Genomic DNA, 57,103 nt, shown 5'->3' with positions numbered 1-57,103 from the left:
CGCGGTACTTCATCGAGAGCGGCCAGTAGTGAGGCGGGGTCCAGAGGAAGATGATGAGGAAGAGCACCATGGGTGCCCACGAGACGCTCTCGGTCACCGCTGCCCAGCCGATGAGCACTGGGAAGCACCCGGCGATGCCGCCCCAGATGATGTTCTGCTCGCTGTAGCGCTTGAGCAGCAGGGTGTAGACCACGACGTAGAAGAAGATTGCGAGGGCCGAGAAGAGCGCGGCGAGCCAGTTCGTCGTGAAGTAGAGCCAAACGATCGAGATGAGGCCAAGCACCCACGAAAAGATGAGGGCGTTGCGGTCGCTGATCTCGCCGGTGACGAGGGGGCGATTCTTCGTGCGGTTCATCTTGCGATCCATGTCGCGATCTATGTAACAGTTGAAGGCACCGGCTGAGCCGGCGCTCATCGCGCCGCCGATGAGCGTTGCGAGCACGAGCCAGAAGCTCGGCAGGGCCCTCTCGGCCAGGATCATGGCTGGAACGGTAACGACGAGCAAAAGCTCAACCACCCGGGGCTTTGTCAGCGAGACGTAGGCCTTCAGGGTGCGCGAAAAACTCTTCGGGGCCCCGAGCGGCTGTCCCGATGACTGAGCATAGGCAGAAGCATTCATCACTTAAGGATCCTACGCGAAAGTCGCTGTGCCCGATGTGAGCGAAATCTCAGGCGATACTGTGCACTCTTCGTGGCCTTGCGATACGCCCTTGGTGTGAAGCCGCACAGAGATTGCTGAAACCACGCTGCGGCGCGAAAAGCGGCCGAGCAAACCCGGTAGAGTTGGTGGCGGATTATGGCGTTCAAGCCCACGACACTTCAGCATCTGAGAGGCCCCCTGTGACGAACAACCTTGAGTGGAACGACATTGACGATCTCGCGGTCAACACCGCGCGCGTACTCGCAGCAGATGCTGTCGAGAAAGTTGGTAACGGCCACCCTGGCACAGCGATCAGCCTCGCCCCCGTTTCGTACCTGCTACACCAGAAGGTGTTTCGCCACGACCCGAGTGACTGCAACTGGGTTGGTCGCGACCGCTTCGTGCTCTCGATCGGCCACTCATCACTGACGCAGTACGTGCAGCTCTACCTCGGTGGCTACGGTCTCGAGCTTGACGATCTCAAGGCGCTGCGCACCTGGGGCTCGCTCACCCCAGGTCACCCCGAGTACGGCCACACCGACGGTGTCGAGATCACGACCGGCCCGCTGGGCCAGGGCCTCGCCTCGGCTGTCGGCATGGCATACGCTGCGCGCTACGAGCGTGGCCTCTTTGACCCAGAGGCTGCTCCGGGCACGAGCGTGTTCGACCACCACATCTACGTGTTGGCCGGCGACGGCGACCTGCAGGAGGGCGTCACCGCTGAGGCCTCGTCACTCGCGGGCCACCAGAAGCTCGGCAACCTCATCGCCATCTACGACAGCAACAAGATCTCGATCGAAGACGACACCGATATCTCGTTCACCGAGGATGTCGCGAAGCGCTACGAGTCATACGGCTGGCAGGTGCTCGAGGTTGACTGGAACGAGAGCGGCGCCTACGTCGAAGACGTGCCTGCCCTCTTCTCGGCGATCGAGGCAGGCAAGGCCGAGACCGGCCGCCCGACCCTCATCATCCTCAAGACGATCATCGGCTGGCCCTCACCCGGCAAGCAGAACACCGGTGGCATCCACGGCTCGAAGCTTGGCGGCGAGGAGCTCGCTGGTTTGAAGACCGCACTCGGCTTCGACCCCGAGGCCTCGTTCGAGGTCGCCCCGGAGGTCATCGAGCACACCCGCAAGGCTCTTTCGAGGGGTGCGGATCGACGCAGCGAGTGGAACGCAGCTTTCGACGCGTGGGCGGCTGCTCACCCCGAGAAGAAGGCGCTCTTCGATCGCCTGCAGAGTGACGAGCTGCCCGAGGGCATTGAAGCAGCTCTGCCGACGTTCGAGGGCGGCACCTCGGTCTCAACGCGTTCGGCGAGTGGCAAGACCATTGCAGCTCTGGCCGAGAAGATGCCAGAACTCTGGGGTGGCTCGGCAGACCTCGCCGATTCGAACAACACCACGATTCCCGGCGCAGCATCGTTCATTCCCGCCGAGTGGTCGACCCGTGCCTACCAGGGCAATGACTACGGTCGTGTCTTGCACTTCGGTATTCGCGAGCACGCCATGGGCTCGATCTTGAACGGCATTCAGCTGCACGGCAAGACTCGTTCATACGGCGGCACCTTCCTCATCTTCAGCGACTACATGCGCCCCGCGGTACGACTCGCTGCGCTCATGAACGTGCCAAGCATTTTCGTCTGGACCCACGATTCGATTGCGCTCGGTGAAGACGGCCCAACGCACCAGCCCATTGAGCAGCTCGCGACCCTGCGCGCGATTCCCCAGCTCTCGGTCGTGCGACCCGCCGACGCGAACGAGGTTGCGATCGCCTGGCATGAGACGCTCTCGCGCCACGAGGGCCCCACGGGCCTCGCGCTCACTCGCCAGAACGTGCCCGTCTTCGAACGCGGCACCGCAGAAGCAAGCGGCCAGACCCTCGCGTCGGCCGAGGGCGTGCGTAAGGGTGCATACGTGCTCGCTGAGACCACGACCGACTCGGTCGATCTCATTCTCATCGCAACCGGCTCAGAGGTGCAACTGGCACTTGAAGCTCGTGAAACGCTCAGCGCCGAGGGCATCGGCGTGCGCGTCGTCTCGGCTCCGTGCCTTGAGTGGTTCGCCGAGCAGAGCGAAGAGTACCGCGCTTCGGTACTCCCGAAAGAGGTTCGTGCACGGGTCAGCGTCGAGGCAGCGCTCTCACTCGGCTGGCGCGAGTACGTCGGCGACGCTGGCCGTTCAGTCTCGATCGAGCACTTCGGCGCATCGGCCGATTACCAGACGCTCTTCACGAAGTTTGGCATCACGACCGAGGCCGTTGTCGCTGCGGCACGCGAGAGCCTCGCAGAGGTGCGCGCATGACTCGCGCAACCGAGGCCCTCCGCGACGCCGGTGTGAGCATCTGGCTCGATGACCTCTCACGAGAGCGTCTCAACTCGGGCAACCTCGCCTCGCTCATCGAGAGCCACAGCGTCGTTGGCGTGACAACGAACCCCGCGATTTTCTCGGCCGCGATCCGCAATGATCAAAGCTACGCAGAGGCCCTCGCGGCCTGCGCGAGCGAGGGCCTCTCACCAGCCGACACGCTCACGCGACTCACCACAGACGACGTGCGCCAGGCGTGCGACCTCTTTGCGCCGGTGTACGAGCGCAGCGGTGGAGTCGACGGCCGGGTCTCGATCGAGGTCGAACCAGAGCTCGCACACGATGCAGAGCGCACCGTCGAACGGGCAGAACAGCTCTGGGCAATTGTCGATCGGCCGAACGCGATGATCAAGATTCCGGCAACGGCCGAGGGGCTGCCCGCGATCACCGCGACGCTCGCCAAGGGCATCAGCGTGAACGTGACGCTCATCTTCAGCCTCAGTCGGTACCGTGAAGTGCTCAACGCCTACTTCACCGGCATCGAACAGGCGCGAGCAAACGGGCATGACATCACCCGCATTCAGTCGGTTGCTTCGTTCTTTATTTCACGCTTTGATACGGCCGTTGACCCCGCGCTCGACGCGAGCGACGATGCCTCGCTGCAGGCGCTCAGCGGTTCGCTCGCGATCGCCAACGCGAGCGTCGCCTACGAAATTTTCGAAGAGCAGTCGAGCACCGAGCGTGCAGCGTTCCTCACCTCGGTCGGCATGCAGCCGCAGCGCCTGCTCTGGGCATCGACGGGGGTCAAAGATCCACGGCTCGCAGCAACGCACTACGTTACCGAGCTCGTCGCGGCAAACACCGTGAACACGATGCCCGAGGCGACACTGCAGGCTGCGAGCGAGCTCGACGAGGTCGCACCAGATCGTCTCGCAACGTACCTCCGTGAAGCAGCGATCAACATCGCGAAGCTCCCTGCCGTTGGCCTCGACTACCGCGAGGTGAGCGAGACGCTCGAGCGTGAGGGGCTCGAAAAGTTTGACGACGCTTGGAACGAGCTCGTCGCAAACGTCACCGAGCAGTTGGGGGCCGCACGATGAGCTCATTCATCAAGGCCGACATCGACGACGCCGCACTCTCTGAGGCCTCGATCGACTACCTCGTCGCTTCAAAAGCCGCATCTCGCCTTCGCGAAGGCGACGCGAGCCTGTGGGGTAAAGCCGCGGCAGCCGAAGCAAGCGAGCGACTCGGGTGGGTTTCGGCCGCGAGCGACATCGTTGACGTCATCGCGCAGGGCGAAGAACTGTGCGCAAAGCTCAGCACCATCGACTACTCACGGGTGCTGCTCTGCGGAATGGGCGGCTCAAGTCTCGCCCCGCAGGTTATGACGAACGACTCCCCCATTCCCCTCATCGCGATTGATTCGATTCACCCCGACTTCATCGCTGCCACGATGAGCGCCGAGTCACTCGCAGAGTCCGTCGTCATCGTGAGCTCTAAGTCGGGTGGCACAAGCGAAACGAGAACGCAGCTCGCGATTTGCGAAGACCGAATGAGCAAGGCCGGCATCAATGCCGCAGAGCGCATCATCGTTATTACCGACCCCGACTCTGAGCTCGAAGAGCACGCGCGGTTGCGCGGGTACAAGACCGTTCTCGGGCACCCGCACGTGGGCGGTCGTTACTCAGCGCTCACGGTGTTCGGTATGATTCCGGCCATGGTTGCCGGCGCAAAGCTTGACGAGATGGCCCCGAGCGTCTTCCAAACGGTTCGCGCCCTCTCACGTGACAGCGCTGACAACCCCGCGATCCGCGTCGCAAGCGCACTGAAGATCGCTGTCGAGCGCTCTGGCACCGCCCAGTTCTTTTCACCAGAACTCCCGGGTCTTCCCGCGTGGATCGAGCAGCTCGTCGCCGAATCAACCGGCAAAGACGGGCGCGGCCTTCTGCCAATCGCCCGCACGAGCGAAACGGTCACCCCCACGGGCGGCATGGTCGTGCACCTGCGCGAACACGAGACCGCGGTCACTTCGCTCGCTGCCGAACCAGAGATGGTCATCACCGGCCCCCTCGGCGTGCACTTCTACTTTTGGGAGGTCGTGACCTCACTCCTGTGTGTACTGCTCGAAGTGAATCCCTTCGACCAGCATGATGTTGAGCGCACGAAGCGAGCAGCACGGGGTATGAAGCCCGGGGACCTGCTCTCAGCAAATGTCACTGAGCCATGCGAGGGGCTCGAGGTGACGGTCGGGCTGAGCAAGACAAAGCCCGAAACGCTTGATGCCTTACTCACCGAATTTATCGGCGCCGCCGAGGGTGCGGCCTACGTCGTGATTCAGGCATTCTTGCCCGAACGAAGCGAAGCGCTCGAAGCACTCGCGAAAGCCGTTGAAGATCGAAGCGGCACCCCCGCGACCGTAAGCTACGGACCGAGTTACCTTCACTCGACCGGCCAGCTGCACAAGGGCGGCCAGCCCGGCGGGCTCTTCTTGAGCGTGTACGAGAAGGCCGAGCACGACATTCAGGTACCAGGCACCATCACAAGCCTCGGCTGGCTCTGCGAAACCGCGGCCATGGCTGATCAAAAGGTGTTGCGAGGGCTTGACCGCAGGCTCATGGCACTGCGGGTAGCAAACACAAAGGTGCTGAGCCTTTTGGCCCAGCACCTGTAAGTGTTGTTTTTCGTGTCACCCTACCGCCTATGCGGTACCACGACGCTTGCGGAGCTTCTGGAGCGCCTGCTCCAGAAGCTCTTCTGCTTCTTCGGGCGTGCGACGCTCTTTGACGTACGCGAGGTGCGTCTTGTACGGTTCAGGCTTTTCGAGAACCGGTGGGTTGTTCTTGTCGCGGCCGGCAGGAAGACCCGACTGAGGCGAGTCGATCTGCTCGGGAATATCGTCTTCTGAAACGTCAGAGGCAAAGTAACGAATCGTTTCGTTGCCCATCGCGTCCCAGTACGAGATTGCCGTGCGCTCTGCACGAATACCGTAGTCTTTTTCGCCCATCGGGCCCGAGCCTACTCGAGCCCCGCGAATGGCGTTGTTTCCAATTGCCATGGTTCCATCACTCCTTAAATGAGCGCGAATCGGGTCAAGAGACCCAATGCAATAATGCTCAAGAACCAAACGATCGAAACGACGACCGTGATCCTGTTGAGGTTTCGTTCTGCAACCCCAGAAGAACCGAGGCTTGACGTCACCCCACCACCAAACATATCTGAGAGACCGCCACCGCGGCCCTTATGCAGGAGGATAAAGAGCGTCAGGAGCAGACTCGTGATCACGAGGATTACGAGCAAAATCACCTGGACAACAATCACAGTGAACGTCCCTTCCGACGATTTGAGCACATGAGTACGTTTTTAGTATACCCGCACTTCAGGGTCAGCCCGCGATAACGTGCTTCCTGAACTGCGCAATCTTGGAGAATTCGGTCGCGTCGAGACTCGCTCCGCCGACGAGCACCCCGTCGATATCGGGCTGCGCCATGAAGTGTGCGACGTTAGCACTCGCGACCGATCCGCCATACAGAATTCTCGTCTGGGCTGCGGCTTCTGCGCCCCACTCCTCGCGAATGAGCTCGCGAAGGGCGCCGATAACGGCCTGCGCGTCTGCGGGGCTCGCGGCCTGACCACTGCCGATGGCCCAGACAGGCTCGTATGCAACGACGATCTCTGCCCCGGCTGTCAGCGCGCGCAGTGCTTCACGCAACTGCTCGCGCGGTACCTCTGCCTCGGCGCGCGTCTCACGCTCTTCGGCTGTTTCGCCGACGCAAATGATCGGCACGAGGTCGTGCTTGACCGCCGCTTTAGCCTTGAGTCCAACAATCTCGTTCGTCTCTGCATGCATTGCGCGACGCTCGGAGTGCCCCACGATCACGTAGCTGACCTCGAGCTTCTGCAAGAACTGTCCTGAGATGTCGCCGGTGTAGGCGCCCGAGTCGTGCGGTGAGAGGTCTTGGGCGCCGAGTTTCAGTTCCATCTTGTCGGCAACGAGGAGCGTCTGCACCGAACGGAGGTCGGTGAACGGAGGGAACACTGCGACCTCGGTCTCGGCATACGAGTGCTTCACGTCTTCGAGTGCCCACGACAGTTTTTGTACGTTGGCGATCGCGTGCAGGTGGTCGAGGTTCATTTTCCAGTTGCCCGCGATGAGCGGGGTGCGGGTGTTGAGGCTCACTTGAGCACCTCCAGACCGGGCAGCGATTTGCCCTCAAGGTATTCGAGGCTTGCGCCGCCACCGGTCGAAATATGACCGAATGACGAGTCTGCGAAACCGAGTGCGCGTACCGCGGCCGCTGAGTCGCCGCCACCGACCACGGTGAAGGCCTCTGAGTCGACAAGCGCCTGAGCTACGTCACGGGTGCCCTGTGCAAAGGCCTGCATCTCGAAGACGCCCATAGGGCCGTTCCAGAAGACCGTCTTGGCCCCAGCAATTTCAGCGGCAAAGAGCTTCGCGCTTTCTGGCCCGATATCGAGCCCCATGCCGTTCTCGCCGAATGCCGTCTTCGCGATATCGGCGACCGCGACCGTTTCATGCGCCGCATCGGCCGCAAACCTCTCGGCAACAATTGCGTCAACAGGAAGCACGAGCTTCACGCCGAGTTCTTCAGCCTTTGCCATATAGCCGCGTACGGTGTCGAGCTGATCAACCTCGAGCAGGCTCGCGGCAACGTCGTGCCCCTGAGCTTTAAGGAAGGTGAACATCATGCCGCCACCGATGAGAATCGTGTCGACTCGCTCGAGCAAGTGAGCGATCACTCCGAGCTTGTCTGAGACCTTCGAACCGCCGAGCACGACGACCGAGGGGCGCTCGGGCCGCTCGGTGAGACGCTCGAGTACCTCTGACTCGGCCGCGATCAGCAGACCGGCGGCGCTCGGCAAGAGGGCAGCGAGTTCGGTGACGCTCGCCTGCTGGCGGTGCACCACACCAAAGCCGTCAGAAACGAAGGCGTCGGCGCCCTGAGCAAGCTGTTCTGCGAAGGCCTGACGCTCTGCCGCGTCTTTCGACGTCTCTGCCGCGTTGAAGCGCAGGTTTTCGAGCACGACGACGTCTCCGTCGACCATGGCTGCGCGAGCGGCCGAAGCCTTCGCGCCCACCGTCTCCTCGACAAAAGTCACGTCAGTTTCGAGCAGTTCACCGAGGCGTGAGGCGACCGGTCGCAACGACAGCTCGGGTTTCACCTCTCCCCCGGGCCTGCCAAGGTGGCTCACGACGATCACCCGTGCGCCCTGCGCGCTGAGGGTGCGGATCGTCGGTAGCGAGGCAACGATGCGTCCCTCGTCTGAAACCGTTCCGTCATTGAGCGGAACGTTAAGGTCAGCGCGCACCAGAACGGTGCGCGACGTGAGATCGCCGAGTGATTCAATCGTGCGCAAGAGTGTAGGCCTTTCGAGAAGGGACAAGGTCGGTGAACACAGCTGTGGGGCGAAGCACCGAAGTGCCCCGCCCCACAAGAGTCATTTAGATGAGCCCCGTTGTCTGGGTGCGTGCGCGCTCAAGGCGTGCAGCCACGTCTTCCCAGTTCACAAGGTTCCAGAACGCGTCGACGTAGTTGGCGCGCACGTTCAGGTAGTCGAGGTAGTAGGCGTGCTCCCACACGTCGAGCATGAGCAGTGGCACGGTACCAGCGGGAAGGTTGCCCTGCTGGTCGAAGAACTGCTGAACGTTGGCGCGCTGGCCGAGCGTGTCCCACGCGAGAACCGACCAGCCTGAGCCCTGAACGCCCATTGCTGCGGCGTTGAACTGCTTCTTGAAACCGTCAAAGCTACCGAAGTACTCGGTGATCGCTGCAGCGATTTCGCCCTCTGGTTCGCCGCCACCGTTGGGTGACAGGTTCTTCCAGAAGATGCTGTGGTTCACGTGACCACCGAGGTTAAACGCGAGATCTTTCTCAAGTTTGTTCACGTTTGCCAGATCGCCTGACTCGCGTGCTGCAGCCAGTGCTTCAACCGCGCCGTTTGCGCCGGTTACGTATGCCTGGTGGTGCTTCGAGTGGTGCAGCTCCATGATCTTGCCGCTGATGTGCGGCTCGAGAGCACCATAGTCGTAATCAAGTTCGGGAAGTGTGTACGTCATCATTCACCTTTCGTTACGTGTTCATCCAGTGTAGACCGTGACCCTTGACGATCACAGAGTGTCCTCGGGCAGCGTAATATCGGTGCCCGGGATGCCACGATCCTCTGCCTCTTTATCGGCCATCGCGAGAAGCCTGCGAATGCGGCCAGCGACCGCATCTTTCGTGAGCACCGGGTCGGCTTTGGAGCCGAGCTCGTTGAGGCTCGCCTCACGGTGCGCAAGGCGAAGTTCACCCGCGTACTTCAGGTGTTCGGGAACCTCATCGCCGAGAATCTCGAGGGCACGCTGCACCCTTGCGCAGGCGTGCACCGAGGCCTGAGCGCTTCGGCGTAGGTTCGCGTCGTCGAAGTTGACGAGCCTATTAGCGTTGGCGCGGTTCTCGCGCTGCGTGCGAACGTTGTTCCACTCTTCGAGAGCCTTTGGCGCTCCCATGAGCAACAGCATCTCGCCAATCGCTTCTTCGTCTTTGATCATCACTTTGACCTGCGAGCGGATCTCGCGCGCTTTCGCGGCGATGCCCAAACGGCCAGCTGCACCAACGAGAGCCATCGCCGCCTCGTTTCCGGGGGCAACCACCTCGAGGCTCATCGAACGACCGTGCGTGATGAGCGCCCCACGGGCGAGGAAAGCGCCACGCCATGCGGCAGCAAGCTCTTCGCGACGGCCAGTTGTGACGTTGTTTGGCAAACCTCGAATCTGACGACGTTGCGCGTCGAGCAACCCGAGCTGACGGGCGAGCGTTTCACCGTTCAGCACGCGAACCAAGAACTCGGGAGCACTCCCCCGGTTACTTGAGGGGCGCATCTGCTTTGCTTCGGCACGAACACCGTAAATTTCATGCAGGTCGCGGCGTACGCGTTGCACGATGTGAGCGGTGTGCAGCTCAGCTTCTAAAGCAATTCGACCTGAAATGACGTGCAGCCCTCCTGCAAAACGCAGAATGGTCGTCACTTCAGCAATTCGCTCGCGTGTGGCCTGTGGACGCACAGTCACGAGCTCATTTTTAATGTCGGCAGTCGACGCCAATGATTCTCCTTGTCGTAACAGAGGTAAGTAATCCCGAGATGCAACGCGACGAGGCGTTGCTTATTCGCGGCCCAGGTCGCGGTTCGTAACGCTCACGCTGACACCGGGCAGAGCCGCTAGTCTATCGGCAAGTTCGCGTGCCATTGCGACACTGCGGTGTTTTCCTCCAGTGCAACCGACAGCAAGCGACGCGTGTCGCTTATTTTCTCGTTGAAAACCTGCCGTTACTGGCGCGAGTGCGGCGACATAGTGATCGAGAAATTCGGTGACGCCCTCCTGCGCAAGAACGTATTCTTGAACCGCTGGATCTTGCCCCGTGAGCGGGCGCAGCTCGGGATCCCAGAAGGGGTTCGGGATGAAGCGCATGTCAACGATAAGGTCGGCGTCGGTCGGCGCCCCGTATTTAAAACCAAAAGATTGAACGGTGAGTTTCAACCCGGGTGTGTCTTCGTCTGAGAAGAGCTCGCGGGTATGGTTCGAAAGATCGTGCACGTTGTAACGCGAGGTGTCGATCACGACATCGCTCGTCGCACGCAACTCAAGCAGGTGCTCACGTTCACGCTTAATGCCCTCACTGAGCGAGGCATCGCGCTGCAGCGGGTGCGGTCGACGAACCGCTTCGTAGCGGCGCACAAGCACGTCGTCGGCAGCGTCGAGAAACACGACGCGCACCTTCGTTGACTCACTGAGCTCGGTAATGGTCGCCTGAATCTCTTCGAACACCATATTGCCTCGAATGTCGATCACCGCCGCGATCTTTGGCAACGCGCCCGACTTGCCAGCCATGTCAGCAAGCGTCGGCAGCATGGCGAGCGGCAGGTTGTCGACGACGTACCACCCGAGGTCTTCGAGGGCGTTGGCAACCGTACTGCGGCCGGCCCCACTCATGCCGGTGACGATCAAGAATTCTTGGTCTGGCGAGTGCACGGTCATACGATCACTTCTCTTCCGCTCCGGGGGTGTTATTGGCTGCATTCAGAATACCGCTTTCGGCCGGGTTGTGAACGTCTGCGAGATGCTCAGAAATTGCCCGGGCCAACGTCTCGCTAAAGCCGGGGATCGTCGCGATTTCTTCCGCTCCCGCAGCCCGGAGGCGCTTCACCGAGCCGAAGTGGCTGAGCAACTGCTTCGTGCGCTTGGGGCCAAGTCCTGGCACCTCTGAGAGCTGCGTGTGAATGTCTCGCTTCCGCTTGGCGCGCTGGTAGGTAATGGCGACCCGGTGTGCCTCATCGCGCAGGCGTTGCAACAAGAACAGTGCCTCGCTCGAACGGGGCAAGATGACCGGGAATGGGTCGTCGGGAAGCCACAGCTCCTCCATACGTTTTGCGAGCCCGCACACGCCGACCGAGGTGAGACCTTCTTCGGTGAGTGCTCTGTACGCAGCGTTGACCTGCGGCTGCCCGCCATCAACGACGATGAGCTGGGGCACCTGCCGGCGGGCCTGGGCACCCTCGATACCGTCGCTCTCTAGATACTCGACGATACGTTTCGCACGCCGTTTGACCACCTGATAAATCGAGTCGGTGTCATCGGTCGTCTCTTCAATTGAGTACTTCCGGTATTCGTTTTTCGCGGGCATTCCGTCTTCAAACACGACGAGAGAGGCGACCACGTTCGTGCCCTGCAGATGTGAGACGTCAATACACTCGATGCGAAGGGGCGCCTCAGCGAGGCCGAGCGCGGCCTGTATTTCACCGAGGGCGTCAGTTCTCGTCACGATATCGGCAGCCCGGCGCATGTTATAGCGAATGAGCTGTTCTCCGGCGTTCAAGTTCGCGCGGTCGAGCAGCTGTTTCTTCTCGCCTCGTTCTGGCACGAGAACGTTCACCTTGCCACCGCGAGGGCGATGATCACTGAGCGCCGTCACGAGCTCTTTCGCGCTCTCGGGAATGGCGGGAACGAGAATCGTCGGCGGAACCGATTCGAGGTCATAGGCCGATTGCAGGGCGAACTCGGCGAGACGGCCCATGGTGTTATCAAGCTCGACATCGACCACCCAGGCATGCTCGCCACGAATGCGACCGTCTCGCACAATGAACATGTGCACCGCCGCTGAGAGGTCGTCCATCGCGAAACCAAACACGTCGAGGTCTTCCCCCTCGCCGAGCACCATCACGTTTTGCTCGAGCGCGAGTCTCGCTCCCTCGATCTGATCACGCACCTCTGCGGCACGCTCGTACTCCTGGTCGAGCGCCGCGGTGCGCATTTCGTCTTCGAGCCGCCGTATGAAGCCTTTATCTTGACCGTTCAAGAACGCCACGAGCTGGTTAATGCGCGCACGGTGTTCTTCGACCGTGACGAGCTTCGAGCACGGGCCGAAACAGCGCCCGATCTGCCCGCCTAGGCACGGCCGCCCTGACCGCATCGCTCGGTTGTAGTCGGCATCGTTGCAGGTGCGAATCGGGAACGCCTGCTGGAGTGCAGACATCAGCTGTTTAATGGCCCATACCTTGGGGTAAGGCCCATAATATTTAGCCCCCTTGTACCGACGGTTGCGCGTCATAACGAGCCTTGGGGCCTCGTCGCCAAGCGTCACCGCAAGATACGGGTAGCTCTTGTCGTCACGAAACTGAACGTTAAATGGCGGTGAGAATTCGTTGATCCAGGTGTGCTCGAGAATGAGCGACTCGGTGTCGGTTCCCACCACCGTCCAGTCGACCCCTCGCGCGAGCTGCAGCATGCGCTGCGTTCGCGGAGCGAGGCGATCCATCTGCCCAAAGTAATTGAGCAGTCGATTACGCAACGACTTCGCCTTGCCGATGTACAGCACGCGGCCCTGAACATCAGAGAAGCGATAGACGCCAGGTTGTGTGGGTATCTCAGAGTTCTTTGGCCGCCACTCGGCCCGAGTGTCAGTGAACCCCGTCATCACGCCCGCTCTTTCTTCTCCTTAGCAAAGATCTCGGCAAGAAACTGTCCCGTGTGACTCTCGGCAACCTTGGCTACCTGCTCGGGGGTTCCCTGCGCGACGAGCGTACCACCGCCCGATCCGCCTTCTGGCCCGAGGTCGATGACCCAGTCGGCTGCACGAATCATGTCGAGGTTGTGCTCAATGATGATGACGGTGTTGCCCTTGTCGGCCAAGCGGTTCAGCACGTCGAGCAGTCGACGAACGTCTTCGAAGTGCAGGCCTGTCGTGGGCTCGTCAAGCACATATGCAGTACGGCCGTTTGACCGCTTCTGAAGCTCGGTCGCGAGCTTGACACGCTGCGCCTCGCCGCCCGAGAGCGTTGTCGCGCTCTGCCCCAGCCTCACATACCCGAGGCCAACGTCGACGAGTGTTTTCAAGTACCGGTGAATCGATGAGATGGGCTCAAAGAACTCCTCAGCCTCGGCGATTGGCATGCCGAGCACCTCGGCAATGTTTTTACCCTTGTAGCGGATCTGCAGTGTCTCACGGTTGTAGCGCTGGCCGTGGCACACCTCGCAGTCGACGTAGACGTCTGGAAGGAAGTTCATCTCAATCTTGAGCGTGCCGTCGCCCGAGCAAGCCTCACAGCGGCCTCCCTTGACGTTGAAGCTGAAACGACCCGGCAGGTAGCCGCGCACCTTCGCCTCTTGCGTCTCAGCGAAGAGTGTGCGCACCTTGTCAAAGACGCCGGTGTAGGTCGCGGGGTTCGACCGCGGCGTGCGCCCAATCGGGGCCTGATCGACGTGCACGACCTTGTCGAGTTCTTCGAGCCCCTGCACTCGAGTATGTTTGCCGGGAACGAGCCTCGCGCCGTTGAGCTTATTAGCCATGACGCGGTAGAGAATGTCGTTGACGAGTGTCGACTTGCCCGAGCCACTAACCCCGGTCACCGCGGTCATGATGCCGACCGGAACATTGACGTCGATGTTCTGCAGGTTGTTTGAGCGGGCACCCTGAATTTTCAGCTGCCGCTTGGAATCGCGTTTGCGGCGCTTCTTGGGGGTTTCAATTGCACGCCTGCCGGCGAGGTAATCGCCGGTGAGAGAATCGGTGTTGGCAAGCAGGGCTTCATAGCCACCCGAGTGCACGACTTTACCGCCCTCGACACCGGCACCCGGGCCGATGTCGACAATCCAGTCGGCCGCCTGAATGGTTTCTTCGTCGTGCTCAACAACGATGAGCGTATTGCCCAGGTTTCGCAGCTTCACGAGTGTTTCGATGAGCCGCCGGTTGTCACGCTGGTGCAGGCCGATGCTCGGCTCATCCAGCACATACAGCACGCCCGTGAGCCCAGAACCAATCTGGGTCGCGAGGCGAATGCGCTGTGCCTCACCGCCCGAGAGCGAACCCGCTGAGCGCGCAAGTGTCAAGTAGCCGAGGCCCACTTCGGTCAAGAACTCGAAGCGGAGGCGGATCTCACGAAGCACCTGCGCCGCGATCTGTTGCTGGCGCTCGGTCAGCTCGACGCCCTCGAAGAAGGCGCGCGCGTCGGTAAGGCTCAGCTCGGTGGCGTCAGCGATCGATGAATCGTTGATCGTGATAGCGAGCACCTCGGGTTTGAGTCGTTTGCCATCGCAGGCCGAGCACGGCACCTCGCGCAAAAACTCTGAGAGTCGATCGCGGCGTGAATCTGATTCGACTTCCTGGAACTGGCGTTCGACCCACGGGACAACGCCCTCAAACCCGGTCGTGTACTTCACCTCGCGCCCAAAGCGGTTGCGCCACTTCACGCCCACGTTGAAGTTATTCCCGTAGAGAACGGCCTCCTGCACTTCCTCGGGAAGCTTCTTCCACGGCGTTTTCAGTGAAAAGTCGAGCTCTTTCGCGAGCGCCACGAGCGTGCGCTCGAAGTAGTTGTACAGGGTTTTTCCCTGACTCGTCCACGGGATGAGAATGCCCTCGTTAATCGAGAGTTCCGGGTCGCCGAGCACGAGGTCGAGGTCGACCGACTGCGAGGTGCCAATACCGTGACAGGTCGAGCACGCACCGAAAGGCGCATTGAATGAAAAGGTTCGCGGCTCAATCTCGGTGAGAGTGACGGGGTGCTGGTTGGGGCACGAAATCTTCTCACTGAACGTTGCCCTGCGGTCGTCGGCCTTGGCGTCGCGATCAACGAAGTCAACCTCGACGATACCGCCGGCGAGGCGGAGGGCGGTTTCAAGCGAGTCAGTCAGACGCCCCAAACCATCAGGCTTCGCAACGAGTCGGTCGACGACGACGTGGATCGTGTGCTTCACCTGCTTCTTGAGCTTTGGTGGATCGGCGAGTTGCACCACCTCGCCATCGACAACCGCGCGTGAGAAGCCCTGTGAGTGAAGGTCTTGAAAGAGGTCGACGAACTCACCCTTCTTCTGCACGACCGCTGGCGCGAGCAGCTGGTAGCGCGTGCCCTCGGGAAGGGCCATGAGCTGGTCAGCAATTTGCTGTACGGTCTGCGCCTGAATCGTTGCACCGCACACGGCACAGTGCGGCGTGCCAATGCGCGCCCAGAGCAGTCGCATATAGTCGTAAATCTCGGTGATCGTGCCGACGGTAGAGCGCGGGTTGCGGTTCGTCGACTTCTGGTCGATGGAAACGGCTGGGCTGAGCCCCTCGATAAGGTCGACATCAGGTCGATCGACCTGCCCCAGAAACTGCCGAGCGTAGGCGCTCAGTGATTCAACGTAGCGTCGTTGCCCCTCAGCGAAGATCGTGTCGAACGCGAGGCTCGACTTACCCGAACCGGAAAGCCCTGTAAAGACGACCATCGAGTCGCGAGGGATCTCGATGTCAACATTGTCCAGGTTATTTTCGCGTGCCCCTTTCACACTGAGTGTTGCGTGGGCGGCCGATGAACGCAATGGGGTGGCTTCTTCTGTTTGCACCCCTCTATTGTAGGCCCTGAAGCTGAGAATATTCGAACCTATGTACGAATCGATTCGATTCACCACTTCCCTTGCCTCCGTCACTCTTTACGATTATTATTGACGTAAGGAAGCGTAAGGAGAAGCTCATGTCAGCCCAGGCACACGAAACAGCGCCGGTACGTGATCGCGTTCTCGCCCTGGTCACGAGCTTTGACCCAAGGCAGCTTGCAACCGCTGAAGAGCTCCTTGAGCGCCTCGCCGAGACCACATCGCCGAGCACACACAACCTTACGGTTGCTGAGGTCTCAGCCCTCGAACGGTTCGGCGTCACAACAACCATGGCCGAACAGCAGAGTCACCTAAACACGACAACGCAGTCCCTCCTTGCAGAACGTCGAGTCGACACCATCTCACTCAGCGCAACCGAAGTTGCTTCCCTGCTCCACGTGAGCACCGCACGGGTACGACAACGTGCCGCCGACCACACGCTCCTCGCGAGGCGCCACAGTGACGGCTGGCACTTCCCCGCTTTCCAATTTTTTGACGGCGACGAACTACCCGGCTGGAGCACGGTTGCCAAAGAGATTCCACCGGCCACCCCGCTCACCCTCGTAGAGCGCGCGCTCACTTGGCCTTCCTCCCTCCTCACCATCGATAGCGTCGAGCACTCGGTCGCCTCGTGGCTCCAAGCTGGAGGGAGCCACGAGACAGCGGCTCAGATCATGCAGGGCGAACTCAGCAGGGCCCTCTAACGACGATGAGTGAAGAGGCTCCGACTCCGAACCCGGCACAGTTCCCCGACCTTCCGAGCGATCACTCCTGGTGCAGCACGATTGCCGCAGGCACCATGTTTGCTCGGGTCTTTCACACCGCGGGTCCGTACCCCAGCGATTGGAACGCATACCGCTCATACGGGCCCGTCGACTCTCGCTTCGATCCGCACCCAAACCCACCGCAAGAGCACGCTGGGTACGGGGTCATGTACACGGTGCCAGAGCTCAGCGCCCAGCTGACAAGGCAAGGGAACACGGCGGGCGAGACGACCGAAGGTGATGCGGCGATGTCGACGCTTGCGACGTGTCTCATCGAGTGCTTTCAGCGCAAACGAGTCATCACGAGAGAACTCAACACCCCCGCGCTCGCATTTTTCAGTGTGACCCGAGAGCTCACGCTGCTGAACCTCAGCGACAGCGACTGGCTCACCGTTGCCGGTGGCAATGCGGCGGTCATGTCTGGCTCGCGTGAGCGATCCAGGGAGTGGTCACGCGCGATAGCCCGCCGCTACCCCGACATCGACGGGGTGCTCTCGGCTTCGTCGCTCATGCCACACACGAGAATCAGCGCCCTCTGGCAACGCAGTCAAGACGCCCTACCGGCGCACCCGGATGCGCTGCTCACGCTCGATCGGCCAGAACTCACCGGCATCATCGAGGCGACCGCGGCCCGCTACGGCTACTCGGTGCTCTAGCCTCCAAACGAACGGCCACCGCCGCCCACGCCTAAGCGTGGCCAGCCGAAGCCATTCCACGAAGCTCGCGCTTCAGCTCGCCGATCTCGTCACGCAGACGCGCGGCAAGCTCAAACTTCAGCTCTTCGGCGGCAGCCAGCATCTGATCAGTGAGTTCAACGATCAACTGCTCGAGTTCTGTGCCGCCAGAATCGGCACCCGAACGCTTCGCAGCCGCCCCCGAACCGGCACGCTTCTTACCCGCGGCCGACGACTCGACGAGTTCGGTAGTATCGGCAGCCTCACGGTTGAGCATCTCGGTAATGTCAGCGATCTTCTTGCGAAGCGGCTGCGGGTCGATACCGTGTTCGGTGTTGTAGGCCACCTGAATCTCACGACGACGTTGCGTCTCGTCAATGGCCTCCTGCATCGACCGAGTAATGCGGTCTGCATACATGTGCACCTCGCCCGACACGTTACGCGCGGCACGACCAATCGTCTGAATGAGTGAGGTCGACGAGCGCAAGAAGCCCTCTTTGTCGGCGTCGAGAATCGCGACAAGCGACACCTCGGGAAGGTCAAGGCCCTCACGCAGCAGGTTGATACCGACGAGCACGTCGTACACGCCGGCGCGAAGCTCGGTCAGCAGCTCAACGCGTCGCAGTGTGTCGACGTCAGAATGCAGGTAGCGCACCCGCACCCCAGATTCTTCGAGGAACGCCGTGAGCTGCTCGGCCATCTTCTTCGTGAGCGTCGTAACGAGCACGCGCTCATCTTTCTCGGCGCGAATCTTGATCTGCTCGAGCAGGTCATCAATTTGTCCCTGAGTTGGCTTGACGACAATCTCTGGGTCAACGAGGCCCGTGGGGCGAATGATCTGCTCAACCACACCGTCGGCGAGCTCCATCTCGTACTTGCCGGGGGTCGCCGAGAGGTAGACCGTCTGACCGACACGGTCTTTAAATTCGTTGAAGGTGAGCGGGCGGTTATCGAGCGCAGACGGCAGCCTGAAGCCGTGGTCGACGAGCGTACGCTTTCGCGACGAGTCGCCCTCGTACATCGCACCAATTTGCGGCACGGTGACGTGTGACTCATCGATCACGACGAGAAAGTCGTCAGGAAAGTAGTCAAGGAGGCAGTGCGGGGCCTCGCCCTGCTGACGTCCATCAATGTGCCTCGAGTAGTTCTCGATGCCAGAGCAAAAACCGATCTGCTCCATCATCTCGAGGTCAAACGTTGTGCGCATCTTGAGGCGCTGCTCTTCAACGAGCTTGTTCTGGGCGTGCAACTCGTTGAGCCGCACGTCAAGCTCGTCGGTAATGTCACCCATGGCCCGCTGCATGACATCGTGGCTTGCGACGTAGTGCGAGCCCGGAAAGACCGAAACCGTCTCGACCTCTTTGATCGTCTCGCCCGTGATCGGGTGCAGGTAGTAGAGCGCGTCAATCTCATCGCCGAAGAACTCGATGCGAATCGCGAGCTCCTCGTACATCGGGATGATCTCGACCGTGTCGCCGCGAACCCGAAAGTTACCGCGCACGAACTCGATGTCGTTGCGCTGATACTGCATGTCAACGAAGCGGCGCAGGATAGCGTCGCGATCAACCTGATCGCCCACCGCGAGTGGCACCATCGCCTCGTAGTACTCTTCAGGCTTACCCAGGCCGTAAATGCACGAGACCGTACTCACCACGACGACGTCGCGGCGGCTGAGCAGCGCGTTCGTCGTCGAGTGGCGCAGGCGCTCGACCTCGTCGTTAATCGACGAATCCTTTTCAATGAAGGTGTCGGTTTGCGGCACGTAGGCCTCTGGCTGGTAGTAGTCGTAGTACGAGACGAAGTACTCAACCGAGTTGTTCGGCAAGAGCTGCCGAAACTCGGTCGCAAGCTGTGCGGCGAGGGTCTTGTTGTGGGCGAGCACGAGCGTGGGCCGTTGCACCTCTTCAATGAGCCAGGCGGTCGTTGCCGACTTACCGGTACCCGTGGCGCCGAGGAGCACGATATCGGTCTCGCCCGCGTTGATGCGGGAGGCCAGCTCGGCGATGGCCTGAGGCTGGTCACCATTCGGCTCATACTCGCTAATAACCTCAAAGGGGCGCACGCTTCGGGTAGTTTCCATACCCTTAGCGTACGCCCCTAAGCTCAAGATAAGCTTCGAACGGGTGTTCGAATATTATGCAAACCAGAGTGCGAGCTCACGCTCTGCACTCAGCGTGCTGTCGCTACCGTGAACGAGGTTCTGCTGAACACTCGTTCCCCAGTCGCGACCGAGGTCGCCGCGGATCGTCCCGGGAGCAGCGCTCGTCGGCTCGGTCGAGCCAGCGAGTGAACGGAATCCTTCGATGACCCGCTCGCCGCTCGCGCGAATGGCAACGACGGGGCCCGACGACATGAACTCTACGAGCGGCTCATAGAAGGGCTTGCCCTCGTGCTCTTCGTAGTGGGCAGCGAGCAGCGCACGCGAGGCGTGCACCATGCGCAGGTCAGCGATTTCGTACCCCTTTGCCTCGACCCGGCGCAAGATTTCGCCGACGAGGTTACGCTTGACGCCATCTGGTTTGACGAGGATGAGTGTTTCTTCAACAGCCACAATAATTCCCTTTGGTTGTGATAAACGGTTACTTACAGTCTAGCTTCGCGCATGCGGTCAATTTGAGCGCCTTTCCACATGCAGTAGAGCCACAGGCCAGTGAAGATGAGGCCAACGAACAGAATCGGCACGAGAAAAAAGGCGCCAACGAAATAGAGGCCGTGCACGATCCACCCGAGAATGATGCCAACGTTGCCCATTCGCATCAGCCCGAGGGCAACGATGATGAGCAGGCAGGCGACGCCACCGATCACGAGCCCAACCCAGGCTGGGTCGAAGACGCCGAGCCCGAAGAGCGTGAGCCCGATAAGAAACACGACGAACAGCTCGAAGCCGAGCGCGATCGACGCGAGTGACTTTTGGGTCGAGGTTTTCTTCGTTCCGCTCGCGCGAAGCGCAAGGTTGTGGGCGCGCTGCTCGCTTGGTGAGAGTACGAGATCGTCGTCTTGCCCAGGATTGTGCGTCATACTTCAGCTCCCCAATCTGCCTGGCGGGCGAGCGAGATGGCCTCGCCCGCAAGAAATACTGAACCTGCGATGAGCACGCCGCGGCCGTCGGCCTCTTCGGCCCAGCCACGAGCCTCTTCAACGGCTTCTTCAAGCTCGTCGAAGAGCTGGAGGTTGACGTCTGGTCGAACCTCGAGGGCAAGCCTCGCGAGCTCTTCGGGGTCACGGGACCGTTCTGAGTGGATCCCTACCACGTACACGTTTGGCGTGAGCGGCAGCAGCGCCTCAAGAATGCCCCGCGCATCTTTGTCGGCGAACGTGCCGACGATGAGCATGAGATCTGAGAAGCTGAACGATTCGCTCATCGCGGTCGCAAGCGTCTTCGCGCCGTGCGGGTTGTGCGCCGCATCGACGAGCACGAGTGGCTGTACGCCAATCGGCTGCAGCCTTCCGGGCGAAGTGAGGCTGCCGAGGCCCTGCTCGAGCGCATCCTCTGGGAGGGGGCGCTCGGTCCCGAGAAACGCCTCGACGGCGGCAACCGCGAGCGTCACGTTTTCGGCCTGATGCGGCCCGTAGAGCGGAATAAACAGCCCCTCGTACTCGGTTCCAGCGATACCCGTGATCTCGACGATGCGCCCTCCCACGCCGCTCACGTCTGCGCGCAGCGAGAAATCCCGCTCGGCGACAAGCATGCGCGATCCGACCGCCTCGGCTCGAGCCTCGAGCTCAGCGAGCGCCGAGGGCTCCTGCGCCGCGGTCACGAGCGTCTTGCCCTCTTTCACGATGAAGGCCTTCGTGCGAGCGATCTCAGCAACGGTATCGCCGAGAATGTGCACATGGTCGAGGCCGATCGGCGTGATGACCGAGACCTCAGCGTCGGTAATGTTCGTCGCGTCCCACTCGCCACCAATGCCGATCTCGACAACGGCAACCTCGACGGGCGCGTCGGCGAAAGCGGTGTATGCGAGCGCGGCAAGCGCCTCGAAGTACGTAATCGGCAGCTCGCCCTTCGCAGCGAGTTCGGTATCGACGATCTCGAGGGCAGGCTGCATCTCTTCCCACGCGGCGACGAGTGCCGCCTCGCTGATCTGCTCACCCTCAAGCTGAATACGCTCGGTGAAATCAACGAGGTGCGGGCTCGTGAAGAGCCCCGTTTTCAGCCCGTAGGCCCTGAGCAGCGACTCGATGACCCTAGCCGTCGTCGTCTTCCCGTTCGTGCCGCCCACGTGTATGACCGGAAACAGGTTTTGCGGCTGGCCGAGCAGGTCGGTGAGCCTGCGAACCGGGTCAAGCCTGGGTCGCGGCTGCGCCTCGCCAGTTCGCGAGAGCAGCTCTGCGTACACCTCTGCGGTGCTCGATGCGCCCACTAGTCCTCCTTCGCGGCACGTGCCGCGGTTGCGTTGATCGTGATGATGAGGGGTTCCTTCGCCGCGCCGAGCGCACTCGCGCGTGAGGCAACCCCTGCGGCACTGGTTTCTGGGTCGTTCTCAAGAGCCGCGGCCTCGAGTGATTCGACGGCGAGCCGGGTTGAGAGGGTCTCGCTCGCGATGAGCTCGGCGTGGGCGGTAAGCGCGTCGGCGTTCTCGGGCGAGGCACCGAGCGTCAGCTCAATGCGGTCGCTCACGTCGAGGCCGGCGTTCTTGCGGGCCTCTTGCACGCCGCGAATCGCGTCACGAGCGACGCCCTCGGCCTCGAGTTCGGGGGTCGTCACGGTGCTGAGCAGCACGAAGCCGCCGCCCGCGATGAGACCGACTGCCTGTCCTTCGGTCGCGGCATCACTCACGGTGAGCGTGAGATCGTACTCGCCAGGTTCCAGCGCAAACCCGCCCGCCGTCACGACGCCGTTCTCTTCAGACCAGTCACCGGTCTTCGCGCCCTTGATGGCAAACTGCACGTCTTTGCCAAGCCTCGGGCCGGCCGCGCGGGCGTTCACCGAGAGTGAATGCACAATGCCGTGCTCGGCCGCGCTGTTCTCGTCCTGGGCCACGAGCGAGACGTGCTTCACGTTGAGCTCGTCGCGCAGAATCGCGCTAAACGGAGCGATCGCGTCTGGGCGGCTCGTGACGACCGTGAGGTCGGCGAGAGGCAGGCGTACACGAAGGCGCTCGGCCTTGCGCAGCGCGAGTGACTGCGAGGTGATTTGACGCACCTCGTCCATCGCCGCGACGAGCTCGTCGTCGACGGGGAACGCGCTCGCGTCAGGCCAATCGGTGAGGTGTACCGAGCGGCCGCCGGTGAGCCCGCGCCAGATTTCCTCGGTCACGAGTGGCGCCATGGGAGCGGCCACCCGGGTGAGCGTTTCAAGCACCGTGAACAGCGTGTTGAATGCCTGAGCGTTTTCAGGCTTGCCGTTCGCCCCGTTGACCCCTTCCCAGAAGCGGTCGCGAGAACGACGCACGAACCAGTTCGTGAGCAGCTCGGCGTAGTCACGCAGCGCCTCGGCTGCGGTGGTCGTGTCGAGGTCGCCAAGGTGCTGCTCAACGTCGCGCACAAGCTGTCCCGTTTTCGCGAGAATGTAGCGATCAAGCGGATCGGTCGAGTCGGTGCTCCAGCTCGCCTCGAAGCCGTCGGCGTTCGCGTAGAGGCTGAAGAAGTACCAGGTGTTCCAGAGCGGCAGGATGAACTGACGAACGCCCTCACGAATGCCCTCTTCGGTGACGATGAGGTTGCCGCCGCGCACGACGGGTGATGCCATGAGGAACCAGCGCATCGCGTCTGAGCCGTCACGGTCAAACACCTCATTGACGTCGGGGTAGTTTTGCAGCGACTTCGACATCTTGTTGCCGTCTGAGCCGAGCACGATGCCGTGGCTGATGACGTTCTTGAACGCTGGGCGGTCGAAGAGCGCGGTTGCGAGCACGTGCTGCACGTAGAACCAGCCGCGCGTTTGCCCGATGTACTCGACGATGAAGTCGGCGGGTTGCTGCTCTTCGAACCACTCCTGGTTCTCGAACGGGTAGTGGGCCTGGGCAAACGGCATCGAGCCCGAGTCGAACCACACGTCAAACACGTCTTCGATGCGGCGCATCGTCGATTTGCCGGTCGGATCGTCTGGGTTCGGCCGCGTGAGATCGTCGACGTACGGGCGGTGCAGGTCGACCTCGCCGGCCTCGTTGCGCGATACGCGCCCGAAGTCACGCTCGATCTCTTCGATCGAGCCGTAGACGTCGACACGCGGGTACTCGGGGTCGTCGCTCTTCCATACTGGGATCGGGCTGCCCCAGTAGCGGTTGCGGCTCACTGACCAGTCACGCGCGCCCTCGAGCCACTTGCCAAACTGCCCGTGCTTCACGTTCGCGGGCACCCAATTGATGTCCTCGTTGACCTCGAGCAGGCGATCCTTGATCTTCGTGACGCTCACGAACCAGCTCGAGACGGCCTTGTAGATGAGTGGGTTGCGGCAGCGCCAGCAGTGCGGGTACGAGTGCTCGTAGCTCTGCTCACGCAAGAGGCGACCCGATTCGCGCAAGAGGCGGATCAGCGGCCGGTTCGCCTCAAACCAGAGTTCGCCTGCCACGTCACCCACGGCCTTGATAAAGCGGCCGCCCTCGTCGAGGCTCACGATCGTCGGCATGCCGGCGGCATTGGTGATGCGCATATCGTCTTCACCATACGCGGGCGACTGATGAACGACGCCGGTGCCGTCAGAGGCCCCAACGTAATCGTCGACGAGTACGCGCCAGTAGTTCTCGGTGCCCCACACCTCGGCGTCGGCAAAGTAATCGAACACGGGCTCGTACTGCACGTCGGCAAGCTCTGCGCCCTTCAGCGTGCGTTCGATGGCCTCGGTCGCCGCTTCCCCGCTCTCGTAGCCGAGATCTTTCGCGTGGTTCGTGACGAGCTCGCGGGCGAGCAGGTATCGGGCCTCGCCCGATGATCCGCCATCGCTCGCGCCAAGCGGGCCGGCCGCGACGACAGCATATTCGATGTCGGGGCCAACCGCGAGGGCCGCGTTCGTTGGCAGCGTCCAGGGGGTCGTCGTCCAAGCAAGCGCGCGAACGCCCTCTATGCCGAGCTCAGCGGCCTTCGCACCCGTGAATGGGAAAGCAACCGTGACCGACGGGTCCTGACGCATCTGGTACACGTCATCGTCCATGCGAAGCTCGTGGTTCGAGAGCGGAGTCTCGTCGCGCCAGCAGTACGGCAGCACGCGGTGCCCCTCGTACGCAAGGCCCTTGTCATAGAGCTGCTTGAACGCCCAGAGCACACTCTCCATGAACTCGACGTTGAGCGTTCGGTAGTCGTTCTCGAAGTCGACCCAACGGGCCTGACGCGTGACGTACTCTTCCCACTCGCGGGTGTACATGAGCACCGATTCGCGGGCCTTCGCGTTGAACGTCGCGATGCCCATCTCTTCGATCTCGCTCTTCTCGGTGATGCCGAGTTGCTTCATGACCTCAAGCTCTGCCGGCAAGCCGTGGGTGTCCCAGCCGAAGCGGCGCTCAACCTTCTTGCCCATCATGGTCTGGAAGCGCGGAAAAACGTCTTTGGCGTAGCCGGTCAGCAAGTGGCCGTAGTGCGGCAGGCCGTTCGCAAAGGGAGGGCCATCGTTGAAGACCCACTGATCGCACCCCTCGCGCTGGCGAATCGACTCACGAAAGGTGTCGTCTTCGGCCCAAAACTTGAGCACCTGCGTCTCAATCTCGGGAAAACGCGGCGACGGGGTTACTCCAAATGATGCGCCTGCTGCGGCGCTACTGTGTGACTGCTTGGGGTACGACATGGGGTCCTTCGGCTTCCGGGCAATACATTCTTTGCCGGGACGAGGATCGCTGTGGGAGCGTTCCCCGCGGTACCACCCGCTTTACGTATCAGGAGCACTGACGCGTCACTTCATTCGGCGATAACGGGCCGTGACCGTTCGGTTCTACTGGGCGCACGTTGCCGCGCGCCGTTCTTCCAAAAACTCCCCGGTGATTGCCGGTTCAAAGTCGTTGCATATTAGCGTAGCGCAAGACGGCTGCCGATATGCTCTGTATCGCTGAACTCGGAGCGTGAAGCGTTCACTCACAAGCCACCATTGGCCACAGCTTCACCTGCTAGAGTTGACGATATGGCGCACGTATGGGTGCAGCCAGCGCATGCCGCGCTCCACTCCCTACCGAAGTGAGGTGAGAAGTCCCGATGTCTTCAGACAGTTCTAGTCCGAGGCCGGAGATCCGCCTCCATGGTTTTACCCGGTAATCGAAGCGCGACGCGCTTCATGGTTCGGGCTTTCGATCTCCGGCGCTTTGCGGGCCCTCTTGTGGCCCAACGATTCATCGTTCCTTGGCGGTGCATGTGCACCGTGCCCAACACCAAAGTGAGATCGCTATGACCCCAGAAGTAGCAGACGTCAACATCAACGAGATCGTTGATACCGTGGTTCAACAGGTGACCGACCGCGACCTTGTCGCCGTGTCGCACACCCTGACGCCACTCTCAGTCGACGAAATCGTGCTCGTGCTCGAGCGCTTGAGTGAGCAGCACCGTGCTGTTCTCTACCGTCTGCTCCAAAAAGATCGAGCCCTCGCCGTCTTCGAACTGCTCGACCCCGCGCTGCAGGGTGATCTCTTGCACGGTTTGCAAGACTCAGAGGTTGCTGAGATCTTCACTGGGCTCGACCCTGACGACCGGGTCTGGCTGCTCGACGAGCTGCCGTCAAAGGTTGCCCCGCGGCTCCTGAAGGGGTTGTCGTCTGAAGAGCGCCAGGTGACCTCGGCGCTCATGGGCTACCCACTCGGCTCGATCGGGCGACGCATGAGCCCCGAGCTTATCTCGACCAAAGAGAGCTACACCGTCGAGACGACGATGGAGCGCGTGAAGCGAGACCTCAACGATGCCGAAACCATCTACCTCATTCCGGTCATCGACGAGAGCCGCCACGTCGTTGGCGTGGTGAGCCTCAGGCAAGTGCTCGGCGCCGAGCCTGGAACGCTCATTGGCACGCTCATGCAAGACCCCTACACCGCGGTCGTGACCGAGAAGGCCGAGGTTGTCGCACGCCGCATGGCCGACCTCACGGTGAACGCGATGCCGATCGTCGACCGCGAGCGTCGTCTCGTCGGTATCTTCACGATTGACGACGCGGTGCGCATTCTTGAGCTCGAAGATTCAGAAGATGCGGCTCGACAGGGTGGTGTTGAGCCGCTGCGCCGCCCCTACCTCTCGACGCCGATCTCAACCCTCGTCAACTCGCGCATCGTCTGGCTGCTCGTACTGGCCATTGGCGCGACGCTGACGGTGCAGGTGCTCTCGGTGTTCGAAGACACCCTCGCCGAGGTGACCGTGCTCGCGCTCTTCGTGCCACTACTCATCGGCACCGGTGGCAACACCGGTAACCAGGCAGCGACGACCGTGACCCGTGCGCTCGCGCTCGACGATGTGCGAACCGAAGACATCTTGAAGGTCATCGGCCGCGAAGTTCGAGTCGGCTTCTTGCTGGGCTGCATGCTGGGGCTTATCGGGTTCACCATCACCGGCTTCATCTATGACTTTAAGATCGGCGCCGTCATCGGCCTCACCCTCATCGCGGTGTGTACCGTGGCAGCGACGATCGGTGGCGCGATGCCGATCGCGGCAAAGGCCATCAAGGTTGACCCAGCGGTCTTCTCGAACCCGTTCATCACGACGTTCGTCGATGCGACCGGCCTCGTGCTCTACTTCTTGATCGCACGAGCGATTCTGCAAATCTAACCACCATTCCCGCCCTTCTCACGCAAGCATCGCGGGCAGCGGCCACGCCGCTCAGACCCGCTAGAATGATGCAGTGAGCCACGATGTGCCACCGTGTTTTCACGGTGGCACACCCATTACTACGATCCAGGAGCGTCATGACTGCCATTCCCGACAAGCCAAAGCTTGAAGGTCTCGAAGAGAAGTGGGGTGAAACCTGGGAAGCGCAGGGCACCTACGCCTTCAACCGAGAGGGCGCCACTCGTGAGTGCGTGTACAGCATCGACACTCCCCCGCCAACCGCTTCAGGTTCACTGCACGTCGGCCACGTCTTTAGCTACACGCACACCGATGTCGTAGCTCGCTTCCAACGAATGAATGGCAAGCGCGTCTTCTACCCCATGGGGTGGGACGACAATGGACTGCCAACCGAGCGTCGCGTGCAAAACTACTATGGCGTTCGCTGCGATCCTTCGCTCCCCTACGTCGACAATTTCGTGCCCCCACACCAGGGCACCGACGGCAAGAACATCAAGCCTGCAGACCAGCAGCCCGTGTCGCGCCGCAACTTCATTGAGCTCTGCGAGCAGCTGACCCTCGAAGACGAGAAGCTCTTCGAAGACCTCTGGCGCACCCTGGGCCTCTCGGTCGATTGGAAGCAGAGCTACCGCACAATCGGCCCCGAGTCGCTCCGTGCTTCGCAGCTCGCCTTCATTCGCAACATCGAGCGAGGCGAGGCGTACCAGGCTCAGGCTCCGACGCTCTGGGACATCACGTTCCGCACCGCTGTTGCCCAGGCCGAGCTTGAAGACCGCGATCAGCCAAGCGCTTATCACGCCCTCGCGTTCCACCCAACCGATGGCAGCGACGACATCGTCATCGACACGACACGGCCAGAGCTCCTAGCCGCCTGTGTCGCACTCGTGGCTCACCCCGATGACGAGCGCTACAAAGACCGTTTCGGTACGACCGTGCGCACGCCGCTCTTCGACGTCGAGGTTCCCATCGTTGCCCACCACCTGGCTCAGCAAGACAAGGGCACGGGTATCGCGATGGTGTGTACCTTCGGCGACGTGACCGACGTGGTGTGGTGGCGCGAGCTCCACCTGCCAAACCGTGCAATTCTCGGTTTCGACGGCCGCGTTCTCTCAGAAGCCCCCGAGGCGATCACGAGCGAGGCAGGCCGCGAGCACTACGAGAGCATCGCCGGCAAGACTGTGTTCAGCGCAAAGAAGATCATCGTAGAGGCGCTTCAAGCCTCGGGTGAGCTCATCGGCGAGATTCGCAACATCACCCACCCCGTGAAGTTCTTTGAGAAGGGCGACAAGCCGCTCGAGATCGTCTCGACGAGGCAGTGGTACATCAAGAATGGCGCCCATGATGAGGCACTCCGCGAGCGTCTCCTTGCTCACGGCAAGGCACTCTCGTGGCACCCTGACTTCATGCGGGTTCGCTATGAGAACTGGGTTGAGGGCCTCTCGGGTGACTGGCTGATTTCTCGCCAGCGCTTCTTCGGCGTGCCCATTCCCGTGTGGTACCCGCTCAACGACGCCGGCGAGCCAAACTTTGACGCGCCGATTCTGCCGACCGAGGCTCAGCTTCCGGTTGACCCATCGAGTGATGTGCCCTCGGGCTACACCGAACAGCAGCGCGGAGAAGCAGGCGGCTTCATCGGCGAGGTCGACGTCATGGACACGTGGGCGACCTCATCAATCACTCCGCAGCTCGCTGGCGGCTGGGAGCGCGATGCCGAGCTCTTCGACCTCGTGTACCCCTACGATCTTCGCCCCCAGGGCCAGGACATTATTCGTACCTGGCTCTTCTCAACGCTTCTGCGCTCAGAGCTCGAGGCATCGACCCTGCCCTGGAAGAACGCGGGCATCTCAGGGTGGATCCTCGACCCCGACCGCAAAAAGATGTCGAAATCGAAGGGTAACGTCGTCACCCCAGCAAGCATGCTCGACCAGCATGGTTCTGACGCCGTACGCTACTGGGCAGCCTCAGCGAAGCTCGGTACCGACGCCTCATTCGATCCGCAGAACCCGACGCAAATCAAGATCGGCCGACGCCTTGCGATCAAGGTGCTGAACGCGTCGAAGTTCACGCTCGGATTCGAGGCTACGCCGGGTGCAACGGTCACTGAGCTGCTCGATCAGAGCATGCTGAAGACCCTCGCGGGAGTCGTCCGTGACGCGACCGCCGCGTTCGAGTCGTACGATCACGCCCGCGCGCTCGAGATCACCGAGTCGAGCTTCTGGACCTTCTGCGACGACTATCTTGAGCTCGTGAAAGACCGCGCCCATGGCGAGGTCGGCCAGGCCCAGGCCTCGGCCGTCGCCGCCCTGCGCGTTGCGCTCTCGGTATACGCCAGGCTCTTTGCTCCGTTCATTCCGTTCGCAACCGAAGAGGTATGGTCGTGGTTCAACGAGGGCTCGGTGCACCAGGCTGCTTGGCCGGTCGCCGAAGAACTCACCGAGCACTCGGGCGAGGCAACGTCAGCCACACTTGACGCCGTAAGCCAGGCGCTCATCGGCATTCGTGGCGCTAAGTCAACGGCCAAGGTCTCACAGAAGACGGTTGCGACGCGCGTTGAGGTTGGCGGCCCGCAGCCGTTGCTCGAGCAGCTTCGTGCAGCCGAGGGTGACCTCACCTCGGTGGGTCACATCGAAGAGCTTGTGTACACCGCGACCGAAGCAGCTCACATCGAGATTCTCGCTGTTGATCTGCAGCTCGAGGATCGATAGTTCATGCGCATTGGAGTCCGTTGGGGTGCAGGCACTCGCCCGCACCCCACGGTCCCGGCCGAGTTGCATGACGCCATCGCAACGCTCGACGCCGATGGATTTCAGGGCAGCTGGACGCTGACCTGGCTCGAGGGGCTTCCCGTCTGCACTCGCTCTGACGATGCGGTCATTACGCTCGATAGAACCGGCTCAGTCGTGACCGGTACTATGGGGAGCACCGTCAGTGATGCTGTTGACGATGATGACGACGATGATTGGCTGAGTGAGTAAATGACTCCTGCGAAGAAGATCCTGATCGGAGCCGCCGTATCGGCTCTCGTCGTAGCGCTGAGTGGCTGTGCCGGGAGTGATGTCGCGCCCGGTTCCCTCTTGAAACCGGGTCAGATCGGCAATCTCTCTTCCGCCGCCACGGGTGCCGATAGTGTCCCGCCTCGTCCTGGCTCAAAGATTCCTGGCGAGCAAGAAGACGGCGGCGCCGCACTCGGAGTTGATGATCCCAGTACGCTCACCGATATCGAGGGGCGCAAGCCCACTCCCGTTGAGAAGAGCACGACGCTACCGTCAAGCCTGCCGCTCGACGTGTTCCCGTTCTCTCAGGAGGGCGTTGATGATGCGGGTGAACGATCGGCCACCTCATGGTTTATCGTTGTCAAAGCCTCTGACAAGGACGCCGCAAGTTCGCTCTTGAAGCAGTTTGCGAGCGACGGCGGCTTTACGCAGGTCAGCGAAGAGACCTCTGGCGATGAAATCGCACAAACGCTGACGAGCGACCGCGGGCTCTGTGAAGTGCTGGCGTTTACTGATGGCGAGGCTACTGATGCCGCCATGCTCGTGAACTTTGAGTGCTCGCTGAACGCTGGCTAGCGATAGACCGGGCATGCCACTGCTGGTGGTGCAGTTCAGCCGAGCCTAGGCCGACTGTTCTTCTGCGGCTGCGGCCGGGCGCGTGCCAAGCATGCGTGGTGGCGCCTCACCGCGAATGAGCTCAGCGGTAATGATCACTTTCGAGACCGCTTCGTTGCTTGGGATATCGAACATGATGGGCTGCAGCACCGATTCGAGGATTGCCCTCAGACCACGCGCGCCTGTTTTACGCTCGGTTGCGAGCTTCGCAATCTCGGTGATCGCACCAGGCTCGAATTCGAGGTCGACCTCGTCGAGTTCAAACATGCGCTGGTACTGCTTCACTAGCGCGTTCTTCGGCTCGGTGAGCACCCGCTCAAGCGACTCAATATCGAGTTGCTTGACGGTGGCGATGACTGGGAGCCTGCCGATGAACTCTGGGATGAGCCCAAACTTGTGGAGGTCTTCGGGAAGCGCACGTGAGAAGAGATCATCTTGATCTTGTTTGGTGCTGAGCGGTGAGCCAAAGCCTACCCCGCCCTTACCCGTTCGGGCAGCAATAATTTCTTCAAGGCCGGCAAAGGCGCCGGCAACGATGAAGAGAATGTTTGTGGTGTCGAGATGGATCATCTCGGTGTTGGGGTGTTTGCGCCCACCCTGGGGCGGAATTGAGGCTTCGGTGCCCTCGAGAATTTTCAGGAGCGCCTGCTGCACGCCCTCGCCTGAAACATCGCGGGTGATCGAGGGGTTCTCGGACTTGCGGGCAATCTTATCGATCTCGTCGATGTAGATAATGCCGGTCTCGGCACGCTTCACGTCGTAGTCAGCAGCCTGCACGAGCTTGAGCAGAATGTTCTCGACGTCTTCGCCGACGTAGCCGGCCTCGGTGAGGGCGGTCGCATCGGCAACAGCAAAGGGAACATTCAGCTGACGCGCGAGCGATTGAGCAAGGTAGGTCTTGCCGCAACCGGTGGGCCCCATGAGCAGAATGTTCGACTTTTGAATCTCAACGTCTTCTGACGCGGCCTCAGCCGGCGACAGGCGCTGGAGTGCCTTCACTCGCTTGTAATGGTTGTAGACCGCGACGGCCAAAGACTGCTTCGCGTCTTTCTGAGCGATGACGTACTCGTCGAGGAAGGCAGCAATTTCTTTGGGCTTTGAAAGCGAGAACGCCTCTTCTTCGACGGCCTCGGCTTCCTGGGTACGCTCTTCAATGATTTCGTTGCAGAGGTTCACGCACTCGTCGCAAATATAGATTTGCGGGCCGGCGATGAGCTGGGCGACCTGCTTCTGCGATTTGCCGCAGAAGGAACACTTGAGTAAATCGCCAGTTTCACCGATCTTCGCCATGAATGTTCCTTCCGATTGGTCGTGAAGTTTCGTACTGCTTCGAGCCTAGTATGTACCACTGACAAAGATGATCGACGCGCCGCGGGGCTACCGTGGCGCGTCGATCATTCGTTGCTTAGAGCGGGTTCTTGCGGCTTGTGAGCACCTGGTCTACGAGACCGTACTCGAGTGCCTCCTGGGCGCCGAGAATCTTGTCTCGGTCGATATCGCGGTGCACCTCTTCAATCGACTTGTTCGTGTGCTTCGAGAGCGTCTCTTCGAGCCACTCACGCATGCGCAGAATCTCTTTCGCCTGAATCTCGATATCAGAGGCCTGACCCTGCCCACCCTGGCCCGATGAAGGCTGGTGAATCAGGATGCGTGCGTTCGGAAGCGCGAGACGTTTGCCCGGGGTTCCGCCAGCGAGCAGAACCGCTGCGGCCGAGGCTGCCTGGCCGAGGCAGACGGTCTGGATATGCGGCTTAATGTACTGCATCGTGTCATAGATAGCGGTCATCGCGGTGAATGATCCGCCGGGTGAGTTGATGTACATCGTAATGTCGCGCTCGGTGTCCTGGCTCTCGAGCACGAGCAGCTGGGCCATAACATCGTCGGCTGAGGCATCATCGACCTGCACACCGAGGAAGATGATGCGGTCTTCGAAGAGCTTGGTGTACGGGTTGGTGTTCTTGAAGCCGTACGCTGTGCGCTCTTCGAATGAGGGAAGAATGTACCGTGATTCGGGCATTTGCAGTTGTGACATGTCTGGTTCTCCGTTATTCAGTGCTTACGCGTGCGTTCCGCCGCCGCCAACGACCTCGCTCGCCGACTCACGAATGAAGTCGACAAAGCCGTACTCAAGTGCTTCTTCAGCGGTGAACCAACGGTCACGATCGCCATCTTCGTTGACCTGCTCGACCGTTTTACCGGTCTGAGCCGCGGTAATCGCCGCGAGACGGTTCTTCATCGAGACGATGAGCGCAGCCTGGGTCTGAATGTCGCTCGCGGTGCCGCCAAAGCCACCGTGGGGCTGGTGCAAGAGTACGCGAGCGTTCGGGGTGATGTAGCGCTTGCCCTTGGTGCCTGCGGTGAGCAAGAACTGCCCCATCGATGCCGCCATGCCGATACCAACGGTCACGATGTCATTGGGCACGAACTGCATCGTGTCATAGATGGCCATGCCAGCGGTGATTGATCCACCAGGCGAGTTGATGTACAGGTAAATATCTGCCTCTGGATCTTCTGCCGCGAGCAGAAGCATCTTCGCACAAATCTCATTGGCGTTCTCGTCTCGCACCTCAGAGCCGAGCCAGATAATCCGGTCCTTCAGGAGGCGATCAAAAACACTGTCGGGGCGCATTGCCGTTTCAACCATGTGTAGCTCCATTCAACGTATCTACTGGGATCGAGACTACCGAAGAATTCTCGCAAACATCGCGGTGTTCGCCCTCGGCACACAAAAGGGCAGGGCCCCGGGAAACCCCGAAGCCCTGCCCTGCGTGAAAGCGGTGAGAAACTACTCAGCCGACTCTTCGCTCGCGTCTTTTTCGTCAGCCTTCTCTTCGCCCTTGTCAACAGCGGTGTACTCGCTGAGATCGACGGCGTCGCCTGACTTCGTCACAACCTTGACCTTCGACAGAGCAACTGCGAGGGCCTTGTTACGAGTAACCTCACCGAGCACCTGCTGCAGCTGGCCACCCTGTGAGAGCGCCTGGATGAACTGCTGTGGCTCCATGCCGTACTGCGAAGCCGAGTTGAAGATGTACTGCGAGAACTCTTCCTGAGTCGGCTCGACCTTTTCCTGCTCAACGATCGCGTCGAGAAGGAGCTGCATCTGGAGCTGCTTCGAGGTCTGCTCTTCAACCTCTGCGCGGTGCTCGTCGTCTTCGAGGCGATCCTCTGCCTCGAGGTGACGGTGCACCTCTTCGTTCACGAGCTCTTCTGAAACGGGGATAGCGGCCTTTTCGAGGAGCTTCTCGATGAGCAGGTCGCGTGCCTGGGCACCCTGCGTGAAGATTGCGCTCTTCGCAACCTCTTCAGCAAGGCTGGTGCGCAGCTCTGCAATCGTGTCGTACTCGCTCGCGGTCTTTGCGAACTCATCGTCAGCCTCGGGAAGCTCACGAACCTTGACGGCGGTAATCGTGACCTCGATCTCGGCGTCCTGGCCCTCGTACTCGCCACCAAGCAGCTGTGAGGTGAAGGTCGTCGACTCACCAGCGGTGAGGGTCTCAACGGCCTCGTCCATGCCCTCGAGCAGGTTGCCTGCACCGATCTCGTACGAGACACCGGTTGCCTGGTCAACGTCGTTGCCATCGATGCGGGCAACGAGATCGAGCTCGACGAAGTCACCCTTCTCAGCAGCACGCTCAACGGTCACGAGGGTGCCAAAGCTCTCACGCAGGCGATCGAGCTCTGCGTCAATCGCAGCCTCGTCAACCTCGGCGTCGTCAACGGTGATCTTCATCTGGCCGTACTTGGGAACCTTGAACTCGGGGCGAACCTCAACCTCGAAGACGAGCGTCATGGTGCTCTCGGGGTCTTTCGCGTCGAGCCACTGCTCAACGTCAGCCGAGGGGCGACCCATTGGAACGATGTCGTTACCCTCGAGCGCCTCGCGGAAGAAGTGATCGAGTGAGTTGTTCACTGCCTGCTCGATGACCGCTTCACGGCCGACGCGCTGATCGATGATCGGAGCCGGGACCTTGCCCTTACGGAACCCAGGAACAGAAACCTGCTCTGAGATGGTCTTGTATGCGCCTTCAAGGTGCGGCTCGAGATCGGCGTGCGTTACCGTGACGGTAAGCTTTGCGCGAGTCGGGGTGAGCTTTTCAACGGTCGTTTCTGACAAAGTGTTTCCCTCACATAATGGTGTGTGTTGGTCATTCGGTGCCTTCGGCGTAACGCCGAGTCGGGGTGACAGGATTCGAACCTGTGGCCTCCCGCTCCCAAAGCGGGCGCTCTAGCCAAGCTGAGCTACACCCCGGTTTTGCACCGAGATCACCCTACCCCATGTTGTCGCAAGCAACCACATTGGGCGGGCTGGGTTTGATTCACAGAGAACCAAGGATCAACACTACCTCATGTGAGCCTGAAAGCGCACGTTGGTAGGTGCCGGAGTCTTGCCGCAATAATGCGGGCTACGACACTGAAGGCACAACGATGATCATACACACTTTTTCGTCCCCGGAATTCCTCGGCCTGAGAACCTCAGCGAGAAGCCTGCATTCACGGGCGATCTGTCAGCGAAAGATACCGGCAAACACCCGCAAGCCACATTTGCGGCGGATCGGCGTGTCGCCGCGCTCGTGACGCAACGTCGGGCGACTCACGCTCTCATCGCTCGGCGCACCCCACTCACCAAATAACGAATACGTCACAAAAAAGCCTGCTCACTGAAACTGTGTCATGATCCGAGACATGACCGACTTCTCTTCACAAGATGGCGTGACCGCAAAAGCGCTCGCCCGGCTCCGTGAGCTACAGAACAAAACGTTCTCGCGCAATAAGCCGTCCCATGAAACGCCTCCCAATCCTGGCCCCGAGAAAAAGAACCGCCGAACCGTGCCACTCTGGGGCACCATCACTACCGGCACCGTTGCTCTTTTCCTCGGAATATCGCTCGGAACAACGAGCTCAGTCAATGCCATCGACCAGCAAGAACACAAAGCACTCAAACAAGAACTCGAAAGCACAACGAGTGAATTGAAAGAGCAACAGGAAACGCATAAGAAAGCGGTCGCGCACATCACGGAGGATCGAGATGCGCTTGCAGAGCAACTCGCCACCAGTAAAGACGATGTAGCGAAAGCGATGGAGGAAAAAGAGCAGGCTGTGGCGGCTCACCTCGAAGCCGTTGCTCTCCAAGAAGCAGCCGAACAGCGGGAAGCGGAAGCCACAGCACGGGCGACCGCGGCTGAGGCGGTCGCCAACAGCACTCCTCGACAATTCGCGTCAACACCCGAACCAGCAACGACGCCAACCTATTTCAAGAACTGCACCGCGGCGCGTGCCGCGGGAGCAGCACCCGTATACCAGGGCGATCCCGGGTACGGACCGCACCTCGACCGCGATGGTGACGGCATCGGCTGCGAGTAACACTACCAGGGAGACCGGCTCAGAGCCGGACGCGTGGTCGGCGCGTGAGCGGGAGCGGGAGCTCTGCGTGATCCGCCGCATGGGTTTTCGGCGCGTGATCCGTGAACCGGTGTTCCCTGTTGAAGCAGGGGTACCGGGGTGTCGTTGCCTAAGCTCCACAGCCAGCAGTAAAGACTCGACAAGGAGCGCCCCGAGTTCATGTGCGTTGTCCTGTTGCCAGCTTCTCGTACACCTCATCACGCCACGAAACGAGCGATTCTGCCGCTACAATGTACCCCTATGAGCACTCTACGACGCATGACCCTTACCGTGGCGGCAGCCAGCAGTATCGCGGCAGCGCTTTCAGCCTGTAGCCTTCTGCCGACCCCGTCGCTGAGTGACTGGCCAAAGCAGGTGAAGACCAACTTCATGAATGCCTGCAAGCAGACCTCGAACGGCCAGGGCGGCTACTGCAAGTGTGCGCTTGACACGCTCGAAAAGACCTACGATATCGAGGATTACACGGCGCTCGAGAACAAGCTCGAAGACAGCGAGGAAGCGGTCAACGAATTTATGGCGGTCATCCAGCCGTGCCTCGACGCCATCGGCTGACACCCCCTTTCTGCGAGTCTTAGTCCCGCCTGAACGGCCCCTGACGATCGCCTGAACACCCCTTTGCAAGCCGTGCCCCAGCTTCTAGACTGGCCATACGGCTCATAAGGAGGTCGCTATGAAAGACAACGAAACAGCCGCACAGAAAACCGAAGAGACACTTGACGAACCGGTCATGGATGGCGCCAACGACGAAGTTCGCGGCGATGAAGACCCTCGTAAGGGCCTCACTGATCCAGCCCTGATTCGGCACCCTGACACCGAGAAGAAGTCGGCGAATCCCTTCGGGTAGCACTCGAACGAGAGCGTGTTCGTTCTTCACCACCCCCGCAAGGAGGCAACCATGAAGCATTCACGTAACATCACAGAAACAACCAACACACCGTGGCCAGGGCGAGATCTCGGCGCAGCAGAGTCGGCCGACGCCCTACAACATCCAGAAGACGCCGAAACCGCTGACGAGAACCAGCGCGATGACCTTCAAGACGAAGACATCATCACACTCGACGGCAGCGACTAAGCGCGAGGGCCGGGAGACGCACTCATCTCCCGGCCCTCGTTCTGTATGGAGCGGGGCTAGGCGGCCCGGCGCTTTTTCGAGACTTTGCCGTTGCGCTTCAGCCGGTAGGTGATCACCTGACCGCCCGGGGCGAAAGCCCCCAGGATGAGCAGGATGATCGGCACGATAAACGCCGTCAGCACTCCGATAACGAAGAGGAACATGAGGCCAAAGCAGCCCCAGGTGTTCTTGCGGTAGGCGATCACCTGCGTCTCATCGGCATAGCGGATCTCGTAGCCACGCGAGAGTGAATCATCAAAGCAGCGGGCGAGTCTAGGGTTTTCAGGCCTTGCCATCATGTTTCTACCCTAGCCGTTAGAGACGCTCAGCGGTGCCCCATACATCCTTCTTGTCGGTGCCCTCATGTACGGTCAGTACTGAAGTATCGTGCGGCGATTCAGGCACCGCACTCGCGGCTGACAGGAGTTATGACAGTGGCCATGAACGCAGAACAATTGCGCCTTCTTGAAGAGGCGGCAGTGCAATCACGAGAGGCCACGAAGCTCCTTTCGCAAGCGGCCGAAGCCCTCTCGATCGAGACCCCGAGCACCGAGGTGCTCAAGGCGATGATCGCGCTCACACTCAACAGCGTCGTAAAGACCAACCATGGCCTTGCGAAGGCGCTCGAGGCGGTTGCGGGAGCAGAGCATTCAAACGGTATTCGCGAAGCTCTCACCGGCGAAGGAGCCTAGCATGACGCTGAAGGTCATCGCCCAAGATTTCATTCGGCACGACGCGATCGAGACCGTCATGCCCCTTTACGAGGAGCTCGTGCGGCTCACCCGGCTCGAACCGCTAAACATCTCGTACGAACTCTGCATCGACCGTGAAGACCCTGGGCACTTCATCTTCCTCGAGGAGTGGCCCGACCGCGCCGCGCTCGACGCCCACTGTGCCACCGAGCACTTTCGCCGGCTCGTGCCCCAAATCGATGCCTTCCAGCGCAGCGCCGACACCTATATCCAGATGTCGCCGGCGTTTCCCGGGCTCTGACCGGCTCGTTTCGCGTTTCACGCGCACCGTGTGGTCAAAAAGTGTCGAAACTGCTCACCATTTTCGACACTTTTTGACCACACAAGGCACGAAAGTGACCACACGATGAGGGGCGGATCGGCGCAGACCAATCCCGAGCCCGAAAACCCCCGCCCCCCCCTGTAAACAACAAACGGCCCCCACTCCGAAGAGTGAGGGCCGTTCGCTCCCCCGGTTGGGTTCGAACCAACAACCTGCCGGTTCACAGCCGGGCGTGCCTCGAGGAGCACGCTGCACTCAAACAGATGGTCATTGTCTTCTCCGCTTAGCGTTTTCCTGGGCCCGATACAGAACCAACACGCCGAGAGCAGATTCGACAGACCGTTTCAGCACGGTCAACCCGCCGGGGTCTCGCTCTGCACAACGATCAGAGCCGGGGGACTACTATGATTGCTCGCCAGAGTAGCCCATATGACAGCTGTCTGTGCCACGTTTCATCATTCATGGTTGACTGGCGTAGAACCAGAAGCCATCGCCAAGGTGACCCGTTGAACTCCCAAATGAGCACTTTCGCCCCAGCTTCCCAGCTGGAAAAGAATCCCTATGCAGTAGAGTGATGAACGAGACACAGGAAGTTGCGTTTCTGCCGGCAAAAGCCGGGCCGACTTAATGCCAGTGATATGACCTGGCAAACATTGATTCACGTCTCACCTCATGCGACACTACGTCGAAAATATCTGAACGGTAAACATCTCTTTCATTAGCACCAAAAGTGCCCCATTTACATGGCGTCAAGCGTCACACGAAGTCACAGCTGCAACGGTCGACGGAGAGTTCGCCGGATTTATTGCCTGTGATGATCACGGGTACACGCTTCACAATTCTCACGGGTTCCCTACCGGCACCTACGCTTCCCTCGAAAGAGCACAGCAAGAAGCCGAAACGGCAACAACCCGTCACTAACCACATCGTGCTGCCTACAAGGAGCACCTGGCTGATCACCAAGTGATCAAACAAACAAAGGATAAAGAACATGGCAACAGGTACCGTGAAATGGTTCAACGCTGACAAAGGCTTCGGCTTCATCCAGCCCGACGATGGTTCAGCAGATCTCTTCGCCCACTTCAGCGCAATCACAAGCAATGGATTTCGCACACTTGAAGAAAACCAGAAGGTTAGCTTCGACGCCGAACGGGGCGACAAGGGCATGCAAGCCGCGAACATCGTAGCTCTCTAACTTTGCGCCACAACCTGACAGTTCTTGAAGCTCTCACATCATGGAGCGCTACTGTCAAAACGGGTATCCCCCGTCAGTAGGAAGGACAATGAATGTCCAAAGATAGAGGCCAGAAAGCTGGCAAAAAACCAGCTTCTAAGACTGCAAAAGAGAAGAAAGCGGCTAAACGGGATAAAAACCAGGCTGCTGCTTCACTCTTGAGCACCCGGAAATAAGTAAGCGCCTGTAGCGCATCACGATTCCGTTGTGAGGGGTCGGCACAAGCCAGCCCCTCACAAACTATGAAAGTCGATGGCTCAGGCTCGACCTCAACAACCCTGTCAAGGAAGAACTCCTTCGCATCGATCGAGTCCTGAGTGATTGCCATATGTGTCGTGAACTCAGCAATACCGCAGCCCCCTCAGTCACGAGCTCTTTCTGCACTCACTTCTTAAACTGAGTTTGCATAGACCGAGGCCTTGCGAAGGCTTTGAGACGGTTGTGGGCTCTGAACACGCATGCGTTGTTCATGAAGCGCTCTCCGAGGCTCTCGTGCGGCCACCCGGCTCGAACCGCCAAGCATCTCGTACACACGCCGCATCGGCCGCGAAGACCCTGGGCACTTCATCTTCCTCGAGGAGTGCCCCGACCGCGCCGCCCTCTACGCCCACTGTGCCACCGAGCACTTTCGCCGGCTCGTGCCCCAAATCGACGCTTTCCAGCGCAGCGCCGACACCTCCATGCAGATGTCGCCGGCGTTTCCCCGGCTCTGACCGGTTCGTTTCGCGTTTCACGCGCGCCGTGTGGTCACAAAGTGTCGAAACTGCTCACCCTTTTCAGCACTTTGTGGCCACACAAGGCACGAAAGTGACCACACGATGAGGGCGGATCGGCGCAGCTCGATCCCGAGCCCGAAAACCCCCGCCACCCTGTAAACAACAAAAGGCCCCCACTCCGAAGAGTGAGGGCCGTTCGCTCCCCCGGTTGGATTCGAACCAACAACCTGCCGGTTAACAGCCGGCTGCTCTGCCATTGAGCTACAGGGGAATGTGCCTTGGCAACGGGAATAACACTATCAACGAATTGCACCCGAGAGCAAATCGACACCGCTTCAGTCACGAACATTTGAGACGCCCAGCCGAGACGCGCCGCAGCACATGACGGCCGGGCCGGGAGGCGCGCTTTGACAGCCCTGTCGATAACGCCAACGGCCGGCTGACCGACTGACTGTCTGACTGTCTGACTGTCTGACTGTCTGACTGAAAGGCATAGGCCAGCCGAGGCAGACAAGCTTCACTCAGAGACCCATGCCGCAGAGAAGGAAAGACCGCCAAAGACACCAAACCGGCTGGAGAAACAAAAGAATTGGAGCGGGTGACGAGAATCGAACTCGCACAACCAGTTTGGAAGACTGGGGCTCTACCATTGAGCTACACCCGCGGGCACCTCAAAATACTACTGCATATTGGGCTCGCACAAAAATCAACACGCCAACCAGCCTCGCGGCCAAGCCGTCGCCAACCGCTTCAGCGCTTCAGTGTTTCCGTGAAGCGCAAGCCCAGCAAGCTGCTAGCCGCACTAGTCGCCCGCGATCTCGTCGTAGGCGTTCGCCCGAAGCGCTTCCGCCAGCTTGACGACGTACTCGTGCGAGGCGTGCCTGAAGATCGTGTCGATGCTACCGAGACCCACGGCGCTGCCTCCCTTGAGAATGAGCACGTCGTGGATGAGCGCCTCGAGCAGCCCGATGTCGTGGCTGATGATGAGCATGGTCGGGTTCGTACGCTCGCGGTACCACTGAATGAGGTCGACGATCTTCGGCCTATTGTTGGCGTCAACGCCGAGCGTCGGTTCGTCAGCAATGTACACGCTTGGCGAGTGGATCAGCGACTGCAAGACCGCGACGCGTTGGCGCTGGCCCTTTGAGAGCTCGTAGGGATACTTTTGCAGGTAGGTGAGCGGCAGCGAGACGATGTCGAACATCTCGGCGATCTGCTCACCGAGCTGGGAGCGGTCGAAGCCTTTGATGCGTTCCTCGATGGGAAGGAAGATGATATCGCCGACCGTGTATTCGGGCGGCAGTTTCGCGCCCGCGTCTTGCTGCAGGTAGCCGACGTGCGCCGTGAGGTTGCGAGTGGCCTTCTTTGAAAGCTTCGTGAGTGAGGTACCGAGCACGCGCCCCTCGCCCGAGATGCGCTGGATGCGGTCGGTCTTGCTCACGACGTCGTTGGCTCGCGCGGCGAGGTATTTCGCGAGGGTCGACTTGCCCGATCCGCTCTCGCCGAGAAGCGCGAGCGACGAACCACGAGCAACTTCGACCGAGACACCCTCGACGGCTTGAAACGATCTGCCGGGACGCTCTTGATAGCCGAGCGAGAGGTCTGATGCGAACAGAGCCGGATCGGCCTGCGTATCGATGTCTCTCATGCGTTCTTCCTATCTGTTCAACGTGGCACGGGGCATTCGTCCCAGTACCAGCGTACCGGTCGCGGTTATTCGGGTCGTAGTGAACGTCGAGCCTGCTCCAGCATGCGTATCTGTTCCTGCAACTGCCGAAACATCGCGTCTTGCGGGTCTTCGATGCGCTGCAGCCGTGACAGCATCTCCTGTTTGAGTAGGAGCAGGTCGCGCTCAATGAGCGAGCTCACGATCGCGGTCACGTAGTGCGCGATGCCCTCGACTTTGCGTTGCGGGATCGGGGCGAGTGCAAGCTCGCGCGCGACGCTCTGCATGTTCTCGGGCACCCCGGTGATCACGCGGTCGAGCCAGCCCGGCTGGTCGAGGCTCGTGAGCTGCTGCGCGATCGACTGCGCGACGACTCCGAACGTCGGCTCGTGAAACTGCACCGCGACGGCCTGCGCGAGCATCTCGACGCCCACCGTTTCGGGGTACTGCAGCATCGCCATGAGGGCGTCACGCTCGGCGCGCACGGGCGGCGTGTTGGGCAGCATACGCAGCGTGATCTGGCGCTCGATGGCGGTCTCTTCGGGCGGCGGCATCCACGCTGGGGGTTCTTCGATGACCATCTGCTGGTTGGCGTGGGCCGACCGCATCGCCTGCTGCACGTCGGCGAGATCTGCGCCCAGCATGAGCGAGAGCTCACGCGCATACCCCTTGCGCACGCCCTCATCGCGAATGTCGGCGACGATCGGTGCCGCTGCTCGCAATGCCGACGAACGCCCCTCAACCGTGTTGAGGTCAAAGCGGCCGATAGCCTGGCGCAGCGCAAACTCGAAGAGCGGCTTCTTCGCCTCGAACATTGCGGTGAGCGCTTCGTCGCCACGGTGTTGCCTGAGGTCAGAGGGATCGAGCCCGTCGGGCGCAACCGCCATGTATGTCTGGGCGCTGAACTGTTTCTCGTCGGCGAACGCTTTCAGCGCGGCTTTCTGCCCCGCTTCGTCGGGGTCAAAGGTGAAGATCACCTCGGCCGACACGTCATCGCCCATCACCCGTCGCAGGAGCGAAATGTGCTCTTTGCCAAATGCCGTGCCACAGGTTGCGACGGCCTCGGTGATGCCGGCGAGGTGGCAGGCCATGACGTCGGTGTACCCCTCGACGACGATGACGCGTTTGTTCTGCGAGATCGCCCGCTTGCCGAGGTCGAGACCGTACAGCACCTTCGACTTGTGGTAGATCGGCGTTTCAGGCGTGTTCAGGTATTTGGGCCCGTTGTCGTCTTCACGGAGCTTACGCGCGCCGAAGCCGAGGGTTTGCCCACTCGTGTCACGAATCGGCCAAACGAGGCGGCCGCGAAAACGGTCGTAGGTGCCGCGCTGCCCCTGCGAGAGCAGCCCAGCGAGCGACATCTCTTCCTCGGTGAAGCCCAGCTTGCCGAGGTGCTGCTTGAGGCTTTCCCACGAGTTGCGCGCGTACCCGACACCGAATCTCGCCCACGAGGCCTCGTCGAAGCCCCTTGAGAGCAACAGGTCGCGACCGATCGCCGCTTCGTCGCTCGCGAGCTGCTCGGCAAAGAACGTTGCCGCAGCGTCGTTTGCGGCGAACAGCCTCGTGCGGTTCGGGCCTGAGCGTTGCGGCGCTCCCCCCTCTTCGTAGGTGAGGGTGTAGCCGACCTTTGCCGCCAGCCGTTCAACGGTTTCGGCGAACGAAAGGTGATCCATGTTCTGAATGAACGAGATCGCGTCGCCTGACTCGCCGCACCCGAAGCAGTGGTAGTAGCCGAGCGCGGGCCTCACATGAAAACTCGGGCTGCGTTCGTCGTGAAAGGGGCACAGCCCTTTCATCGAATCGACACCGCCTGGTTTCAACGCGACATAGTCGCTCACCACGTCAGCAATATTGACGCGAGCTTTGACCTCGTCAATATCTTGTGCCCGAATACGCCCTGCCATGCAGAATACTTTAGCCCTATACCAGGGGAGCGACACACAGGCGCTGATGCCAGGCAATCGCTCCTTGGTCGGTCAACGAGGCCACCTGGTCGACGATGACACGCCTCGCGGCACTCTCGCTCTCGGCGGCGATGAGCTCGTGCTGAAACGGCACCTCGAGGTGCTGTGGCCCGCTCTCCCAGAGCACGGTGAGCAGCTCTTCGAGCAGATCCCGCTGGCGCCGGTACGTCGGCTGTCGTCGCCCGGAAGCCATAACGTAGGCGGCAACGATGCCCTTGAGCACCGCGATCTCCTCTTCAACGTGGCGTGGCACGACGATGTTTGCTCCGTAGCGGGCGATATTTGCGGATCCCGCGGCTTCTCGCGTGAGATCGATCGAGGCGCGCGCGAAGCGGCCGATGAGATCGCTCGTGAAGTTTTTGAGTTGCGCGTGGTCCTGGTTCGATCCGCGCCACGACGAAAGCCACGAATCAATCGTGGCGATGCGATCAAACGCGAGCGCGAGCTGCTCGTTCGTGAAGTCTTCCCCGGCCCACTCGCGCACCTGCTCGATGAGGCTGTCGTGGCCAGAGCGGCTGCTCAAGAGTTCGGGGTCGATGAACCCACTCACGACGGCGTCTTCGAAGTCGTGCACCGAGTACGCAATGTCGTCTGACAGGTCCATGACCTGAGCCTCAGCGCACTTCGTCCTGGGCGTCGCGCCCTCGCGCATCCACTCATACACCGGCAGGTCGTCGGCGTAGTAACCGAACTTTGGCGAGTGGTCGAGCGGCACCGCGAGCTTCGCGACAGCCTCGTCGAGGCTCCACGGGTACTTGCAGCTCGCGTCGAGCGTCGCACGGGTGAGGTTCAGGCCAACGCTCTTGCCGTCAGCGGTGAAGCGCTTGGGCTCGAGCCTTGCGAGAATGCGCAGCGTCTGGGCGTTACCCTCGAAGCCGCCGTAGCCCGTCATCCACTGGTCGAGGGCGCGCTCACCGTTGTGGCCAAAGGGCGGGTGCCCAAGGTCGTGGGCGAGGCAGGCGGTATCGACGATGTCTTCGTCAAGGCCGAGCGACGTCGCGAGTTCGCGGCCAATCTGTGCGACCTCGAGCGAGTGCGTGAGGCGGTTGCGCGCGAAGTCGATGCCGGCGGTCGGGCTCAGCACCTGCGTCTTCGCGGCGAGCCTGCGCCACCCACCCGAGTGGATCACGCGCGCCCGATCGCGCACAAACGGGCTGCGCGAGCTCGCGTGCGACTCGTCGAGATACCGCTCGGCGTCGTGCGCCGTGTACTGAGCTTTAGCCACCTGAGTCGTCCCTCTCAGCTTCTTCGAGCTCGGTGAAATCGACCGAGGCCGTCTCACGCGAGTCGAGCCAGCCGTCGGGCAACGCGGTGCGCTTGGGCCTGCCGGCCCTGCCCCGCGGCCCCTCGGCGGCCTCTTCAGGGTATGGAATCTCGCGATCCATCGTCTCGAAGATCTCGTCCATGTGCTCGAGCGTCTCAACGCCCGCGAGCGAACGGCGCACGTCGCCGCCAACCCCGTACCCCTTGAGGTACCAAGCGATGTGCTTGCGAATGTCACGGCAGGCGCGCAGCTCTTCGCCATCAAAGAATTCGATGAGCAGTTCGGTGTGGCGGCGAATCGTGTCCATGACGCCGCCGAGCAGTGGCTTCACCTGAGCAGCGCGCGCCTCTTCTGGCGAGATGATGCCGGCCCGCTCCTGGAACGCCGCGTTCAGATCGGCAAACAGCCACGGGCGCCCCTGGCAACCGCGCCCGACAACGACGCCGTCGCAGCCGGTCTCTTCAACCATGCGCACCGCGTCGGCTCCCGACCAGATGTCGCCGTTGCCGAGAATCGGTACGCTCGTGATCGCCTCTTTGAGGGTGCGGATCGACTCCCAGTCGGCCTCTCCCGAGTAGTGCTGATTGGCGGTTCGTCCGTGCAGCGCGATCGCCGCGACGCCGGCGTCTTCGGCGGCCTTGGCCGCGTCGAGGAACGTCAGGTGGTCGTCGTCAATGCCCTTGCGCATCTTCACGGTGACAGGAACGTCGCCGGCCTCGCGTACCGCTGCCTTCACGATGCTCGTAAAGAGGTCGTGTTTCCATGGCAGCGCGGCTCCCCCGCCCTTGCGGGTCACCTTCGGCACTGGGCAACCAAAGTTCATGTCGATGTGATCGGCGAGATCGTTCTCGACGAGGTAGCGCACGGCTTCACCCATATAGTGCGGATCAACGCCGTACAGCTGAATCGAGCGAGGCGTCTCGCTCTCGTGGTGCTTGATGAGCCTGAGCGAGGTGTCAGTCTGCTCGACGAGCGCCCGCGAGGTGATCATTTCGCTCACGTACAGGCCCTCGCCGTACTCTCGGCAGAGCCTCCTGAACGCCGTGTTCGTGATGCCCGCCATCGGCGCCAGCACGATGGGCGAGCCGATCGTGAGGTTGCCGATGCGCAACGGTTCTAGGGTTCCAGTCTCTTTCACTCGTCTATTGTCTCAGACGTTGCGCCATAACACTGAGGGGCGCGGCTCGGGGCGCCATCGATGGCCCCGCCAAAACGCCGATCTCTTGAGTGGAAGGTGTCAATCGCCTCCCAAAGGTGGTGCCTACGAAAGTCAGGCCAGAGCGTATCAAGAAAGACCATCTCGGCGTACGACGACTGCCAGATAAGAAAATTGCTCAACCGCTGCTCTCCCGAACTGCGAATGAAAAGGTCAACGCCCGGAACCTCAGGCACGTACAGGTGCCGCTCGATCGTACGCTCGGTGATGCCCTTCGAGGTGAGTCGGCCCGCTTCGACCTCGGCCGCTATTGCCCGAACCGCGTCGGTGAGCTCGTTGCGACCCCCGTAGTTTACGCACATGGTGAGCGTGAGACCGGTGTTGTTCGCGGTGACCCGTTCGGTGTGCTTCAGCTCGTTAATGACCGAGCGCCAGAGCTTGGGTCGCCGACCGGACCAGCGCACGCGCACGTTCCAGCTATGAAGCTGTTCGCGGCGGCGGCGCATCACATCGCGGTTGAAGCCCATAAGAAAACGCACCTCGTCGGGCGAGCGGCGCCAGTTCTCAGTCGAGAAGGCATACACGCTGAGGTGCTTAACCCCCGCCTGAATCGCCCCAGCCACGACGTCAAGTAGTGCCTGTTCGCCGACCTTGTGGCCCTCAACCCTCGGCAGACCGCGCTGATTTGCCCACCGGCCGTTGCCGTCCATGACGATCGCAATGTGCTTCGGAGCAGGCCCGCGAAACACCGGGGCGCTCTGCCCCGTCCAATCGAGGGGAACGATGCCGCTCGGTGCGACTGAGGTGACTGGATCTGTCATGCGCGAAAGGGATTCCTACCGTTGTGAGTGCGAAGCGATCCGCATTGATTTGAGGCCGCGTTCAAGATGCCATTGAGTATACGACGCTGCAAAGCTCGCCGCCTCTTTTCTCGCTCGATCGCCCGCCGCGATCGCGGTCGGCCAGTCTCCAGAGAAGAGTGCCGCGAGCAGCTCAGGGGTTTCTTGCGTGACCCGCATGATGCCGGCTTCGCCGCAGCGTTCACACAGCACCCCACCGTGCTGCACCGAGAGTCGCTGGTGTGGGCCGGGCGCCTCGCACACGACGCAGTCGACGAAGCCAGCGGCCCAGCCCGACAGCGCAATCGCGCGAATGAGGTACGCGTCGCGCACGAGCTCCGGATCGATCTCGCCCTCAGCGAGCGTTCGCAGGGCGCCGAGCAGCAGGTTAAAGTGGGCCCGCCCTCCCCCGTCTTCAGCGAGCTTCTCGCTCGTCTCAACGAGAATGCTGCCGATGCTGTAGCGGTCGTAGTCGTGCGCCAGCGCCTGCGTATAGGCCTGCAACGTCACCACCTGCGTGATCGTGTCGAGCGAGCGGCCCTCGTACGCCTGAATATCGACGAGCATGAAGGGTTCGAGCCGCCCACCAAACTTCGACGAGGTTTTGCGCACCCCCTTCGCGACGAGCCGCGTGACCCCTCGCTCGCGCAAAAACATCGTGATGATGCGATCGGCCTCGCCGAGCTTGTGCGTTCTCAGCACGATTCCCTGATCGCGGTAAACTGCCATACGAAAAGTATCTCTCATTCGGTTGGTAAAGCGCCGAACCCAAGCGCCCGAAAGAAGGCCCCTGTGCAAGCTTTTGCCGCGGTCGACGCGTTCCAGCTCCCGCTCTCGCTCGACCTCTCGGCGGTCACGCTCGGCAGCATTCAGGGCGCCATGTTTGCCGCGGGCTTCAAGCGCATTGATTTGCTCGGCGTGTCGATCATCGGCACGGTCGCCGGCCTCGGCGGAGGCCTCCTGCGTGACATCATGCTCGGCGTCACCCCGGCGGCCCTCCAATCGAACTGGTACCTGCTCGTGGCCGTGCTCGGGTCGTTCATCGGCATGCTACTCAACCAGCTGTTCATGCGCGTCGACGGGCTCATCACCTTGCTCGACGCACTCTCGATCGGTATGTACGCGGCCCTCGGAACCACCAAGGCCCTCGCAGCGGGCCTTCCCGTCGTGCCCTCCCTCTTCGTCGGAACCCTCGCCGCAGTCGGAGGCGGCGTACTGCGCGACCTCTTACTGAACATCCCGATCTCGGTCTTGCAGGTCGGCTCGCTCTACGCCATCGCCGCGCTCGCGGGCAGCGTCAGCATCATCGTCTCGCTCCTACTCGGAGCCAGCGTCGCCATCGCTGGGATCGTCTGTGTCGTCGTCACGACCCTCGTGCGCCTACTCGCGGTGCGCTTCGGCTGGAGTCTGCCCGAACAGCGCGCCATCAAGCAGCGCCGCCAGCGCCAGATGCGCGAGGTAACCGAAACCATCGAGGCGCTTCGCACCGGCGTCATTGACATCGACGAGTTGAGCCGCCTCGCTCTCGCCGACGACGAGCAACCCGAAACCGCAGCGGATCGCCCCGCGAGCCCCCGCCCCGGTTCCAGCCGCGCCCAAAGCCGCAGCCGCGCCCGGCAGCCACGGCGCCGCTCGCGCTGGGGCCGCCGCCGGTCGTGATAGCGCGGTGCCGGTCGCGGTCGGTCGGCGGAGCTCACGGTAGCGCGGAAGGTCGGCAGACTTACAGCGGCGCGGAAGGTCGGCGCCGGTCGCGATAAGCCAGTGCAGGTCGCGGTAGCGCGGCCTTCTCGCTGTGCCGGTGCTCGGGGAGAACCGTTGCGGGCTTCCGGAACCCGGCGATGCTCGACGTACAGCAGCACTTTTGCCGTCTACTTGACGAAAAGCAGGGTTGTGGCGCGAAAACACCCTGCTTTTCGTCAAGTGGATTGCGCAAGGCACAGTCGACGACCGGGTCGCGAGACCCGCTACCGCCGCTTCGCCGCGCGCTCGGCCGCGAGCCACGCTTCCTGCGCGGGAGTCGTGGCCGATCCGCCGCGTGGGCCGGTCGCGGCAGCGGCCCCAGCCGCGATTGCCGAGCCAAGCGGGGTCGTCTTGCGACCAGCGTACGGCGTCGAGAGAGCGTGGGTGATGGCGAGGGCCAGGGCGTCTGCCGCGTCTGCCGGTTTCGGGGGCGTCTTAAGGCCGAGGTGCTTCATGACCATGTTGGTGACCTGGCTCTTGTCGGCGGCGCCATAGCCGGTCACGCGCGACTTCACCTCGTTTGGGGTGTAGAGCGTCACGGGAACGCCGGCGCGCTCGGCAAGGAACATGACGATGCCCGAGATTTGGGCGACGCCCATGACGCTCGGCAGGTTTTGCTGGGCGAAAACGCGCTCGAGTGACACGGCGTCAACATCGCCCCGCGTGATGATTGCTTCGAGGCCCGTACCGAGCAACGCGAGGCGGCTCGGCAAGGGCGCGTCAGGCGCTGAACGCAGCACCTCGACGTGCTCGAACGAGAGCTGGCGGCGCGCTGAAACGTGAATGATCCCGACCCCACACCTGGTGAGGCCGGGATCAATACCCAGAATGCGCACGGTGAAGAGTGCTTACTCTTCGTTTGCGAGCTGCTCTTGCACCTCAGCTGAGAGGTCGAAGTTGGCGTAGACGTTCTGCACGTCGTCGCTATCTTCGAGCGCGTCGATGAGCTGGAACATCTTCTTCGCGACCTCGAGGTCAATATCGACCTTGAGGTTCGGCACGAACTGCGACTCGGCCGAGTCGTATTCGATGCCCGAGTCGACGAGTGCGGTGCGAGCGGCGTTCAGCTGCGCGGTGTCGACGATGACCTCAAAGAACTCTCCGTTGGGAGCCGGGGTGACCTCTTCGGCGCCCGCGTCGAGCACGGCCATAAGAATGTCGTCTTCGCTGGTGCCCTCGGCGGGAACCTCGATGACGCCCTTGCGCTCGAAGTTGTAGGCGACACTGCCCGGGTCGGCCATGGTGCCGTGGTTGCGAGTCATCGCGGTGCGCACCTCGGTTGCCGAGCGGTTCTTGTTGTCGGTGAGGCACTCGACGAGAATCGCGACTCCCCCGGGACCGTAGCCTTCGTACATGATGGTCTGATATTCAACCGAGTCGCCGGTGAGGCCAGCGCCGCGCTTGATGGCACGCTGAATGTTATCGCCGGGAACCGAGTTCTTTTTCGCCTTGTGCACGACCTCGGCGAGAGCCGGGTTGCCTGATTCGTCTGGCCCGCCGATGCGGGCAGCGACCTCGATCGCCTTAATGTGCTTGGCGAAGGCCTTCGCGCGCTTGGCGTCGATGATGGCCTTTTTATGCTTCGTTGTCGCCCATTTTGAGTGACCTGCCACGGTACGTCCTCTTTCTCGAGATGTACGGATGTATTAACTAGGGTAGCTCAGGCCACGCTTCTGCGATTTCTCGCCGCGTGTCGCCGAGCAGTTTTGGCAGCGCTTTCGTCTGCCCAATGATCGGGAAGAAATTGGCGTCTTGCGCCCACCGAGGCACGATGTGCTGGTGCAGGTGTGCCGCGATTCCTGCGCCCGCGGCCACCCCCTGATTCATTCCGATGTTGAAACCGTCGTTGTGCGAGACCTGCTTCACGACCCGCATCGCCGTTTGCGTGAGCGAGCCGATCTCGGCGACCTCTTCGGGAGTCGCGAGATCGTAGGTCGAGATATGCCGGTACGGGCACACGAGGAGGTGCCCCGTGTTGTACGGGAAGAGGTTCAGCAGCACGTAGGCATGCTCACCTCTCGCCACGATGAGCGCGTCTTCATCGCTCATTTCGGGCCCCTTGCAAAACGGGCACGTGTCTTCCTCTGGCTGCGTCGTGTCTTGCACGTACACGAGCCGGTGCGGGGTCCAGAGACGCTGGAACGAATCGGGAACCCCGGCGAGGTGCGCCGCGCTTTCGACGCCATGCATGCCGTCTACTCCTGCCATGCGGTGTTCACCTGCTCCTTGTCACGAATCGCGACGCGAATGCGCTCGACCGCCTCGGCGACCGGCACACCATTGAGCTGTGACCCGTCACGGAAGCGGAAGCTCACCGTGCCAGCACCGCGATCCTGCTCACCGGCGATGAGCTGAATCGGGGTCTTCGCCTTCGTGTGATTGCGAATCTTCTTCTGCATGCGATCATCGCTGTGGTCGACCTCGGCACGCACGCCCTCGGCGCGCAGCTGCTCGATGACCCCGTCGAGGTACTCGCCGTACTCTTCAGCCACGGGAATGCCGACAACCTGGGTTGGCGAGAGCCACACCGGGAACGCTCCAGCGTAGTGCTCAAGCAGAATCGCGAAGAAGCGTTCGATCGAGCCGAGCAGGGCGCGGTGGATCATGACCGGCTGCTTGCGCGTCCCGTCTGCCGCGGCGTACTCGAGTTCAAACAGCGCGGGCTGGTTGAAGTCGAGCTGCACGGTAGAGAGCTGCCAGGTGCGGCCGATCGCGTCGCGCGCCTGGACCGAGATCTTCGGGCCGTAGAACGCGGCGCCTGCAGGATCGTCGACGAGTTCAAGACCCGATTCGTTGCCGACCTCGCGCAGCGTCTGCTCTGCCTCTGCCCACTGGTCATCGGTGCCGACAGACTTTTCGGGGTCACGCGTTGAGAGCTCGAGGTAGAAGTCGTCGAGTCCGTAGGCCCGAAGCGTCGCAAAGACAAACTCAAGCTGGCGTTTGATCTCGTCTTTCACCTGCTCGTCGGTCACGTAGATGTGCGCGTCGTCCTGCGTAAGGCCGCGCACGCGGGTGAGCCCCGCGAGCGTGCCGCTCTTCTCATAGCGGTACACGGTCCCGAACTCTGCAAGGCGCAGCGGCAACTCACGGTACGAGCGCGAACGCGCACGGAAGATGAGGTTGTGGAACGGGCAGTTCATGGGCTTCAGGTAGTAGTCCTGCCCCGGCTTAACGATGTTGCCCTCGTCGTCTTCGACGTGATCGAGGTGCATCGCCGGGAACATACCGTCTTTGTACCAGTTGAGGTGCTGGCTCGTCTCGAAGAGCGTTCCCTTGGTGATGTGTGGGCTGTTGACGACCTCGTAGCCGTTCTTCAGCAGCTCATCGCGCATGAAGTTTTCAATCTCGTGGCGAATGATGCCGCCCTTGGGGTGGAACACCGCGAGCCCTGATCCAATTTCATCGGGGAACGAGAAGAGATCGAGTTCTGCGCCAAGCTTACGGTGGTCGCGCTTCGCGGCCTCCTCAAGGCGAGTCTGATACTCACGCAGCTCGTCTTTCGTCGGCCAAGCGGTGCCGTAGATGCGCTGCAGCATCGGGTTTGCTTCGCTACCGCGCCAGTACGCGCCGGCGACGCGCATGAGCGCCCAGCCGTTGCCGATCATGCGGGTGTTAGGAAGGTGCGGCCCGCGGCACAGGTCTTTCCAGCAGACCTCGCCGGTTTTCGGGTCGACATTGTCGTAGATCGTGAGCTCAGCCCCGCCGACCTCAACGCTCTCGTTATCGTCGCCACCGCCCTTGAGCCCGATGAGCTCGAGCTTGTACGGCTCGTTCGCAAGCTCGGCACGGGCCTCATCTTCGCTCACGACGCGACGCACGAAGCGCTGGCCCTGCTTGATGATCTTTTGCATTTCCTTCGAGATCTCTTTGAGATCTTCGGGGGTAAAAGCCTCGGCCGGGTCAAAGTCGTAGTAGAAACCATCGGTGATGGGAGGCCCGATGCCGAGTTCGGTTTCGGGATTAATGCGCTGCACCGCCTGCGCGAGCACGTGCGCCGCGGAGTGGCGCAGAATGTCGAGCCCGTCGGGTGAATCGATTGTGACGGGCGTGGCCGTCTGCCCCTCTTCGACCGTTGCGGCGAGATCTTTCAGCTCGCCGTCGACGCGCATAGCGACGACGGAACGGTCGGTGAACAGCGAAAAGCCATCTGCCACGGTGTGCGCTCCTTGTTTGAACTGCGGGTATAACAGCAACAACTTTACTCGCAGTCGAGCACGTTCGGGCGCAGAAGCCCTGAAGGTGCCGAAATGTGCTCTGCTGCGCTACTCGGAGAAGGCCTCCCGAAGGTCACGCTTCATGATTTTGCCGCTTGGGTTTTTCGGCAGGGCCTCGTAAAACCTCACGACCGTCGGTACCTTATATGTCGCGAGTCGCTCACAAGCAAACGCCTGCAGCTCCTCCGCGGTCACCTCGTGCCCCTCACGAACAACGACGGCGGCTGCAACGGTCTCGATCCACTTCTCATGGGGCGTCGCGAAAACCGCGACCTCGGCCACCGCCGGGTGCCCATAGAGCGCTTCTTCGACCTCGCGGCTCGCAACGTTCTCGCCGCCCGTCTTAATCATGTCTTTGACACGATCGACGATGGTCAGCCTGCCCTCGGCGTCGAATACGCCAAGGTCACCAGAGTGAAACCAGCCGTATTTGAAGGCCTCGGCCGTGAGCTCATCACGGTTCCAGTAGCCGAGGGCAATCTGGGGGCCGCGGTGTACGATCTCGCCCACTTCGCCACGCGGCAAGATGGTGCCGTCTTCGGCCATGATGGCCGTTTCAACGTTGAGCACCGGGCGGCCAGCCGAGCCGGCGTGCGAGACCTGCTCATGGGGCGGCAGAATCGTCGCGACAGGGGCCAGCTCGGTTTGTCCGTAAAAATTCCAAAAGTCGAGGTCTGGCAGCTCTGCGAGCAGTTTTTTGAGCACCTCGACCGGCATCGGTGAGGCGCCGTAGTAGCCCTTCTTCATCGATGAAAGATCGGCGATCGCGAAACTCTGGGAGTTGAGCAGCGCGATCCACACCGTTGGCGGGGCGAAGTATTTCGTGACCTTATAGCGTTCAATGGTCGCGAGCACCCGCGCAGAATCAGGCCCGGGCAAGATAATGCTTGTTGCGCCAAGGTATACATCGGGGCCGATGAAACAGTCGAGCTGAGCGCAGTGATAGAACGGCAGGCTGTGCAGATCGATGTCGTCATGCGACATTCCTCCGTCGATAATCGAGCTCACGTATTCAGCAATGAGCGAGCGACTCGAGTGCAAGAGGCCCTTCGGCTTTGATTCGGTGCCGCTCGTGTACATGAGGCGTAGCGCATCGTCATCTCCAATCATGGCTGTCGGCTCAGCAGACGAGGCCGCGGTCGAAAAGACGTCGAACGGTTGCCACTCGGGTGACGCAGCCTGCCCCACCGTGATCTCGATGCGCACCGCGGGTGTGATGCCGCTCTGCTCGAGTGCCCGCCGCATCGTCTCGGTGAACCCTGTTTGCGCGATGCAGGCCGCAGGCCTCGAATCTTCAAGTAGGTAGCTCACCTCATCAACCTTCAGCATGAAGTTTATGGGCGTGAAGATCGCCCCGATCTTCGCGGTGGCATACGAAGCGACGAGAAACTGCCAGCAGTTCTTGCTGAGCATCGTCACCCGGTCACCCTTCACGATGCCCCGCTGCGTGAGGGCATTCGCCAGTTGGTTCACCCGGGTGTTGAACTCTTCGTAGGTGAGGCTCGTGTCGCCATCGATGAGCGCGACCTTGGCGGGGTACCGCGCTGCGGTTCGACGAAGGGTATCGCCGAGTGTGAGTGATCGAGCGGCAGCAACCTCAGTCGCCATTGACTGTGCAAGCATGAAAATCCTTTCAACGTTCTTACTTGCGAAGCCTAAGAGAAGCCCGGGCCAAAGTACAGAGCTTGTCCCTGTGACATTGCGGAGTCGCCCGCGAGGCCCTTCGAACGAGGGCAGAAATGCAAAAAGCCAGATCTTTCGATCTGGCTTTTTGTCTGAACTGGTGGGCGATACTGGACTCGAACCAGCGACCTCTTCCGTGTCGGGGAAGCGCGCTAACCAACTGCGCCAATCGCCCATCGTGTGCTTTTCAGCGAGGTGGCGACGGGATTCGAACCCGTGTACACGGCTTTGCAGGCCGTTGCCTCGCCTCTCGGCCACGCCACCGGTACGGGATTTCGCCCGCGTGTATCAGACGAACTGATCCACCAGAGCGGATGACGAGACTCGAACTCGCGACCCTCACCTTGGCAAGGTGATGCGCTACCAACTGCGCTACATCCGCATTTCGTACCTGCTTGGTACTTGTAATACTTTAGTGAACGATAATGCGAATACAAAATCGACATGCAAAACCGAGACAAACAGCGGGCTCTACGGCGTGTCGGGGGGAACATTTCGGCCGCGTAACCTTTCAGGGATTTCTCCCTTTCGCCCCGAGAGATTCGCAATACTAGGGAGTATGGAATCACGGGGGCCACGCATCATCAGGCGCGTCATCTGGTCGATCGTCGTTCTCGTCTTTGCTGCTGGCGCCTTCGTAGCCTGTCAGGAGCGCCAGACTATTCGAGATTATTTCGATGGTCGGGAGTTCAAGCCCACGGCAGAAATGCAGACGGTCATCACCAACATTGAGCTCACTGATGCCGGGCGACGCATATTGCTCGCTACCCACCCCGCGATTGAATCGGCCGATGAGTTCAATGATCGCTGCCGCAATGCCGAGACCGAACACAGTGGCCACCTTCTCGGCTGCTACGCGAACGGGAAGATTCACCTCTTCTCGGTCACTGACGAGCGCCTTGAAAGCGTTGTCGAGGTTACGGCAGCCCACGAACTCATGCACGCGGCTTACGCGAGACTCTCAACCGCTGAGCGCGATGCCCTCGCAACGAAACTCAACCGCTATTACAGCGAGCGCATTAAGACCGACCCCGACTTCGAGAAGCGCATGGAGGTATACGCGAGCCTTTCGGCGTCGCAGTTCGCCAACGAGTTGCATTCGATTTTCGCGACCGAGGTGCGGGATCTTCCCGACTGGCTCGAAGAGCATTACTCGGCATGGCTTGCCGACCGCGACGCCGTCGTCACGTTTTACGACACCTACCAGGGAGTCTTCACGACGGTTGAGCAGGAGGCCAAAGAGCTTAAAGAGCGGCTCGACGCGATGCACGAGAGCCTCGAGGGTGAGTCTGCCTCGTACACGAGCGACGTTGAGGCCTTCAACGCCGACTGGAAGAGCTTTGTCGCCCGAAACGACGCATACGAGTTCTCTGACAACGAGGCAGAGTTCAACCGCCTGAAGCGTGACTTTGATGATCGGCGCGGGAACCTCGAACACTGGAAGAACACCCTGCAAGAGAGCATTCACGAGTATGAACGCCTCAGCAGCGAGCTCGCATCGCTCGGCGAGTTGTCACTCGAGCTCAACAACCAGATCGACAGCACCGTTCCCACCGCCGAGTAACGGCTCCGTTTTCTCGCACTCGAAAAGGTGTGTACACTTGATTGAGTCGAAAGACATGCACGGGCGTTTGGCGCAGTTGGTTAGCGCGCTTCCTTCACACGGAAGAGGTCGTGGGTTCGAGTCCCGCATCGCCCACTCGAGTTATTGAGACAGCTCGTGAAAGGGCTTCGCTAGCACTGCTGCGAAGCCCTTTTTTGTATCCTCTTTACGAGGCATGCCGGCGAGCGATGGCCTCAGTCATCGCTCGATAGCGCTGCCGGTCAAGCACCGCGCCCTCGCGCCGCATGGCGTCGTGGGGCACCCTGAGTACCCGCTCGGGGTTGAGATAGCTCGGTCTTCCCTGCCCGTCCCATGGCCCGGCTCCGAGTTCGAGAAAGCCGCGGTGCTCCTTCGTCGAGAGGTAGCACCCAGCGACGGTACGAGAGTCGATACGCGCAATGATGAGCACCGGTCGGTCTTTACCGCGCCCGTCATGTTCGGCGTACGGCACCCAGGCCCACACGACCTCACCGGGGTCTGGTGCGCCGTCTTTCGATGGCGCATATGTGAAGTTGAGCGCCCCCATTTCAGCGGGGCTGAGATCACGCGGGCTCGCGTGCTCTGTACGCAGCGTCGGCCGCGCCCCACTGGCCCCGCGCCCTTTGCCGCCCCGACGGGTCTTGGTGCCCTTGCGCCCGAGCAGCACCCCGGCCACGACAACGAGCCCGAGAACGAGGGCTTGCGCCCACTGCGGCAGCTCCTCCAAGAGCGACTGGAGTTCGTTCATACGCTTACATCACGCCAGAGGTGAGTGCGTTGAGGCGCGACATGCAGCGCAGATACTTCTTGCGGTAGCCGCCGTCGAGCATGCCGCCGCCGAACACCTCGGTGAAGGGAATACCGGTCGAGCGAATCGGGATCTGCGCGTCATACACGCGGTCAATGAATGCGACGAGCCTGAGCGCCT

At 61.2% G+C, this 57,103-nt stretch carries 52 protein-coding genes, 7 tRNA genes and 1 pseudogene (2 of these 60 cut by a window edge); 20 read left to right on the top strand and 40 right to left on the bottom strand.

The features are described from left to right. Positions 1–619 carry the 5' portion of a heme o synthase gene (locus JSO19_RS13045; RefSeq protein ID WP_270912154.1) on the bottom strand. Its footprint begins 314 nt before the window's first position, so the window shows 619 of its 933 coding nt (coding positions 1–619); its start codon is at positions 617–619; its stop codon lies beyond the left edge, outside the window. A gap of 221 nt (positions 620–840) precedes the next feature. Between JSO19_RS13045 and tkt the strand changes: the two genes are divergently transcribed. Genes tkt through JSO19_RS13030 form a run of 3 tightly spaced genes read left to right on the top strand, consistent with a single transcriptional unit; the run spans position 841 to position 5,617 of the window. Next, positions 841–2,943 (top strand): transketolase, encoded by a 2,103-nt coding sequence (gene tkt, locus JSO19_RS13040; RefSeq protein ID WP_270912070.1) that lies wholly within the window; start codon positions 841–843, stop codon positions 2,941–2,943. Then, positions 2,940–4,046: a transaldolase gene (gene tal / locus JSO19_RS13035; protein WP_270912069.1), complete on the top strand. Its 1,107-nt coding sequence runs from the start codon at positions 2,940–2,942 to the stop codon at positions 4,044–4,046. The genes tkt and tal overlap by 4 nt, the downstream gene beginning before the upstream one ends. After that, entirely contained in the window at positions 4,043–5,617 is a 1,575-nt protein-coding gene (locus JSO19_RS13030) for a glucose-6-phosphate isomerase (RefSeq protein ID WP_270912068.1), read from the top strand. The genes tal and JSO19_RS13030 overlap by 4 nt, the downstream gene beginning before the upstream one ends. A 27-nt stretch (positions 5,618–5,644) precedes the next feature. On the opposite strand, the gene JSO19_RS13025 is transcribed toward JSO19_RS13030, so the two are convergent. The 9 genes from JSO19_RS13025 to uvrA form a co-directional block, all read right to left on the bottom strand. Then, the gene (locus tag JSO19_RS13025) at positions 5,645–6,001 is read right to left on the bottom strand and encodes an RNA polymerase-binding protein RbpA (RefSeq protein WP_217132273.1); all 357 of its coding nucleotides are present in this window, start codon (positions 5,999–6,001) and stop codon (positions 5,645–5,647) included. A gap of 14 nt (positions 6,002–6,015) precedes the next feature. After that, the gene (gene secG, locus JSO19_RS13020) at positions 6,016–6,264 is read right to left on the bottom strand and encodes a preprotein translocase subunit SecG (protein WP_217132695.1); all 249 of its coding nucleotides are present in this window, start codon (positions 6,262–6,264) and stop codon (positions 6,016–6,018) included. 64 nt (positions 6,265–6,328) lie between these two features. Beyond that, positions 6,329–7,123 carry a triose-phosphate isomerase gene (tpiA, locus tag JSO19_RS13015; RefSeq protein ID WP_270912067.1) on the bottom strand — a complete coding sequence of 265 codons (795 nt, stop codon included), beginning with the start codon at positions 7,121–7,123 and terminating at the stop codon, positions 6,329–6,331. Then, positions 7,120–8,322: a phosphoglycerate kinase gene (locus JSO19_RS13010; RefSeq protein WP_270912066.1), complete on the bottom strand. Its 1,203-nt coding sequence runs from the start codon at positions 8,320–8,322 to the stop codon at positions 7,120–7,122. Before JSO19_RS13010 ends, tpiA begins: the two co-directional genes overlap by 4 nt. Positions 8,323–8,407: 85 nt before the next feature. Next, positions 8,408–9,025: a superoxide dismutase gene (locus tag JSO19_RS13005; protein ID WP_270912065.1), complete on the bottom strand. Its 618-nt coding sequence runs from the start codon at positions 9,023–9,025 to the stop codon at positions 8,408–8,410. A gap of 48 nt (positions 9,026–9,073) precedes the next feature. Beyond that, the gene (gene whiA / locus JSO19_RS13000; RefSeq protein WP_270912064.1) at positions 9,074–10,048 is read right to left on the bottom strand and encodes a DNA-binding protein WhiA; all 975 of its coding nucleotides are present in this window, start codon (positions 10,046–10,048) and stop codon (positions 9,074–9,076) included. A gap of 60 nt (positions 10,049–10,108) precedes the next feature. After that, the gene (rapZ, locus tag JSO19_RS12995; protein WP_270912063.1) at positions 10,109–10,981 is read right to left on the bottom strand and encodes an RNase adapter RapZ; all 873 of its coding nucleotides are present in this window, start codon (positions 10,979–10,981) and stop codon (positions 10,109–10,111) included. Between the two features lie 4 nt (positions 10,982–10,985). Further along, the gene (gene uvrC / locus JSO19_RS12990) at positions 10,986–12,917 is read right to left on the bottom strand and encodes an excinuclease ABC subunit UvrC (RefSeq protein WP_270912062.1); all 1,932 of its coding nucleotides are present in this window, start codon (positions 12,915–12,917) and stop codon (positions 10,986–10,988) included. Next, complete coding sequence (gene uvrA, locus JSO19_RS12985; RefSeq protein ID WP_270912061.1) at positions 12,917–15,823, bottom strand: excinuclease ABC subunit UvrA; 2,907 nt, start codon at positions 15,821–15,823, stop codon at positions 12,917–12,919. The genes uvrC and uvrA overlap by 1 nt, the downstream gene beginning before the upstream one ends. A gap of 128 nt (positions 15,824–15,951) precedes the next feature. Here uvrA and JSO19_RS12980 point away from each other — a divergent pair, with 128 nt between their 5' ends. After that, positions 15,952–16,557: a hypothetical protein gene (locus JSO19_RS12980; protein WP_270912060.1), complete on the top strand. Its 606-nt coding sequence runs from the start codon at positions 15,952–15,954 to the stop codon at positions 16,555–16,557. Positions 16,558–16,562: 5 nt separating this feature from the next. Further along, complete coding sequence (locus tag JSO19_RS12975) at positions 16,563–17,273, top strand: hypothetical protein (RefSeq protein ID WP_270912059.1); 711 nt, start codon at positions 16,563–16,565, stop codon at positions 17,271–17,273. Between the two features lie 31 nt (positions 17,274–17,304). Here the strand turns inward: JSO19_RS12975 and uvrB are convergent, their stop codons facing one another. From uvrB to ileS, 5 genes are read right to left on the bottom strand one after another with little or no spacing between them, the layout of a single operon-like run. Further along, positions 17,305–19,371 carry an excinuclease ABC subunit UvrB gene (gene uvrB / locus JSO19_RS12970; RefSeq protein WP_270912058.1) on the bottom strand — a complete coding sequence of 689 codons (2,067 nt, stop codon included), beginning with the start codon at positions 19,369–19,371 and terminating at the stop codon, positions 17,305–17,307. A gap of 54 nt (positions 19,372–19,425) precedes the next feature. After that, on the bottom strand, positions 19,426–19,842 hold the full coding sequence (ndk, locus tag JSO19_RS12965) for a nucleoside-diphosphate kinase (protein WP_442915699.1): 417 nt from the start codon (positions 19,840–19,842) through the stop codon (positions 19,426–19,428). Positions 19,843–19,874: 32 nt separating this feature from the next. Continuing rightward, positions 19,875–20,309, bottom strand: a complete 435-nt coding sequence (locus JSO19_RS12960; protein ID WP_270912057.1) for a DUF4233 domain-containing protein — start codon at positions 20,307–20,309, stop codon at positions 19,875–19,877. Then, the gene (locus tag JSO19_RS12955) at positions 20,306–21,655 is read right to left on the bottom strand and encodes a bifunctional folylpolyglutamate synthase/dihydrofolate synthase (protein WP_270912056.1); all 1,350 of its coding nucleotides are present in this window, start codon (positions 21,653–21,655) and stop codon (positions 20,306–20,308) included. The genes JSO19_RS12960 and JSO19_RS12955 overlap by 4 nt, the downstream gene beginning before the upstream one ends. Beyond that, complete coding sequence (gene ileS / locus JSO19_RS12950) at positions 21,655–25,011, bottom strand: isoleucine--tRNA ligase (protein ID WP_270912055.1); 3,357 nt, start codon at positions 25,009–25,011, stop codon at positions 21,655–21,657. The genes JSO19_RS12955 and ileS overlap by 1 nt, the downstream gene beginning before the upstream one ends. Positions 25,012–25,601: 590 nt before the next feature. On the opposite strand from ileS, the gene mgtE reads away from it, so the two are divergent. The 4 genes from mgtE to JSO19_RS12930 all read left to right on the top strand — a co-directional run bounded on the left by mgtE (position 25,602) and on the right by JSO19_RS12930 (position 30,550). Next, on the top strand, positions 25,602–26,963 hold the full coding sequence (gene mgtE, locus JSO19_RS12945; protein ID WP_270912054.1) for a magnesium transporter: 1,362 nt from the start codon (positions 25,602–25,604) through the stop codon (positions 26,961–26,963). A 137-nt stretch (positions 26,964–27,100) separates the two neighbouring features. Continuing rightward, complete coding sequence (gene valS, locus JSO19_RS12940) at positions 27,101–29,686, top strand: valine--tRNA ligase (RefSeq protein ID WP_270912053.1); 2,586 nt, start codon at positions 27,101–27,103, stop codon at positions 29,684–29,686. A 3-nt stretch (positions 29,687–29,689) separates the two neighbouring features. Continuing rightward, a complete protein-coding gene (locus JSO19_RS12935) occupies positions 29,690–29,956 on the top strand; it encodes a Fe-S oxidoreductase (protein ID WP_270912052.1) in 267 nt (88 codons plus the stop codon). Further along, positions 29,957–30,550, top strand: a complete 594-nt coding sequence (locus JSO19_RS12930) for a hypothetical protein (RefSeq protein ID WP_270912051.1) — start codon at positions 29,957–29,959, stop codon at positions 30,548–30,550. Between the two features lie 45 nt (positions 30,551–30,595). On the opposite strand, the gene clpX is transcribed toward JSO19_RS12930, so the two are convergent. The 5 genes from clpX to JSO19_RS12905 all read right to left on the bottom strand — a co-directional run bounded on the left by clpX (position 30,596) and on the right by JSO19_RS12905 (position 34,841). Further along, positions 30,596–31,879, bottom strand: coding sequence for an ATP-dependent Clp protease ATP-binding subunit ClpX (gene clpX, locus JSO19_RS12925; protein ID WP_270912050.1), 1,284 nt, complete (start codon positions 31,877–31,879; stop codon positions 30,596–30,598). Between the two features lie 115 nt (positions 31,880–31,994). Next, the gene (locus JSO19_RS12920; protein WP_217132304.1) at positions 31,995–32,621 is read right to left on the bottom strand and encodes an ATP-dependent Clp protease proteolytic subunit; all 627 of its coding nucleotides are present in this window, start codon (positions 32,619–32,621) and stop codon (positions 31,995–31,997) included. A gap of 24 nt (positions 32,622–32,645) precedes the next feature. Beyond that, complete coding sequence (locus JSO19_RS12915; RefSeq protein ID WP_254259301.1) at positions 32,646–33,233, bottom strand: ATP-dependent Clp protease proteolytic subunit; 588 nt, start codon at positions 33,231–33,233, stop codon at positions 32,646–32,648. Between the two features lie 141 nt (positions 33,234–33,374). Beyond that, positions 33,375–34,706 (bottom strand): trigger factor, encoded by a 1,332-nt coding sequence (gene tig / locus JSO19_RS12910; RefSeq protein WP_270912049.1) that lies wholly within the window; start codon positions 34,704–34,706, stop codon positions 33,375–33,377. Positions 34,707–34,766: 60 nt separating this feature from the next. Further along, positions 34,767–34,841 (bottom strand) — tRNA-Pro (locus tag JSO19_RS12905). A gap of 434 nt (positions 34,842–35,275) precedes the next feature. Between JSO19_RS12905 and JSO19_RS12900 the strand changes: the two genes are divergently transcribed. The 4 genes from JSO19_RS12900 to JSO19_RS12885 all read left to right on the top strand — a co-directional run bounded on the left by JSO19_RS12900 (position 35,276) and on the right by JSO19_RS12885 (position 37,064). Then, positions 35,276–35,953 (top strand): excalibur calcium-binding domain-containing protein, encoded by a 678-nt coding sequence (locus JSO19_RS12900; protein WP_270912048.1) that lies wholly within the window; start codon positions 35,276–35,278, stop codon positions 35,951–35,953. A 279-nt stretch (positions 35,954–36,232) separates the two neighbouring features. Next, positions 36,233–36,544 carry a hypothetical protein gene (locus JSO19_RS12895; RefSeq protein ID WP_270912047.1) on the top strand — a complete coding sequence of 104 codons (312 nt, stop codon included), beginning with the start codon at positions 36,233–36,235 and terminating at the stop codon, positions 36,542–36,544. 118 nt (positions 36,545–36,662) lie between these two features. Continuing rightward, a complete protein-coding gene (locus tag JSO19_RS12890) occupies positions 36,663–36,836 on the top strand; it encodes a hypothetical protein (RefSeq protein ID WP_270912046.1) in 174 nt (57 codons plus the stop codon). Positions 36,837–36,887: 51 nt separating this feature from the next. Continuing rightward, positions 36,888–37,064 carry a hypothetical protein gene (locus JSO19_RS12885; RefSeq protein ID WP_270912045.1) on the top strand — a complete coding sequence of 59 codons (177 nt, stop codon included), beginning with the start codon at positions 36,888–36,890 and terminating at the stop codon, positions 37,062–37,064. 56 nt (positions 37,065–37,120) lie between these two features. Here the strand turns inward: JSO19_RS12885 and JSO19_RS12880 are convergent, their stop codons facing one another. Further along, positions 37,121–37,402: a hypothetical protein gene (locus JSO19_RS12880; RefSeq protein ID WP_270912044.1), complete on the bottom strand. Its 282-nt coding sequence runs from the start codon at positions 37,400–37,402 to the stop codon at positions 37,121–37,123. A gap of 141 nt (positions 37,403–37,543) precedes the next feature. On the opposite strand from JSO19_RS12880, the gene JSO19_RS12875 reads away from it, so the two are divergent. The 3 genes from JSO19_RS12875 to JSO19_RS12865 all read left to right on the top strand — a co-directional run bounded on the left by JSO19_RS12875 (position 37,544) and on the right by JSO19_RS12865 (position 39,312). Then, positions 37,544–37,795, top strand: coding sequence for a hypothetical protein (locus tag JSO19_RS12875; RefSeq protein WP_270912043.1), 252 nt, complete (start codon positions 37,544–37,546; stop codon positions 37,793–37,795). A 1-nt stretch (position 37,796) separates the two neighbouring features. Beyond that, on the top strand, positions 37,797–38,096 hold the full coding sequence (locus tag JSO19_RS12870; RefSeq protein ID WP_270912042.1) for a putative quinol monooxygenase: 300 nt from the start codon (positions 37,797–37,799) through the stop codon (positions 38,094–38,096). A 1,012-nt stretch (positions 38,097–39,108) separates the two neighbouring features. Continuing rightward, complete coding sequence (locus JSO19_RS12865) at positions 39,109–39,312, top strand: cold-shock protein (RefSeq protein ID WP_270912041.1); 204 nt, start codon at positions 39,109–39,111, stop codon at positions 39,310–39,312. A 73-nt stretch (positions 39,313–39,385) separates the two neighbouring features. Here the strand turns inward: JSO19_RS12865 and JSO19_RS12860 are convergent, their stop codons facing one another. Then, positions 39,386–39,679 carry a hypothetical protein gene (locus JSO19_RS12860; protein WP_270912040.1) on the bottom strand — a complete coding sequence of 98 codons (294 nt, stop codon included), beginning with the start codon at positions 39,677–39,679 and terminating at the stop codon, positions 39,386–39,388. A 178-nt stretch (positions 39,680–39,857) separates the two neighbouring features. Between JSO19_RS12860 and JSO19_RS13160 the strand changes: the two are divergent. Beyond that, positions 39,858–40,064, top strand: a pseudogene (locus tag JSO19_RS13160) (putative quinol monooxygenase); the annotation flags it as partial. A 202-nt stretch (positions 40,065–40,266) separates the two neighbouring features. Here the strand turns inward: JSO19_RS13160 and JSO19_RS12855 are convergent. The 8 genes from JSO19_RS12855 to recO all read right to left on the bottom strand — a co-directional run bounded on the left by JSO19_RS12855 (position 40,267) and on the right by recO (position 47,685). Next, a tRNA-Asn gene (locus JSO19_RS12855) sits at positions 40,267–40,338 on the bottom strand. Between the two features lie 319 nt (positions 40,339–40,657). Continuing rightward, a tRNA-Gly gene (locus JSO19_RS12850) sits at positions 40,658–40,731 on the bottom strand. A 138-nt stretch (positions 40,732–40,869) separates the two neighbouring features. After that, on the bottom strand, positions 40,870–41,715 hold the full coding sequence (locus tag JSO19_RS12845; protein WP_270912039.1) for an ATP-binding cassette domain-containing protein: 846 nt from the start codon (positions 41,713–41,715) through the stop codon (positions 40,870–40,872). Positions 41,716–41,780: 65 nt separating this feature from the next. After that, positions 41,781–43,637: a DNA primase gene (gene dnaG / locus JSO19_RS12840; protein WP_270912038.1), complete on the bottom strand. Its 1,857-nt coding sequence runs from the start codon at positions 43,635–43,637 to the stop codon at positions 41,781–41,783. Between the two features lie 16 nt (positions 43,638–43,653). Next, a complete protein-coding gene (locus tag JSO19_RS12835; protein ID WP_270912037.1) occupies positions 43,654–44,922 on the bottom strand; it encodes a deoxyguanosinetriphosphate triphosphohydrolase in 1,269 nt (422 codons plus the stop codon). After that, on the bottom strand, positions 44,915–46,099 hold the full coding sequence (gene dusB, locus JSO19_RS12830) for a tRNA dihydrouridine synthase DusB (protein WP_270912036.1): 1,185 nt from the start codon (positions 46,097–46,099) through the stop codon (positions 44,915–44,917). The genes JSO19_RS12835 and dusB overlap by 8 nt, the downstream gene beginning before the upstream one ends. Continuing rightward, the gene (locus JSO19_RS12825) at positions 46,096–46,938 is read right to left on the bottom strand and encodes an isoprenyl transferase (protein ID WP_270912035.1); all 843 of its coding nucleotides are present in this window, start codon (positions 46,936–46,938) and stop codon (positions 46,096–46,098) included. Before JSO19_RS12825 ends, dusB begins: the two co-directional genes overlap by 4 nt. Positions 46,939–46,953: 15 nt before the next feature. Then, a complete protein-coding gene (gene recO / locus JSO19_RS12820) occupies positions 46,954–47,685 on the bottom strand; it encodes a DNA repair protein RecO (protein WP_270912034.1) in 732 nt (243 codons plus the stop codon). Positions 47,686–47,748: 63 nt separating this feature from the next. Between recO and JSO19_RS12815 the strand changes: the two genes are divergently transcribed. Continuing rightward, the gene (locus tag JSO19_RS12815) at positions 47,749–48,615 is read left to right on the top strand and encodes a trimeric intracellular cation channel family protein (RefSeq protein WP_333735218.1); all 867 of its coding nucleotides are present in this window, start codon (positions 47,749–47,751) and stop codon (positions 48,613–48,615) included. A 305-nt stretch (positions 48,616–48,920) separates the two neighbouring features. Here JSO19_RS12815 and ruvC read toward each other — a convergent pair whose 3' ends face one another. The 8 genes from ruvC to JSO19_RS12775 form a co-directional block, all read right to left on the bottom strand. After that, complete coding sequence (gene ruvC, locus JSO19_RS12810; RefSeq protein WP_270912033.1) at positions 48,921–49,532, bottom strand: crossover junction endodeoxyribonuclease RuvC; 612 nt, start codon at positions 49,530–49,532, stop codon at positions 48,921–48,923. A gap of 12 nt (positions 49,533–49,544) precedes the next feature. Then, positions 49,545–50,309, bottom strand: coding sequence for a YebC/PmpR family DNA-binding transcriptional regulator (locus JSO19_RS12805; RefSeq protein WP_270912032.1), 765 nt, complete (start codon positions 50,307–50,309; stop codon positions 49,545–49,547). A gap of 37 nt (positions 50,310–50,346) precedes the next feature. Next, positions 50,347–50,904, bottom strand: a complete 558-nt coding sequence (locus tag JSO19_RS12800) for an HIT family protein (protein ID WP_270912031.1) — start codon at positions 50,902–50,904, stop codon at positions 50,347–50,349. Then, positions 50,892–52,850, bottom strand: a complete 1,959-nt coding sequence (gene thrS, locus JSO19_RS12795) for a threonine--tRNA ligase (protein WP_442915698.1) — start codon at positions 52,848–52,850, stop codon at positions 50,892–50,894. The genes JSO19_RS12800 and thrS overlap by 13 nt, the downstream gene beginning before the upstream one ends. 108 nt (positions 52,851–52,958) lie before the next feature. Next, a complete protein-coding gene (locus JSO19_RS12790) occupies positions 52,959–54,533 on the bottom strand; it encodes a fatty acyl-CoA synthetase (protein WP_270912030.1) in 1,575 nt (524 codons plus the stop codon). A 158-nt stretch (positions 54,534–54,691) separates the two neighbouring features. Beyond that, a tRNA-Val gene (locus JSO19_RS12785) sits at positions 54,692–54,768 on the bottom strand. An 18-nt stretch (positions 54,769–54,786) separates the two neighbouring features. Then, positions 54,787–54,857: transfer RNA gene (locus JSO19_RS12780), tRNA-Cys, on the bottom strand. A 45-nt stretch (positions 54,858–54,902) separates the two neighbouring features. Beyond that, positions 54,903–54,975, bottom strand: a tRNA-Gly gene (locus JSO19_RS12775). A 177-nt stretch (positions 54,976–55,152) separates the two neighbouring features. Here JSO19_RS12775 and JSO19_RS12770 point away from each other — a divergent pair. Together JSO19_RS12770 and JSO19_RS12765 are read left to right on the top strand one after the other, a co-directional pair. Beyond that, positions 55,153–56,157, top strand: coding sequence for a hypothetical protein (locus JSO19_RS12770; protein ID WP_270912029.1), 1,005 nt, complete (start codon positions 55,153–55,155; stop codon positions 56,155–56,157). 61 nt (positions 56,158–56,218) lie between these two features. Then, a tRNA-Val gene (locus JSO19_RS12765) sits at positions 56,219–56,292 on the top strand. A 70-nt stretch (positions 56,293–56,362) separates the two neighbouring features. Here JSO19_RS12765 and JSO19_RS12760 read toward each other — a convergent pair. Then, on the bottom strand, positions 56,363–56,923 hold the full coding sequence (locus JSO19_RS12760) for a type II toxin-antitoxin system PemK/MazF family toxin (protein ID WP_270912028.1): 561 nt from the start codon (positions 56,921–56,923) through the stop codon (positions 56,363–56,365). Positions 56,924–56,927: 4 nt separating this feature from the next. Then, positions 56,928–57,103, bottom strand: the 3' end of a protein-coding gene (gene zapE / locus JSO19_RS12755) for a cell division protein ZapE (RefSeq protein WP_270912027.1). Its footprint extends 886 nt past the window's final position; 176 of the gene's 1,062 nt are visible here — the last part of the coding sequence; the start codon falls outside the window, past its right edge; it ends in the stop codon at positions 56,928–56,930.

This window comes from Leucobacter sp. UCMA 4100, assembly GCF_027853335.1.
Taxonomy (GTDB): domain Bacteria; phylum Actinomycetota; class Actinomycetes; order Actinomycetales; family Microbacteriaceae; genus Leucobacter_A.
The sequence above is the reverse complement of the archived record's forward strand: the minus strand, read 5'-3'. Positions and strand labels throughout refer to the sequence as shown.

Bases quoted from the DNA above. Each gene is read 5' to 3' on its own strand.
- JSO19_RS12900 (WP_270912048.1), top strand. From the start codon at position 35,276: ATGACCGACTTCTCTTCACAAGATGGCGTGACCGCAAAAGCGCTCGCC.
- JSO19_RS12960 (WP_270912057.1), bottom strand. From the start codon at position 20,309: ATGACGCACAATCCTGGGCAAGACGACGATCTCGTACTCTCACCAAGC.
- mgtE (WP_270912054.1), top strand. From the start codon at position 25,602: ATGACCCCAGAAGTAGCAGACGTCAACATCAACGAGATCGTTGATACC.
- JSO19_RS12890 (WP_270912046.1), top strand. From the start codon at position 36,663: ATGAAAGACAACGAAACAGCCGCACAGAAAACCGAAGAGACACTTGAC.
- JSO19_RS12760 (WP_270912028.1), bottom strand. From the start codon at position 56,923: ATGAACGAACTCCAGTCGCTCTTGGAGGAGCTGCCGCAGTGGGCGCAA.
- dnaG (WP_270912038.1), bottom strand. From the start codon at position 43,637: ATGGCAGGGCGTATTCGGGCACAAGATATTGACGAGGTCAAAGCTCGC.
- JSO19_RS12920 (WP_217132304.1), bottom strand. From the start codon at position 32,621: ATGTCACAACTGCAAATGCCCGAATCACGGTACATTCTTCCCTCATTC.
- JSO19_RS12915 (WP_254259301.1), bottom strand. From the start codon at position 33,233: ATGGTTGAAACGGCAATGCGCCCCGACAGTGTTTTTGATCGCCTCCTG.
- JSO19_RS12885 (WP_270912045.1), top strand. From the start codon at position 36,888: ATGAAGCATTCACGTAACATCACAGAAACAACCAACACACCGTGGCCA.
- uvrC (WP_270912062.1), bottom strand. From the start codon at position 12,917: ATGACGGGGTTCACTGACACTCGGGCCGAGTGGCGGCCAAAGAACTCT.
- JSO19_RS12800 (WP_270912031.1), bottom strand. From the start codon at position 50,904: ATGGCAGGAGTAGACGGCATGCATGGCGTCGAAAGCGCGGCGCACCTC.
- JSO19_RS13025 (WP_217132273.1), bottom strand. From the start codon at position 6,001: ATGGCAATTGGAAACAACGCCATTCGCGGGGCTCGAGTAGGCTCGGGC.
- tal (WP_270912069.1), top strand. From the start codon at position 2,940: ATGACTCGCGCAACCGAGGCCCTCCGCGACGCCGGTGTGAGCATCTGG.
- JSO19_RS12895 (WP_270912047.1), top strand. From the start codon at position 36,233: ATGAGCACTCTACGACGCATGACCCTTACCGTGGCGGCAGCCAGCAGT.
- valS (WP_270912053.1), top strand. From the start codon at position 27,101: ATGACTGCCATTCCCGACAAGCCAAAGCTTGAAGGTCTCGAAGAGAAG.
- JSO19_RS13005 (WP_270912065.1), bottom strand. From the start codon at position 9,025: ATGATGACGTACACACTTCCCGAACTTGATTACGACTATGGTGCTCTC.
- uvrB (WP_270912058.1), bottom strand. From the start codon at position 19,371: ATGGAAACTACCCGAAGCGTGCGCCCCTTTGAGGTTATTAGCGAGTAT.
- JSO19_RS12770 (WP_270912029.1), top strand. From the start codon at position 55,153: ATGGAATCACGGGGGCCACGCATCATCAGGCGCGTCATCTGGTCGATC.
- JSO19_RS12930 (WP_270912051.1), top strand. From the start codon at position 29,957: ATGACTCCTGCGAAGAAGATCCTGATCGGAGCCGCCGTATCGGCTCTC.
- JSO19_RS12845 (WP_270912039.1), bottom strand. From the start codon at position 41,715: ATGAGAGACATCGATACGCAGGCCGATCCGGCTCTGTTCGCATCAGAC.
- JSO19_RS12825 (WP_270912035.1), bottom strand. From the start codon at position 46,938: ATGACAGATCCAGTCACCTCAGTCGCACCGAGCGGCATCGTTCCCCTC.
- JSO19_RS12875 (WP_270912043.1), top strand. From the start codon at position 37,544: ATGAACGCAGAACAATTGCGCCTTCTTGAAGAGGCGGCAGTGCAATCA.
- JSO19_RS12865 (WP_270912041.1), top strand. From the start codon at position 39,109: ATGGCAACAGGTACCGTGAAATGGTTCAACGCTGACAAAGGCTTCGGC.
- ileS (WP_270912055.1), bottom strand. From the start codon at position 25,011: ATGTCGTACCCCAAGCAGTCACACAGTAGCGCCGCAGCAGGCGCATCA.
- JSO19_RS12880 (WP_270912044.1), bottom strand. From the start codon at position 37,402: ATGATGGCAAGGCCTGAAAACCCTAGACTCGCCCGCTGCTTTGATGAT.
- recO (WP_270912034.1), bottom strand. From the start codon at position 47,685: ATGGCAGTTTACCGCGATCAGGGAATCGTGCTGAGAACGCACAAGCTC.
- JSO19_RS12935 (WP_270912052.1), top strand. From the start codon at position 29,690: ATGCGCATTGGAGTCCGTTGGGGTGCAGGCACTCGCCCGCACCCCACG.
- JSO19_RS12860 (WP_270912040.1), bottom strand. From the start codon at position 39,679: ATGGCAATCACTCAGGACTCGATCGATGCGAAGGAGTTCTTCCTTGAC.
- rapZ (WP_270912063.1), bottom strand. From the start codon at position 10,981: ATGACCGTGCACTCGCCAGACCAAGAATTCTTGATCGTCACCGGCATG.
- JSO19_RS12790 (WP_270912030.1), bottom strand. From the start codon at position 54,533: ATGCTTGCACAGTCAATGGCGACTGAGGTTGCTGCCGCTCGATCACTC.
- clpX (WP_270912050.1), bottom strand. From the start codon at position 31,879: ATGGCGAAGATCGGTGAAACTGGCGATTTACTCAAGTGTTCCTTCTGC.
- JSO19_RS12980 (WP_270912060.1), top strand. From the start codon at position 15,952: ATGTCAGCCCAGGCACACGAAACAGCGCCGGTACGTGATCGCGTTCTC.
- JSO19_RS13030 (WP_270912068.1), top strand. From the start codon at position 4,043: ATGAGCTCATTCATCAAGGCCGACATCGACGACGCCGCACTCTCTGAG.
- JSO19_RS12975 (WP_270912059.1), top strand. From the start codon at position 16,563: ATGAGTGAAGAGGCTCCGACTCCGAACCCGGCACAGTTCCCCGACCTT.
- JSO19_RS12870 (WP_270912042.1), top strand. From the start codon at position 37,797: ATGACGCTGAAGGTCATCGCCCAAGATTTCATTCGGCACGACGCGATC.